This is a genomic window from Myxococcus guangdongensis (assembly GCF_024198255.1).
Lineage (GTDB): Bacteria > Myxococcota > Myxococcia > Myxococcales > Myxococcaceae > Myxococcus > Myxococcus guangdongensis.
In genome coordinates this window covers 1-53,464 of record NZ_JAJVKW010000023.1, presented here as the reverse complement: position 1 = coordinate 53,464, position 53,464 = coordinate 1, and the positions used below count along the sequence as shown (strand labels likewise).

The following is a 53,464-nucleotide window of genomic DNA, read 5'->3' as shown; positions in this document are numbered from 1 at the left end:
GCTCTTGAGGTTGTTGAACCGGACGAAGTACGCGGCGCGCTTCGCCTGGAGACAGGAGGCGTAGAGGTACGCGCGGCTCTCGTCGAGTCGTCCCTGCTTGTCCCAGGGCGTGTAGCCCCAGTCCAGGCAGGTGGCGATGGCGCCCTTGTCACAGGCGAGGGTGACGGACCTCGGCTGGTGGCTGACGCCCGCGGTGACGCTGTCGACGGCGAAGTCAGGCAGCACGGCCATCGAGGCATCGGGCCGCGCCGGCACATCCGTTACGCCCGAGCAGGGATTGACCCAGGACATGCTCGGCCTCCATTCGCCCTCCTGGTACTCCATCACGTACTTGGGCACCGCGCCGCGCGGCATCGAGGCGCTGGCCAGGGGACGGAACCGCACCTGGTAGCGGCGAGGCTCCTCGTTCGGGTCCTTCACGCTCAACGCGAGGATGAGCCTGGGTAGCTCGCCGCCCTCGATGGCGAAGGACTCCGTGGAACGGCCCACGTGGACGCCCTTGAAGCGGAGCTGTCCCTTCCCACCCTGAATCTCGAGCACCCTCACCGGCTCGGAGGCGCTCATCGACTCGTCGAGCAGTCGGGCGTCGACGACGTCGGCCATGATGACCTGCGCGCCCACGTTCGCGTCGCGCAGCCGCAGCGCGATGCCATCCGCGGTGTTCAGGAACGTCTCCGGGCAGTACCGGTCCTTGGTGGAGATGGCCAGACAGTGGCTGTGGCCCTCGAGGTTGTAGATGCCCAGGCCGTTGGGGCTCTCCGGGTCGCACTGGCCAGAGGGGCAGTCATCGGAGATGAGCCGTCCCTCGTACGGAGGCGTCTCGCAGTTCTCCCGCGCGCAGTCCTTGTGGGGCAGGGTGTCGTCCTTGCTCGGGCCCTTCGATGGGCACGAGAGCCCGAAGTACTTGCAGCAGCCACTGGCGCCGCTCGCCAGCAGGAGCAGGAGCGCGCAGCGGAGCCCCACGGCCCACAGGGGCCGCTTCGGTGACACGCCAGGACGGACTCGCACGAATGCCTTCACGGATGACTTCCCCCTCATGGATGGTGGCGAGGACAGCGCCAGGTGGGCCGTCCTCGGTGACTTCATAGCCAGCTTCGTGCCAGGGATGCTCGTGGCCGGTAGCACGGTGCCATCAGCAGCGCTGACACACTTGCGCTAGCCTCCCTGGCACGAAGGGCTGTGCCAACGAGGTGCGCCCTGGAAGAGGAATGAAGGCATGGCGCGGGACGTGTCGACGCTCGGACCGAGCGAGGGTTCCCTGGAGGAAGGGGACTCCGCGCGCGTGCGGACGCCGGGGCTGGTGGGGGTGTACGGCGCGGGAGTCGCCATGGCGGTGGCGTTACCGCTGCGAGGCGAGAGCCTGGAGGTCGGACGGGGCACGCCCCCGTTGGGCGAGGCCGAGGACCCGAGGATGTCCCGCAGGCACGCGCGCATCCGCTTCGATGGTCAGCGCTTCTGGGTGACCGACCTGGGCAGTCAGAACGGAACGTTCGTGGACGGAGAGCGGCTCCCCGTCGGCGCGCCCCGAGAGGCGCGGCGGGTCATCCGCATGGGCACCTCGCTGCTCGTCCCCAGCGCGGACGTCGGTCCCCTCGAGCGGCTCGGCGTCGAGCGCCTCGACGGCTTCCTGCGCGGCCCTTCCTTCCGCGCGGTGTTGGACGAGGTGGCGCGAGCCGCGCGGCTCGGCACTTCACTGCACATCCATGGTGAGAGCGGCACGGGCAAGGAGGGCGTCGCGCGGGCCTTCCACGCGCAGGGCCCCAGGAGCACGGGCCCTTTCATCGCGGTCAACTGCGCGGCCATTCCCCAGGCGCTCGCCGAGCGACTCTTGTTCGGCGCAAGGCGCGGCGCGTACTCGGGCGCGGAGGCGGATGCGCAGGGCTATCTGCAGAGCGCGGACGGGGGCACCTTGTTCCTCGACGAGGTGGTGGAGTTGGACCTCTCGGTCCAGGCGAAGCTGCTGCGCGTGCTCGAGACAGGAGAGGTGCTCGCGCTCGGCGCCGCGAAGCCCGCCAAGGTCGACGTGCGGGTCTGCTCCGCGAGCCATCAGTCGCTGCGCGCGCTCGTCGCGAAAGGCCGCCTGCGCGAGGACCTGTACTTCCGCATCGGCAGACCGGAAGTGGTGCTCCCTCCGTTGCGCGAGCGCCCCGAGGAGCTCGCGTTGCTCCTCCAGGAACAGGTCGACCGTGTCGAGCCTGGTATGGGAACCCACGTCTCGTTGCTGGAGGCGTGTCTGCTCAGGCCCTGGCCGGGCAACGTGCGTGAGCTGCTCGTCGAAGTCCGCGTCGCCGTCCAGAAGGCGTTGGCGGAGGGCTCGCGACGTGTCTCCTCTTCGCACCTGGGCACGGGCGCGGGGACGGCCTTCGGTGACGCGGGAGGCGAGGCGAGCCCCGCTGGGCGCGAACTCTCGGCGAAGGCGAGGACCCTGGAGGGAGAGGAGCGCGCCCGGGTCGAGGACGCGCTGCGAAAGCACTCCGGCAACGTGAGCGCGGCGGCGCGGGAGCTCGGGATGCACCGCACGACGTTGCGGAGGCTGCTGGAGCGCTGGGACCTTCCGACGTCCGAGCGCGAAGAGGAAGGGGAGCCCGGCGAGAAGTGACGCGCCGTCCCGAGCCTCAGCTCACCACTGCGCCTGCGCGAAGGGCACGGGCGGACGGGACAGGGCCACCGCCGCGGCGAGGCGCGCCTGGTCCAGCGCATCGAACCCGCGCTCCATCGTCGTGGGCGTCACGGGCGGCAGGTTGGACACGACGACGTAGACGGGGATGCCGCGCCCCTCCAGCACGGTGAGCTGGAGTCGGAAGTGGTCCCTCCGCAGCGCCGCCGAGCCCGCCGCCAGTCCCTGCGCGTACGCCATGGGGCCGCCCACCACCTTGCGCGTCTTGCTCGGCAGGAAGTGCACGAGGATGGCGTCCAAATCCTTCCCAGCGGCGCTGTCATGCAGGGACAGCGCGGGCGCCTTGTCCACCAGGCCTCCGTCCCAGTACAGGTTCCCATCCAGCGGCACCGCGCGGAACAGGCCGGGATATGCACAGGTGGCGTGGACGCGCGGCGCCAGCTCCCCCGTGGTGAAGACGTCGTGCGTGCCCAGCGTGAGGTTCGCGCCCACCAGCAACAGCGGGTGCGGCAGGTCCTCGAACGTCGGCGCGCCCAGCGTGTCCTCCAACAGGCGCCGGAAGCGCTCGCCCTTGAGCAGGCCCGTGAGCCCATGGCCCGCGGCGTCCGCGTTCAGCACGGCGCCAATCGGGTCCGGATCCCAGAAGTTCGCGCGCGTCTGGCGCAGCACCAGCTCCTCAATCGCGTGCACCGGCATCCCCGCCGCCGCGTACGCCGCCACCATGCCGCCCGCGGACGTGCCCGCGTAGGCCGAGGGCTTGAGCCCCGTGCTCGCCAGCCCCTTGAGGAAGCCAGCGTGCCCGTAGAAGCCGAAGTAGCCCGCCGAGAGGACCAGGCCGAACCGCTTGCCCTCGAGCAACTGCTGCAGGTTGGGAGATGCCATGTCCCACATCTACCACTGTCCGCCGGGAAGCACGCGGTGCGTCGAAAGTCCGCTGGTCTCCAGCCCGGCATCGACGTATGTTGATGCGGCGATATGGAAGCTCTGTCCCAATCCTTCCGGGCGCTCGGCGACCCGACGCGGCTGCGCATCCTCCGACTGGTGTCGGAGGCGCCGCTGAACGTGACGGAGCTCGTGTCGCTCGTCGGGGTGGCGCAGTCCTCGGTGTCCCATCACCTGGGCAAGCTCAAGGGGCTGGGGCTCATCCGCGAGGAGCGGCAGGCGGGCTTCAGCTACTACTCGCTGGCGCTGGGCGGGGAGGACTCCCGCTGGCCGCTCATCCGGCTGGCGCGCGAGGCGGAGGACGCGGCGGGGGACTCGGCGCGGCTCAAGGACCTCTTGCGTGCCCGCGAGGACCGTCAGGCCCTCAACGAGCGGCTCCTGGAGCCGGGGCAGTCGTGGTTCCTGTGGGCGGGCGCGCTGGCGTCGCTGCTGCCGCCGCTGGACGTCGCGGACTTCGGTTGTGGGACGGGCGTGTTGAGCGTGGCGCTGGGCCGGTGGGCGCGGCACGTGTGGGCCATTGACCAGAACGCCGTCGCGCTGGAGCAGGCGCGGGAGCGCGCGGCCGGCGGGGGCCTCACCAACGTGAGCTTCCTCTGCGAAGACCTGCACCGGCTGTCGTTGGAATCGGGCCAGCTGGACCTGGTGGTGATTTCACAGAGCCTGCACCACGTGGAGGAGCCGGCGGCGGTGCTGGCCGAGGCCGCGCGCCTGCTCAAGCCGGGCGGCCGGCTGGTGGTGCTGGAGTTGATGCCGCATGACGAGCGCTGGGTGGTGGACCGGCTGGGCCACCGCCACCTGGGCTTCGAGCCCTCACAGCTCGAGGCCCGCTTGCGAGAGCACGGGTTCGCGCAGCTGTCCCGCGAGTCGCACGCCCGCGACGGCGCCAGCCCCTTTCGAGTCTTTCTGCTGACAGGAGTGAAGCCATCATGACGAGCCCGACGCCCACCGCCCTTCCTCCCCCTCCTGGAGAGCATGGCCGCCGCGTGGAGGCCCTGCGCTCCGCCATGCGTGAGCGCGTGCTGGTGCTGGATGGCGCCATGGGGACGCTGTTGCAACAGCATGACCTCAAGGCCGCGGACTTCGGCGGCGCCGAGTTCGAGGGCTGCAACGAGAACCTGGTCCTCACCCGGCCGGAGCTCATCCGGGACATCCACGCGCGCTACTTCGCCGCGGGCGCGGACGTGACGGAGACGGACAGCTTCGGCGGCACGCCGCTGGTGCTCAACGAGTTCGGCCTGGGGCACAAGGCGCTCGAAATCAACCAGGCCTCCGCAAGGCTCGCCCGCGAGGCCGCCGAGGCCGCCGAGGCGAAGGACGGCCGCATCCGCTGGGTGGCGGGCTCGGTGGGCCCCACCACCAAGGCCATCAGCGTCACGGGCGGCATCACCTTCGAGGAGCTGGTGGACAACTTCGCCGTGCAGGCGGAGGGGCTCGCGCTGGGCGGCTCCGACTACCTGCTGGTGGAGACGTGCCAGGACACGCGCAACATCAAGGCGGCGCTCCTGGGCATCGACCGCGCGTTCCAGAAGCTGGGCTACGCGTTGCCGGTGGCGGTGTCGGGCACGATTGAGCCCATGGGCACCATGCTCGCGGGGCAGAGCGTGGAGAGCCTGGCGGCGTCGCTGGAGCACTGGGAGCTGCTCTACCTGGGCCTCAACTGCGCCACGGGTCCGGACTTCATGACGGACCACCTGCGCTCCTTGTCGGAGCTGAGCCCGTTCCCGGTGTCGTGCGTGCCCAACGCGGGCCTTCCGGACGAGAACGGCCACTACCTGGAGACGCCGGACATGATTGCGCGCTCGCTCACACGCTTCTGTGAGCAGGGCTGGCTCAACGTGGTGGGCGGCTGTTGCGGCACCACGGAGGCGCACATCCGCGCGGTGTCCCAGGCGGTGAAGGGGCTCAAGCCCCGCACGAACGTGCCCAAGCCCCGCTCGACGCTGTCGGGCGTGGACTACCTGGATGTGACGGACGACGTGCGCCCGGTCATCGTCGGCGAGCGCACCAACGTCATTGGCAGCAAGAAGTTCAAGGAGCTCATCGTCGCGGGGCAGTTGGAGGACGCGTCGGAGATTGCTCGCGCGCAGGTGAAGCGGGGCGCGCAGGTCATCGACATCTGCCTGGCCAACCCGGACCGCGACGAGCTGGAGGACATGCGCCAGTTCCTGGAGGTGGTCGTCAAGAAGGTGCGCGTGCCCTTGATGATCGACTCCACGGACGAGCGCGTCCTGGAGATGGCGCTGACGTACAGCCAGGGCAAGGCCATCATCAACTCCGTCAACCTGGAGGACGGCGAGGAGCGCTTCGAGAAGGTGGTGCCCCTGGCCCGGCGCTTCGGCGCGGCGCTGGTGGTGGGCTGCATCGACGAGGTGGGCATGGCCGTGACGCGTGAGCGCAAGCTCGCCGTGGCGGAGCGCTCGTTCGAGCTGCTCACGAAGAAGTACGGCATGCGCGCCGAGGACCTCTACTTCGACCCGCTCGTCTTCCCGTGCGCCTCCGGCGACGCGCAGTACACGGGCAGCGGCGTGGAGACGGTGGAGGGCGTGCGCCTCATCAAGCAGCGCTTCCCGCAGTGCCGCACGGTGCTGGGCATCTCCAACGTGTCCTTCGGCCTGCCCACCGCGGGCCGCGAGGTGCTCAACTCCGTCTTCCTGTACCACTGCGTCCAGGCGGGCCTGGACATGGCGCTGGTCAACTCGGAGAAGCTGGAGCGCTACGCGTCCCTGCCCGAGGAGGAGCGCACGCTGGCGGAGGACCTGCTCTACAACCGGGGCGCGGATCCGGTGACGCCCTTCGCCGCGCACTTCCGTGAGCGCAAGGCCGTCAAGGTGGCGGTGAGCACGCTGCCCCTGGAGGAGCGGCTGCAGCGCTACATCATCGAGGGCTCGCGCGACGGCCTCTTCGCGGACCTGGAGGAGGCGCTCACGAAGTACGCGCCGCTGGACATCATCAACGGCCCCCTGATGAAGGGCATGGACGAGGTGGGCCGGCTCTTCGGCGCCAACGAGCTGATTGTCGCCGAGGTGCTCCAGAGCGCCGAGTCGATGAAGGCCGCGGTGGGCTTCCTGGAGCCGCACATGAGCTCCTCCAAGGCGGCCATGCGCGGGAAGATCGTCCTGGCCACGGTGAAGGGGGACGTCCACGACATCGGGAAGAACCTGGTGGAGATCATCCTCGCCAACAACGGCTTCCACGTCGTCAATCTGGGCATCAAGGTGCCGCCCGAGCAACTGGTGCAGGCGGTGCGCGAGCACCAGCCGGACATCCTCGGCCTGTCGGGGCTGCTGGTGAAGAGCGCGCACCAGATGGTGGCCACGGCGGAGGACCTCAAGCGCGCGGGCGTGGAGGTGCCCATCCTGGTGGGCGGCGCCGCGCTCAGCCGCAACTTCGTGGACCGCAACATCGCGCCGGCGTACGGCGGCGGCACGGTGGCCTACGCGCAGGACGCGATGAACGGCCTGGACCTGGCCAAGCAGATCGTCGACCCGTCGTCACACGCGAAGCTGCGCGGTGAGCTGGCCGAGCGCCGCGTGAAGCTGGCCCAGGAGGTCAAGGAGCGTCCGCGCGTGGAGGCGGTGGTGGCGCGGGGGCGCAGCGCGGAGATTCGCGTGCTGGACACGGTGCCATCCGCGCCGGACTTCGAGCGGCACGTGCTGACGAACACGCCGCTGGACCACATCTGGAAGTTCATCAACCCGGTGATGCTGTACGGGCGCCACCTGGGCCTGCGCACGTCGTCGCGCGCGCTGGGGACGCCGGCCGAGGCGGAGCTGGCGAAGACGGAGGAGGGGCGCAAGGCGCTGGCCCTGAAGGAGGCGGTGGAGGAGCTCAAGGGCATGCTGCGCGGCGGGCTCATGCAGGCGCGCGCGGTGTTCCAGTTCTACAAGGCGGGCAGCGACGGCAACCGCGTGGTGCTGTTCGACGGGAAGACGGGCCGCGAGGCGGCGAGCTTCGACTTCCCCCGGCAGGACCGCGATGGGGGCCTGTGCCTGGCCGACTACCTGCGGCCGCTGGAGCGCGGCGTGCCCACCGACAACGTGGCCATGTTCGTGGTGACGGCGGGCTCGGGCATCCGCGAGCTGGCCGAGGGCCTCAAGGCCAAGGGCGAGTTCCTGAAGATGCACGCGGTGCAGGCGCTCGCGCTGGAGACGGCGGAGGGCTACGCGGAGCTCTTGCACACGCAGCTGCGCAGCATGTGGGGCACGCCGGACAAGCCGGACATGACGATGCTGGAGCGCTTCCGGGCGGAGTACGCGGGCAAGCGCTACTCGTTCGGCTACCCCGCGTGCCCCCGGCTGGAGGACCAGTCGAAGCTCTTCGAGGCGCTGCGTCCGGAGGAGATTGGGGTGCAGCTCACCGACGGCTGCATGATGGAGCCCGAGGCCTCGGTCTCCGCCATCGTCTTCCACCACCCCCAGGCCTCGTACTTCTCGGTGTCCTGATTCGGACGCGGGGGCCCCTGGGGTAGGGGGCCCTCGGGACCCGCCCGGGGCCATCGAGGCGCGCCGTGGCGAAGGGGAGCGGTTAGACTCCCGCGCCTATGAGCGCGCCGAACATCCGTCGAGCCGTCCAGTTGCTGCCCGCCTGTGCGACCACGGGCATCGGGAGCCTGCCCCACACGCAGGTGGAGCTGGGGCTCCAGGTCGCCTTGTCGATGGACATCCCCTTCCTGCCGCAGCTGCCGGTGGGAAAGCCCTCCGAGCTGATGATTCCCGCGGCGCTGGAGGGGTTGCCCGGGCTGCGGTTCGACGACGAGGGCCTGTGCACGGTGGACCTCCAGGCCTGGGAGGCGGGGCGCGCGGAGTTCGAGGCGAAGCTGGAGTCCGCGCTCGCCGCCGGGGCGCTGGAGGCGTACGAGCCTTCGCCCGAGGCGTGCCGCGCGTGGCGGCCGTTCCTGTGGGAGGTGGAGCACCGCAAGCTGGCCTTCGCGAAGGCGCAGCTCGCCGGCCCCTTCACGGTGCGCTCGGTGGCGAGGACGGACTCGGGCCTGTCCGCGCTGGAGGTGCCGGGGCTGGACCAGGCCATCTATCGACTGGTGCTGGCGCGCTCCCTGGCCATGGTGAAGGCGCTGCGGCGCGCGGGCACCACGCCGCTGTTCTTCCTCGACGAGCCGGGCCTGTATGCGTTCCAGCGCGTCAATCCGCGGCACCTGTTGGCGGTGCAGGAGCTGCGGCTCCTGATTGTCGCGCTCCAGCGGGAGGGCGCGCTGGTGGGCCTGCACTGCTGTGGCAACACGGACTGGAGCGCGCTGCTGGATGCTCAGGCGGACCTGTTGTCGCTGGACGTGCGGCTGTCGCTCGACGCGATGCTGGAGGAGAAGGACGCGCTGGAGCGCTACCTGCACTCTGGCGCGACGCTGAGCCTGGGCATCATCCCCACGGACCTCGCGTCGACGTACGAGGTGACGGAGCTGGCGGATTCGGTGGAGGCCTCGTTGAAGGCCGCGCTGCCGAGGGGCTTCTCGTTCCCCCGGGCCGTGTCCACGGTGCTGCTGACGCCGGCGTGCGGCTTGGCGATGCGCTCGGTGCAGGACGCGGAGCGCATCCTCTCGGAGCTGAAGGTGGCGCAGCGCAGGTTGCGAGGCGCGCTCGAGGCCGAACGCCCCGTGCTGCACTCGCCGCCGCCCCACTGATTCGCTGCGCGCATGGGCCCGGGGTGGACACGGGCCCATGCGGCGGGCAGCTAATGACGGCCGAGCTTCAGCTCGCGCTCGGCTTGTTGCCAGTCCTGCTCGTGGTTGCCGGGCCTGCCTCCGCGGCCCATGTAGATTTCGTAGGCGCGCCGGGCAATCTGCTCGTGAGAGATGTCGGAGCGCGCGTGAGGGCCCTGCGGCTCATGCATGTGTTCCGCGTGCTGGGATTTCGTGTGCGGGGTCGACTTGGGTGCGTTGTTTCGAGCCATCGGGCCGCCTCCGGTGAAAGGGCGCGCGAAGCTTGAGTCGCGTGCGAGACGCGCGAAAGCGACCCGACCTGGCGGGGGTTGTCGAAGCAACACGACGTCCCGGGGCGTGTCGACGGGCGGACAGCTGGGGCGAGCGGCGCGGCGACCCGAGGAGGTGGCGGCCCTACGCTTGCGTGCCCACCACGGCGTCCAGGGCGCGCTGCATCGCCGTGCTCATGCCGAGCGCCGCGGCCTCCGCGGGCGTGCACCAGCGCAGCTCCTGGAAGGCGGCGGAGTGGGTGGGGCGCTTGGGGCCGGACACACGGTACAGGCGCAGCGTGAGGTCGCGGTGGGTGAGCTGCCGCTTCACGGTGCCGATGAGGGACTCCAGCCTCACGCCGGTGCCGAGCGCGGCGGTGAGGCGCAGCGTGGTCTCCTCGCCGGTGGCGTCCTCGTCCACCTCGGCGGCGGGGAGCTCCCACAGCCCACCGAAGAGGCCCGAGTCCGCGCGGCGGGCGAACAGCAGCGTGTCCGCATGGGCCCACACGGCCAGGGCCAGCGTCAGCTTCTTCGGCGTGGCGCGCACCTTGGCGGGAGGCAGCTCGGCGACGCGGCCCTTCTTGAAGGCGACGCAGCCCGCGAGCACGGGGCACAGCAGGCAGAGTGGGTTCTCCGGGCGGCACGTGGTGGCGCCGTGCTCCATGAGGGACTGGTTGAAGTCGCCGGGGCGCTCGCCCTTCACGAGCAGGCCCGCGAGCTCCCACAGCGTGGCCTCGCGCTCGCGGTCTCCGGGCAGGCCCTCGACCTCGAAGAGTCGGGAGAGCACGCGGGCGACGTTGCCGTCGACGAGCGGGGCTGCTTCACCGAAGGCGATGGAGGCCACGGCGCCCGCGGTGTAGCGGCCGAAGCCGGGCAGTGAGAGCAGCTGCTCCGCGGTGGAGGGCAGGGCGCCGCCGAAGCGCGAGACGATGTCCTGTGCGGCGCGGTGCAGGTTGCGAGCGCGCGTGTAGTAGCCCAGGCCCTTCCATCCAGCGAGCACGTCATCGAGTGGCGCCGAGGCGAGCGCGAGCGCGGTGGGGAAGCGCTTCAGGAACCGCTCCCAGTAGGGGATGACGGTGGAGACCTGTGTCTGCTGGAGCATGACCTCGCTCAGCCAGATGGCGTACGGGTCCTTCGTTCGGCGCCACGGCAGGTCGCGCTTGTTGCGGTCGTACCAGGCGAGCAGCGGCGCGCGAATGCTGGCCAGGTGCGCGGCGCTGGGTGCCACCGCGGGGACGCGGGTCGAAGTGGCCGCAGTGCGGGGCGGGCGTCCTCGACGCGCCTTCGGTGGTGTCGAGCGGGAGCCTTCCACATCACCGGGGACTCCCTCGCGCGGCGCGGCGCTCGGTGTCGCCGTGAGGGCTCGGGTCGATGTCGCCTCGGTGCGCGGAGGCCGTCCGCGTCGTGCCTTCGACGGTGTCGAGGGCGTGCTTGCCGCATCCTCGGCAACTCCCTCGCGCGGCGTGGCGCTCTGCGTGCCCCTTCCCACTTCTCCTCGTGACGAGGAGGACTCGAACAGCGAGCCAGTGGACGCCTTCTGTGCTTTCGCAGCCGCGAGCGTCGGCTCATCGCGCGAGGGCAGGGGCCCGGCCTTGCCTCCGCGTGGTGGGCGTCCACGGCGAGGTCGGGTCACGTCGCCAGTCTCCGATTTCTCTCCTGAAGCTGCCTCGGCGTCCTGTTCGCGGAAGACAGGCGGCGTGTCCGACGAGACAGCGGGCTTCGCGGGGCGACTGCGGGGGCTCATGCGTCCTTCTTCACCGGGTTGGCCATGCGGTGGGCGACCCGGTCGAACAACCCGGGCGCGAGCCGGTTGGCCAGTACCATGACGCGGCCGGGGAGGGTGAGGATGGTGTCGCGTCGTCCGCGCACGCTCGCCTTCACCATGGCCCGCGCCACTTCCTCTGACGACATGGCCTTCAGCGGAATCGCGTCCTGCGCCCAGCCCTGGGCACTCAGCCGGTGCTCCCGGAACTCGCTCTCGGTGAGGCCCGGCGACACCAGCCGCACGCCGATTCCCTCGACGGCGAGCTCCGTGCGCAAGGACTCCGTCATCGCGTTCACCGCCGCCTTCGACGCGCAGTACCCGCCCAGCAGCGGCAGCCCTCGATGCCCCAGCACCGAGCTGACGTTCACCACGTGCGCTCCGCGCCGCCCGCGTAGCAGCGGCAGCGCCGCCCGCGTCACCCGCCACAGCGCGAACACGTTCAGCTCGAACACCTGCCGCAGCTGGTCCTCGCTGATGGCCTCCAGTGGCCCATACAGTCCCTGGCCCGCGTTGTTCACCAACACGTCCAGCCCACCGAACTCCGCGCGGACTTGGGCCATGAGTCGCTCCACGTCCTCGCCGCGGGTCACGTCGCACCGCACCGCCAGTGCCCGGACCCCCAGTGACTCCACTTCACGGGCCGCGTCCTCCAGCCGCTCCAGCCGTCGGGCGGCGAGCACCACATGGGCTCCTGCCTCCGCGTAGGTCCGGGCCGCCGCGCGGCCGATGCCGCTGGAAGCGCCTGTGATCAGGACGACTCGCTCCGTCAGGGGTCGGCTCTTCATGGTGGCGCGGACCATACTCCCAGGGTTCCTCACCCGGACTGTCATTCAACCCACCCCCCGGGCTCGTTTCCCTGCCTGTTCCCCTTCTGGCGGAGCGAGCGAACGCCTAGGATGCGCCGCCTCGATGCGGCGCCCACCCCTCCACAACGACTTCTCCTGGTCCAAGAGCCGTCACGAGAAGTTCTCCGAGTGCCTGCGCTCCTACTACTTCTACTACTACCGCTCCTGGGGCGGTTGGGAGTCGGACGCGCCGAAGGACGTGCGGGAGCTGTACGTGCTCAAGAAGCTGGCCAACCGCTTCAGTTGGGCGGGCAGCGTCGTGCACGAGAGCATCAAGGACGTGCTGCTGGACTGGCGCGCGGGCCGCGTGGTGGACCCCGCCGTGGTGGAGGCTCGCGCGCGCAAGCTGATGCAGGACGACTACCGCCACTCGCGCGGCAAGGCGTACTGGACGCAGAAGTACCGCAAGCAGTTCACCGGCCTCGTGGAGCACGAGTACGCCGAGGTCCTCCCCGACGAAGCCTGGAAGCAGAACTGGGAGACGGTGCGCGTGGCGCTCGCGTGGTTCTTCAACTCGCGCTGGCCGCTGCTCGCCAAGAGCCTCAAGCCCGAGCAGTGGCTGGAGGTGGACGCGGGCTTCGACTTCGCCCACTTCACGCTCGGCGGCCTCAAGGTCTTCGCCATCCCCGACTTCGCCTTCGTCGACCAGGACGGCGCGCCCGTCGTGGTGGACTGGAAGACGGGCAAGTCGCGCGACGGCTATGACGAGCAGGTGCTCGGCTACGCGCTGTACGTGTCGCAGCGCTACCGCTTCCCGGTGGAGAAGGTGCGCGCGTCGCTCGTGTACCTCAACGAGGGCAAGGAGCAGGACGTCCAGGTGGACCTGGGCGCCATGGACTCCTTCCACCGGCACTTCGAGACGAGCGTGGCGAAGATGCGCGCGCTCCTGAAGGACCCGGTCATGAACACGCCGCTGGACGCGGACGCGTTCCCCCGCTCGGAGACGCTGACCCCCTGCATGCGCTGCGTGTTCCGCAGGCCCTGCGGGCGTGAGGCCGAGGCGCTCGCCGAGCAGCAGGCGAGAGCGTTGCAGCCTCAGCAGGTGGCCTGAGCCCTCAGCGCGTGGAGGCGAGCCTTCGCACCACGACGCCGGCGGCGTTCATCCCGAAGCACGAGGTGACGAAGGACACGCTGCCGTCGATTTGCGTGCGGTGGTCACACGTGTGGAACTCGTTGTCCTGCGGGCAGACACACAGGAACCCGTCCGTCGCGTCGTCGTAGTTGAGGGCCACCGGCATGCGGCGCGCCTCGATGGAGTAGACGGCGGTGATTCCGGTGTGCCGCTCGGTCTCCACGCCGTACTTGCGCTTGAGCAGCTTGCGGATGTCCTTGGCGAACGGGTCCATGTGCGTCTCGGACAGGTCCTCCACGCGGATGGCCGTCGGGTCCAGTCGCGCGGCGGCGCCCATGGAGCTGACCACGGGGATGCCCAGCGACACGCACCGGTGCAGCAGGTGCAGCTTCGCCTTCACGTTGTCGATGGCGTCCACCACGAAGTCGTACGTGCCGGCGGGCAGCATCTGCTCGGCGACCTCTTCGCGGTAGAACTCGCGCACCGCCTCCACCCGGGCCTCCGGGTTGATTTCGCGGCAGCGCTGCGCCATCAGCTCCGCCTTCGACTTGCCCACGCCCTTCACCGTCGCGTGGAGCTGGCGGTTGGTGTTGGTGACGCAGACGTCGTCGTGGTCCACCAGCGTCAGGTGGCCGATGCCGCTGCGCACAAGGCCCTCGGCCGCGTAGCTGCCCACGCCGCCCAGGCCGAACACCACCACGCGCGCGTTGGCGAGCCGCTCCATGGCGTTGTCCCCCAACAGGCGTCCGGTGCGGTCGAAGCGGCGCGACAGCTTGAACGGCCGGGCGAGCGAGCCTGTGGCCGCGTTCGGCGTGGCCGTCGTGGCGGGCGGGGTCTCTGGCTGGGGAGGGGTGGGCGGTGGGGGCTGCGGGTTCATGGGGGTCCTCTATAACGCGACCGCTCGCCTACCGCGAAGCGGGGGGAAAACCTTCCCGGAACAGGTGCCGGGCATTCTCGGTCGTCCGCTGGGCGACCTCGTCGAGGGGCTCTCCCCGCACGCGGGCCATCCCCTCCAGGATGTGGGGCAGGTAGGCCGGCTCGGAGCGTCCGCCCCGGTGAGGGGTGGGCGCCTGGTCCGGCGCGTCCGTCTCCGCCATCAGCCGGTCCAGGGGGATGGCGCGCAGCGCGTCCAGGGGCTTGCGCGCCTCGGCCCACGTCACCGGGCCCGCGAAGGAGAAGTGGCAGCCCTTCTGGAGATAGAAGCGCGCCAGCTCCACGCCGCCGCTGTAGCTGTGCATGAGCACGCCCGCCTCGGGCAGTGGCTCTTGCTTGAAGAGCTCGATGAGGGCCGGGTGGAGCCGGTGACAGTGCATCAACACCGGCAGCTGGTACTTGCGCGCGAGCGCCAGGTGCCGCCGCAGCACGGACAGCTGTCGCTCGAGCGGCGCGCCGGGCAGGGACGGACCGTCGAGTCCGCACTCGCCCACCGCGATGGCGCCACCCTTGGACAGGAGCGCGTCGAGCAGCTCCAGCGCCGCGTCGTCCTCCTCGGGCGTCATGTCCGGCAGCAGCTGGGGATGGATGCCCAGGCCCACCTGGAGGCGCGGCTCCGCGCGTGACATCTGCAGCAGGGGCTCCCAGTCGTGGGTGCCGACGCCGGGGACGAGGATGCCTTGCAGCCCCGCGGCCCAGGCGCGCTCCAGAACGAGCGTCCTGTCCTCATCGAATCGCGTCGCATCGAGATGGCAATGGGTGTCGATCATTCATCACGCTGGAGTGAATCGCCGTTCATTCAGGAACATGCTCACTGCAACCCGCCCTCGCGAACCATTCCGTCCCTCGGACGCGAGGCTATACGCCCTTCACTCGATTGGAGGGGATGAATGGACAAGCGAATCGTCGGCGCGCTGTGCTGCGCGCTGTGGGTTCTGTCGACGGGGTGTGCTGACGAATGTGTGGACCAGTTCGACTGTCGCAGTGACAAGGGACAGCCCGCCGAGGGACAGGAGTGGGTCTGCACCGGCGACAACAAGTGCGAGCAGCGCCCCATCCAGACGCCGACCCCCGAGCCGGACGCGGGCGGCGGAGACGAGGACGCGGGTGTTCCCGACGCGGGCGTGCCGGACGGGGGGGACATCGACGCGGGCACGGGTGACGACGCGGGCACGCCCGATGGGGGCGGTCAGGGCACCGGCGCGAAGGGGGATGCCTGCACGGCGTCCGCGGACTGCGGTCCGGGGCTTCGCTGCGAGGGCGCGCCGCTCACGTGCCAGGCGATGCACGTCGCGGTGACGGGCCGGGACGATGCCGGCGTCTCCGCGGCGCTGGTGATGCGCTACGACACGCCGGGCGTGACGTCGCTGAGCGCGGCGGGCACGGACAGCCGCTATCCGCGCTGGGGTCCGGGCGGTACGCACCTCTCGTTCGCGCAGGGCGCGGTGGACACCTCGACGGAGAAGCGCGCTGGAGACCTCACCGTGCGCGAGGTTCCGCTCGTGGAGGGACAGGCCGTGGTCGTCGCCGACGGCGGCACGGGCAACACGGAGGCCTTCCGCTCCATGGAGTGGGAGCCGGGCACGGCCATCGCGTGGGTGCGGCAGAACGGCAGCCAGCGCTCCGGCATCTCGGTGGTGACGCCGGGGGGCGCCGGGGGCGTGACGCAGGCGACGACGACGGGCGCGTTCCCGGACTGGTCGCGTGACGGGACGACGTTCGTCTACAACGTGAACGGCGAGGGCCTGTTCACCTCCAGTGGCGCGGGCACCGCGCCGACGCCGCTGGCCAACGCCGGGACGACGGCGGAGCAGGCGCACTACAACCGCGTGAATGACCAGCTCCTGTTCCTGGCCAACCCGAACAACGAGCTGGTGACCTTCGATGGCGACACCACGCCCACGCCGCTGGTCCGGCTCTACAACATCAACGTGACGGGCGGCGGCGCGCCCCAGCTCGTCGCGGACGTGTCCACCGAGGCGTCCACCGACGGCACCGTGGACTCGTTCATCGCGAGCCCCATCTGGTCGCCGGATGGCACCTGGGCCGCGTATGTGCGTGCGTACTACTTCCGGCCCACGACGGGCGGAGCGGTGCTGTGCGGCGGCGCGGTGTCCCCGTGCCAGAACCGCTCGGGCAACGTCATCTTCCTGCGCGCCATCAACCCGCAGGACGGCTCCGCCACGGGCACCGAGGTGCGGCTGGTGGATGACGGCACGCTGCCGTCGTTCTCGCCGGATGGCCGCTTCATCGCGTTCATCAAGGCGGGGGAGCTGCACGTGCAGCGCATCGACCCGGCCACGGGCGCGCAGGAGGGCGCCGCCATCATCCACCCGAGGGCGGGCTTCACGCTGCAGACGGGCGACAGCGACGACCACCGTCCTCGCTGGCAGCCTCGCTGAACCTCCGCGAGTCGTGACGCCCCGGCGAGGAGTGGCCGACCCCTCCTCGCTGGCAGCCTCGCTGAACCTCCGCGAGTCGTGACGCCCCGGCGGGGAGTGGCCGAACCCTCCTCGCTGGCGGCCTCGCTGGACCTCGGCGAGTCGTGACGCCCCGGCGGGGAGTGGCTTGAACCCTCCTCGTCTGGGTGACCGCGACCACCGACGTGTCCGCTCGAGCGTTCCGTGGACAGGTCCACGGTCCGGGCCTGTCGTCCTCCGCGTGCGACGCAGCGGGCCTTGCCTGTCCGGGGGCCACGGGAATAGAGGGGCCCGGCTGACGGGCCTGGTGGCCTCTGTCCCGGAGGACGCGGATGAAGCTGCTTCTCGTGACGTTGGGAGTGTGGTTGTTCGCCGGCTGCGCCACGCTCCCGGCCTCGCCGGTGGACGCGGGCGGCGGTGGCAACGTGTCCGCGGACCCGCACCCGGACATGGCGCCTGTGCGCCTCCAGACGCGCGCGGGCACCTTCCTGGTGCACCCCAACAAGGCCGAGGACTTCGCTCGCGCGCTGGCGGGTGAGCCCACCCGACAGCACTACACCACCGGCGTGCTCATGGCCGGGGAGTGAAGCTGGGAACCCTGGTGCCGAGGCTCACGAGCCACGGTGCGGGCGACCGGTAGTTCCTACGCTGAAAAAAGCGGAGGGTTTCAGCCCACCACGACGATGCGGCGCCCCAGGGCCCGCGTCATCTGCGGTGACGTCATCACCGCCAGCGCCTCACCGAGCTCACCGCCCGCCGTGTCGAAGGCAGCGGCGATGACTTCCCCCACGGTGAGGTGGGCCTTCTCGGCGGCCACCCGGGCCCGCTGAGCCGTCCGCCGCAGTGCTGGCATCACCCGCCGCCCTTGTCGGCGCACCGTGACGCTCTTGCGTGTCGTCGTCTTGGCCATGTGCTCCTCCCACCACGCGTTGCTGCGCGGGTGAGTACACCTGGGGTCTGACATATGCAGACGAGGTGCCAGCCGGACGCTCACCTGACGGGTAACGCGTACTAAGGGTTTTCCCTGTCACGGAGCGGGGTTCCTGGTTCGGCACCCGACGCAGAGCACCGCAACCCCGGAGGGGTTCCTCGTTCTGTCGAGTTAATTCGTTCATCCAACCCCGCAATCTCGACGTTTCGTTCAAGAATCGAGAGTTCACTACAAGCTGCGAACACGGCGAGTGCGCTCAGTCTTGAATGACCCAGGTGTCGCCAGCGCCCCCCTGATTTGGTCAAAAAATTGGCAGTTGGGGGTGTGGGCTGACATGGGCGTCGCGCCCTCGTGGGCGGAGTGTTCGGTGCGGTATACGCGCACCATGCCTCAGACCCTCTGCCCCAGCTGTGGTCACAGCCCCATTCCCCGGGGCGCCGCGGCCTGTCCCGCATGTGGCGAGCCCTTCGACCATCTCCAGTCCTACAAGAAGGTCGGCCGCACGCGGCTGGACCGGCTGGCGGACCCGGTGGACGACGAGGCGACCGTCTTTGGCGGCGACCTGGTGACGAGCGCCGTCTCCGCGCATCCGGGCCCGGTGGCGGCGGTGCTGGGGGCGGGCGCGGCCGCGTGGTTCCTGCGCGCCGGTGGGGTGTTGGGCTCGCTGCAGGACCCGTCGTGGACGTACGGGCTGGTGGCGTTGGACCTGGTGCTCGCGTTGGTGCTGGTGCTCAACCGGGGGCCGGTGAAGGGCATCGCTCAGATGGGCCTGGCGGTGCAGCTCCTCGCCACGGCGTGGCTCGCGCGTGGAGCGCCGACGGCCCCCGTGCACGTGGCCTACTTCGCGCTGGGGCTGGTGGCCTTGTTCCTGGTGGTGGGTGAGCCCGGCCCTTCGCGGCGCTATGCGGGCCTGGGGTTGGGGCTGGCCACGGCGCTGACCTCGGCCGTGTTGCTGGCGCTGCCGGGCACGGGGGCTTCGTTGGGCGGCGGGGGCGTGCGGCAGCTCCTGGTGGGCAGCGAGCTGGGGTATCGGCTGGAGCTGCCGGTGGGCTGGGAGCGGCTGACGCGGGAGCAGCTCGCCACGCACCTGGCGCTGCCCGCGGCGACGTTGCATGGCAGTGGCGTGGGCTTCGGTGACCTGGCGCGCGGGCGCTACGGTTTCCTCTGGGTGGAGCGCTCCACGGGCGTGAAGCTGGAGGCGGGCTGCCAGGGGCTGCTGAGCGCGGTGGGCACGGGCGAGGAGGCGCGCACGACGTCGCCCGCGGCGTTGGGGGCGCGCTCGAAGCTGTACACGCTGAGCACGTCCGCGGGCGCGCGGGGCACGCTGGGCTGCGGGCTGTTGCCGGATGGTCGACTGGTGGGGCTCGCGGTGGTGGCCGCCGGGTCAGGTGACGCACGGCCAGGCGACACGGGAGGGCAGGAGTCCTTCACCGCGGTGGGCGAGGGGCTCGCGTTGCAGTAAACGGGCGCCCGCCATGAACGTCCAGGTCCTGTTCCACGACAACTGCTTCGACGGCGCCGCGAGCGCCGCGGTGTTCACCCGCTTCTATCGGGAGCGTGTCCGCGCGGACGCGGCCTTCCGCTATCAGGGGCTGAACCACAAGCCGGGCGCGGAGGGCATCGACCCGGCGGTCTTCACGGGCGAGGAGAACGTCATCGTCGACTTCCGCTACAGCCAGGACGCGCGGCTGACGTGGTGGTTCGACCACCATGCCTCCGCGTTCCAGCAGCCGGGGGACGAGGCGCACTTCCGCGCGGACTCGAGCGGGCGCAAATTCCACGACGCGCACCGCAAGAGTTGCACGAAGTACCTGGCGGACGTGGCGCGCGAGCGGTTCGGATGGGACGCGTCCGCGCTCTCGGACCTCATCCATTGGGCGGAGCTCATCGACGGCGCCCAGTTCCCTTCGCCCCAGATGGCGGTGGCGCTGGAGGAGCCCGCGCTGCGCATCATGACGGTGTTGGAGGCGAACAAGGACCCGGCGCTCATCCCCGAGGTCATCCGCCGCATGCAGTCGGAGTCGCTCGCGGACATCGCCGCCGCGCCCCTCATCGCGGGGCCGCTGGCGCCGCTGCTCGCGCGACACCAGGCGAACATCGAGCTGGTGCGCTCGCGGGCCCGCTACGAGCGCGGCGTCGTCTTCTTCGACCTCGTGGACGAGGGCGTGGACAGCCTCAACAAGTTCATCGCGTATGCGCTCTATCCGGACGCGCGCTACACGCTGTGGGTGGGGCGGGGGACGTCGCGCGCGAAGGTGTCGCTTGGCTCCAACCCGTGGAAGCCGGAGCTGCGCCAGCATGACCTGTCCGCCATCGCGGGGCGGTACGGTGGCGGCGGGCATCCGGTGGTGGCGGCGGCCAGCTTCAAGGCGGACCAGGCCGACAAGGCTCGCGCCGCGTACCAGGAGATTCTCGCGGAGCTGTCCACCGTCGGGTGACGTCAGCGCTGGTGGTGCTCGAAGAAGGTGAAGCCCGCCTGTCGGAGCAGCCGCACCACCGTCACCATGGGCAGGCCCTGTACGTTGGAGCGGTCGCCGTCGAGCCGCGCCAGCAGCGCCTGTCCCGCCCCCTCCACGCGGTAGCTGCCGCAGCATCCCTCCCACTCGTTCAGGTCCAGGTAGCGCTCCAACTCATCGGTCGTGACGTCGTGGAACGTGAGGCGCGCGGTCTCCACGGCTTCGTCGATGGACCCGCCTGGGCCCACCAGGCACACGCCGGTGTGGATGTCGTGGGTGTGGCCCAGGAGCTTCTGGAGCTGGCCTCTCGCCGCGTCGCGGTCGATGGGCTTGGTGAGTGTCAGGCCGTCCACCTCGACCAACTGGTCAGCGCCGAGCACCCAGGCGTCGGGATGTCGTGCGTGGACGGCGCGCGCCTTGCGAGCCGCCAGCTCCCGGACGGCCTCGCGGGCGGAGAGAGGTGCCGCCACCGTCTCGTCGACGCCCGGGCTCACGGCGCGATAGGGCAGGGCGAGACCATCCATCAGCGAGCGGCGGGCACTGGAAGTGGAGGCCAGAATCAAGGGTCTCATGGGGCGCCACCCTAGTGCACCCGAGGCGTGCCGCGCCGCCGCCCCCCGAGCGAGCTTGCACGTCCCTGCTTCCCGGCCCCTGGGGTGATGCCGTAGCGTGACGGCCCATGTCGCGGCGCGGTCTGCTCGCCCTCTGTCTCCTCCTCACCGCCTGCAAGCGGAACGCCTCGGCCCCGGAGACGGGAGACGCCGGACCGCCCGAGGTGTCGGCGGCGAAGGCCTCGTCGGCCAGTGTCGCACCCTCGGACGAGCCCGGTGAAGCCGCGCGGCCGGTGCAGCCGCTCGCGGTGTGTCAGGCCCGTGGCGGCTCTCCGCTCGACGCGGCGCGCGGCTACTACGACGCGGGGCGCTTCGAGGAGGCCTTGTCCTGCGCGGCGCAGGCGGCGGCCCTGGAGCCGGACCTGGCCTCCGCCCACGCCGAACGCGGTGTCGCGCTGGCCGCCCTGGGGCGCGAGTCGGACGCGCAGCTCGCCTTCGCCCGGGCGCTCGCCATCGACCCGGGAGACGCGGACGCGTTGCTCGGCGCGGCCCACCTGTACGCGGTGCAGATGACCTCCACGCGCGAGCGCGACGAACTGGGCACGCTCTACGCCGAGCGCGGCCTGTCCCAGCCCGGCACGCCCCCAGAGCTCATTCCGCACCTGGCGCTGGTGTCGGCCATGGCCTTCAACGACCTGGGCCAGGCGGAGGAGGCCCTCGCCCGAGCCGCCATCGTCCTCGCCCGAGAGCCCGGCAGCCGTGAGGCGCTCTACGAGCGGGCCCTGGCCCTCTTCGAGCTGTGCCGCTTCTCCGAGGCGAAGCGCGCCTTCCAGGGGCTCGTCGACGACGCGGAGCGCGCAGCGCACGCGCACCAGCACCTGGGCCTGTTGCTGGAGCGGGAAGGGAAGTGGAAGCAGGCGCAGGTGCACTTCGACAAGGCGCGCGCCCTCTCGCCCGAGGACTTCCCCTCGCCGCCCTTGCCCTCCGAGGACACCTTCCGCGTGGACGTGGCCCGCGCCGTCTCCGCGCTTCCCTCGGACATGCGCAATGACCTGGAGGGCATCCCCGTCACCGCGGAGGAGCTGCCCGCCGAGGTGGACCTCCTGGCCAACCAGCCGCCCCTGTCCCCCACGATTCTGGGCCTGTTCCGGGGTCCGCCCCTGGGCGCGCCGTGTGATGGGTTGGAGTCGCCGTGCCGCTCGGTGGTGCTGTACCGGCGCAACCTGGCCCGGGCCGTGCGCACGCCGGCGGAGCTCCGCGAACAGATTCGCGTGACATTGCTCCACGAAATCGGGCATCTGCGCGGCGAGGACGATGAAGAACTGGCCGCGCGCGGCCTGGAGTGACGCGAATGGCCATCCCCGTAACGCTTCCCGTTGCACGCACGAGCCCCAAGGGCGCGAAGTCCCTGCGCGCGGGCAACCCCTGGCTGTACCGCACCGAGCTGGCCGCCCCGCCCGACGTGACGGGCCCCGGCGCGGTGGTGCTCGTGGTCGACTCCCAGGGCAACCCCATCGGCCAGGCCCTCTACGCCCGGCGCTCCCCGCTGGCGCTGCGCCTCCTGACGCGCACGCCCCCGCGCGAGCTGCAGGTGAACGACGCCTTCTTCCGCAAGCGCCTGGAGGCCGCGATTGCCCGCAGGTCCTCGCTGGCCAGGCGTGATGGCCTGCGGCTGGTGCACGGCGAGGCGGACCTGCTGCCCGGCCTCTTCGTGGACCGCTACGGCAAGGGCCTCACCCTCCAGACGCTCTCCGAGGGCATGGACGCGCGCAAGGAGTCCTTGGCGAAGATGCTGGTGGAGCTCACCGGCGCCACCCACGTGGTGTGCCGCGACGACGCTTCCGGCCGCGACTTCGAGGGCCTGCCGCGCGAGACGCGCTTCCTGCACGGCCAGGGCGAGTCGCGCTTCACGTACCACGAGGGCGACAACCGCTTCGACGTGGACCTGCTGGGCGACATGAAGACGGGCGCGTTCCTGGACCAGGTGGACAACCACCTGCGCGCTGGCGAGCTGGCGCGTGGCGAGGCGCTGGACCTCTTCAGCTACCACGGCGGCTTCGCGCTCTCGCTGGCCCGCAACTGCACGTCCGTCATCGCGGTGGAGCAGGACGAGAAGGCCGCGGCGCGCATCGGCGACAACGCCCGCGCCAACGGCCGGACGAACGTCACCGTGGAGCACGCGAACGCCTTCGACGTGCTCAAGCGCTTCGACTCGCAGAGCCGCCGCTTCGACTTCATCGTGTTGGACCCGCCGGGCCTCGCCAAGCGCCGCGAGGGGCTGGAGACCGCCCTGCGCGCGTACCACGAGCTGAACCTGCGCGCGCTGCGCTGCCTGAAGCCGGACGGCGTGCTCGTCACCTGCTCGTGCTCGGGCAAGCTGGACCGCGCGGGCTTCGAGGAGATGCTGCTGGGCGCCGCCGCGGACGCGAAGCGCCCGGTGCAGATTCTGGAGCGCCGGGGCGCGGGCCTGGACCACCCCGTGCTCGCGGGCCTGCCGGAGACGGAGTACCTCAAGGCGCTCTACGTCCGGGCGCTCTGACGCGGGCCGGGCCGGACCCGCGCGAGGGGCACTACGACAGCCCCAGCTCCTTGCGCAGCTTGCCCACGACCTTGAAGTACTCGGTCCGGGGGAAGGGGACGTTGAGGATGTGGAAGTCCTTCTTCGCCAGGCCCACGCAGCCGAAGCAGTAGTTGCAGTCCTGCAGGTTGCGGCACATCACCAGGTAGGCGCTGGTGGTGCAGTTCTCGCTCTGCAGGCAGTAGGCGCACGCATGGCAGCTCTTGCACTCCACGCAGTGCGAGCAGTTGTTGCACAGCTCGCACCGGGTGCAGTGCGTGCATTGGAAGCAGCTGTCGCAGTCCTTGCAGAACATGCAGTTGGCGCAGCGCTGACAGCCCTCGCACGCGTAGGAGCCGGGGTTGCCCGGGTCCGACGCGTAGCTCTTGGTGAGCTTCTGGAGCTGGTCCAAAAACTCCCTCTTGCCGAGCGAGGCCACGACCTCCCGCGCCGCCTTCTCCTCGGCGAGCAGCTCTCCTGCGTCGGTCCGCGTACCTTTCGCCTTCACCACCCGGGACACTCCTTGCCCATTGTCGGACTTCACTGAAGCCGGGCCAGCCCGGCCAGGTCGATTCCTCGCGCCACCCGCCGCACCTCCACCGTGCCCGGAAAGCCCCGGCTGGTGACGGCCACCACGAAGCGATCTCCCACCAACAGGTTCGCCTCCGCCAGCGCCTCCTCCGCGTCGTACCTCACGAAGCCCACCGCGTCCTTCCAGTGGATGGGCGCCGCGGGGTCGCTCGCGGGTCGGTCCTTGGCCCGCTCGGCCGCGTCCCGGATGGCCTGACCAATCTTCTGCCCCATCGTGGTGTCCACGATGCGCACCTTCACCTCTCGGCCCTCACCTCGCGTGAACAGCCGCTCCGCCTCCGACACGGACACCTCACCGTACTTGCCGGTGGAGCCCTGGGTGCGCGCGACGGTGAAGCCCTCCAGCTCCTCCGGCAGGAACGGTGCCAGCGTCTTGAAGTACACGCAGGGCGCACTGGCGGCGGGGATGGTGGCCGTCACGTCCTCGGAGGTGCCCTCCGCTTTGGTACACCCGACACCCGGGGCGAGCGCGAGCAGGAGGAGGGCGAGGCTTGGGAGAAAGTTGTCGCGCACGGCCGAATCAAAAGGTATCCCCGCCCCGCGCGCAATGGACCTCTCGAAGCTCAATCCTCCTCAGCGCGAGGCCGTGGTCACCCTCCAGGGTCCCTTGCTGGTCCTCGCGGGTGCTGGGAGCGGGAAGACCCGCGTCATCACCCACCGCATCGTCCACCTGCTCAACGAGCGGCCAGACCACATCCTGGCTCGCAACATCCTGGCCGTCACCTTCACCAACAAGGCGGCCTCGGAGATGAAGGAGCGCCTGGTCCACATGGCCGGGCCCCGCGCCCAGGGCGTGCTCGTGTGCACCTTCCACGCCTTTGGCGCGGAGATGCTCCGCGAGGACATCCACCGGCTGGGTTGGCCCAAGAAGTTCGCCATCGCGGACATGGGCGACCAGCTGGCCATCATCCGCCGCGCCATGAGGGATCACCGCATCGACGACCGCGCCTTCGACGCGCGCAAGGTGCTGGGGCTCATCTCCAAGGCGAAGAACTCCGGCCAGGCGCCCGAGACCAAGCCCGAGGGCAGCGGCGACGACTACGACCTCATCACCCACATGGTCTACCCGGACTACCAGCTCGCGCTGAAGGCGCAGGGCTCGGTGGACTTCGACGACCTGCTCATCCTCCCCACGCGGCTGCTCCGTGAGCACTCGGACCTGTACCTCAAGTACACGCACCGCTTCCGCTACCTGCTGGTGGACGAGTTCCAGGACACGAACCTCGCACAGCTGGAGCTGCTCAAGCTGATGGCGGGGCAGTCCAAGAACGTCTGCGCGGTGGGGGACGACGACCAGTGCATCTACTCGTGGCGCGGCGCGGAGGTGCGCAACATCCTCCACTTCGACCACTTCTTCCCAGGAGGGAAGGAGGTGCGCCTGGAGCAGAACTACCGCTCCGTTCAGATGGTGCTGGACGCGGCCAACGCCGTCATCGCGAAGAACCCCGAGCGCAAGGCCAAGCAGATGTGGACCGACCGCAAGGGAGGCCCCCGGGTGAAGGTGGTGGCGTGCCCCAATGACGAGGAGGAGGCCCGCTTCGTCGCGCACGAAATCCAGAAGCACATCTCCCTGGGCGTCCCCGCGGACGACATCGCGGTGCTCTACCGGACCAACGGCCAGTCGCACCCCATCGAGGAGATGCTGCGCGAGAAGAACATCGCCTACGAGGTGGTGGGCGGCAGCGAGTTCTTCGACCGGCGCGAGGTGAAGGACGTCATCGCGTACTTCAAGGTCATCGTGAACCGGCTGGACGAAATCTCGCTCATGCGCATCATCAACGTCCCGTCGCGCGGCATCGGCGACGTGACGGTGGAGCGGCTGCACGCGCACTCGCGCGCGGAGGGCGTCACGCTGTGGACGGTGATGCGCAAGGCGTCCGAGTACGACGACCTGCCCCCGGGCGCGGGCGCCAAGGTGCACGAGTTCGTGGACCTCATCGAGCGCTACCGCGCGGCTTACGAGGCGGGGCAGCTGGCCGTGGCCACGCGCAAGCTCTTGGAGGAGATTGGCTTCCGGGACGCCACGCGCGCGCACGCCACCAGCGCCACCAGCGCGGACAAGAAGCTCAAGGGCGTGGACGGTGTCATCGACTCCTTGGAGCGCTTCGAGAAGCGCGAGGGCCCCAAGGCCAGTCTGCTCACCTACCTGAACCGGCTGAGCCTGGACAACAAGCAGGAGGACGACGAGGACGTCCCGGGCAGCAATCGCCGCGTCACCCTGATGACCATCCACTCCTCCAAGGGCCTGGAGTACCGGCTCGTCTTCTTCATCGGGATGGAGGAGGACCTGATGCCCCACGGCGGCATGCAGGGCGAGGCGCAGAACCTCGAGGAGGAGCGCCGGCTCTGCTACGTGGGCATCACCCGCGCCAAGGAGCTGCTCTACCTCACCCGCGCCGTCACCCGCGTGAAGCGTGGCAAGGAGGTCCCCCGGACGCCGTCCCGCTTCCTGGAGGACCTGCCCGAGGACGTCATCGAGCTGGTGACGCCTGATGCGCCGCGTCAGGGGCCGCCGACGACGGAGGAGAAGAACTTCTTCGCCAACCTCAAGGAGCGCTTCAAGAAGCCCCCGCCGGGCGCCGTGGGAGGTGGAGGCGCGCCGCCTGGAGGTAGGGTGGGGTAGGTAAAGGGCCTTCCGTGGCTCCGAGGGCTCCGCCAACCTTGACTTGATCCTCCATGACCGCTAGGAGGTTCGGCCTTTCCGGGCCTCTTCGGATGTTTCGTGGAGGACCTGTGGTTGGTTCCGCACGAGATGCGGTCCCCGGCATGCACCTGGCGACCGCGAGAAGTTTGGAGTGCACGAAATGTCGCAGAAGACCTACAGCGCGAAGGCTGGGGACATCAAGCGCCAGTGGCACGTCATCGACGTGTCCGACAAGGTGCTGGGCCGCGCGGCGAGCCAGATTGCCACCTTGCTCAAGGGCAAGCACAAGGCCATCTACACGCCGTCCATCGACACGGGCGACCACGTCATCGTCATCAACGCCGACAAGGTGAAGGTGACGGGGACGAAGGAGAAGGACAAGATGTACTACCGGCACCCGCGCGCGGGTTTCCCCGGTGCCCTGAAGATCACCAACCTGGAGAAGCTCCGCCAGCGCCACCCCGAGGACATCGTCATCAACGCGGTTCGCCGCATGCTGCCCCGCAACGCGCTGGGTCGGCAGATGATGACGAAGCTGAAGGTCTACGCGGGTGATACCCACCCCCACGCCGCCCAGAAGCCGGCTGCGTACTCGGTTGAGGCGTAAGGGAGACAACGTCCATGCCCATCCACCAAGAGCTCGGTTTCTACGCCACCGGCCGCCGCAAGGAGGCCACCGCTCGCGTCTGGCTGCGTCCCGGCACGGGTCAGGTCACCATCAACGGTCGTGAGATCAACGACTACTTCGGTCGCGAGACCTCGAAGATGGTGCTCAATCAGCCCCTCGAGATCCTCGAGCAGAAGGGGAAGCTCGACGTCACCGTGAACGTTCGCGGCGGCGGTCTCTCCGGCCAGGCCGGCGCCATCCGTCACGGCATCGCCCGCGCCCTGTGCGCCTTCAACCCGGAGTTCCGTCCGGCGCTGAAGAAGGCCGGCTTCCTCACGCGTGATGCTCGCGCGGTCGAGCGCAAGAAGTACGGTCAGCCGGGCGCGCGTCGCCGGTTCCAGTTCTCCAAGCGCTAACCTCACCGGTTGGTTGCTCGCTGTCTCCGCGGCGGAGGCTCTCTCACGAGGGTCTCCGCCGTGGTGTTTTCGGGGACTCACTCCATGGTGTGTCGCGCGGGCGCGGGAGCGTCTGCTACCATTCGCGACGCCCATGGAACTCAATGAGATCCTCCAGATCGCCCTGCGCGGCGGTGCCTCCGACATTCATCTCAAGGCCGGTCTGCCGCCCATGTTCCGGGTGGATGGCTCATTGGTGCCGTTGAAGGACGGCCGTCGCCTTCCGCCCGAGGAAGTGGCGCGGATGGCGTTCGGCATCATGAACGAGTTCCAGAAGGAGAAGTTCAAGTCGAGCAACGAGGTGGACCTGGCCTACGGAGTCCCGGGCCTGGGCCGCTTCCGAGTGAACGTCTTCCAGCAGCGCGGCACCGTGGGCGCGGTGCTGCGAGTCATCCCGTTCAAGGTGATGACGATGCAGGACCTGCTGTTGCCGCAGGTGCTGGCGAAGATTTGTGGCGAGGAGCGCGGTCTCATCCTGGTGACGGGCACGACGGGCTCCGGCAAGTCGACCACGTTGGCGGCGATGATCGACCACATCAACTCCAACGAGACCAGCCACATCATGACGATTGAGGACCCCATCGAGTTCCTCATTCGCGACAAGCGCTCCATCGTGAACCAGCGCGAGGTGGGCGTGGACACGATGAGCTTCGCGCAGGCGCTCAAGAGCGCGCTGCGGCAGGACCCCGACGTCATCCTCGTGGGCGAGATGCGAGACCACGAGACCATCGAGACGGCGCTGCACGCGGCGGAGACGGGCCACCTGGTCATGTCCACGCTGCACACGCTGGACGCGACGGAGACGGTGAACCGCATCGTCTCCGCCTTCCCTCCGCACCAGCAGAAGCAGGTGCGCATCCAGCTGGCCTCGGTGCTCAAGGGCGTGGTCAGCCAGCGACTGGTGCCGCGCGCGGACGGCAAGGGCCGCGTGGCCGCGGTGGAGGTGCTGCGCGTCACCGCGCGCGTGCGCGAGCTCATCGAGGACAAGGACCGCACGAAGGAGATCCACGACGCGATTGCGCAGGGTACGGACTCGTACGGGATGCAGACCTTCGACCAGTCGCTGATGAGCCTGGTGCGCCAGGGACTTGTCACCTACGACGAGGCCCACCGTCAGGCGTCCAACCCGGACGACTTCGCGCTGCGCTTCTCTGGCATCAGCGGCACGTCCGACTCCAAGTGGGACAGCTTCGACGCGAAGCCGGGTGAGGCCCGTCCGATTCCGGGCTCGGCCGCCTTCGCGCAGAAGGGCGCGCCCGTGGGTGCGGCGCCGCCTCCCGCCGCGCCGCCCACGCCGGCTCCGGTCCAGGTCGCGCGTCCCGCGACGCCCCCGGCGCCGAACGTCGCGCGTCCGCCCGCGCCCGCTCAGGCCATGCGCCCCGCCGCGCCTCCACCTGCGGCCCGTCCTCCCGCCCCAGCCCCCGCGCCTGCTCCGGCGGCGGGGGGGGATGACGACTTCCAGATCGAACGCTTCTGAGTTGCTGGGGCACCGTGAGTCGAGGCCGCTGTTTGCGGCCCGACCTCGGTGCTCCGCTTGAGGTCGCTGAGTCGCCGCGAGGCCGCGAATGCTCCGGCCTCGGTGCTCTCCCCGAAGTGATGCTGCGCCGTGAGGGCAGGGCGCCTCGAACGCCCCTGCCTCGGAACTCTGCCTCCCGTGTCGACAGGTCCCCGTGAGGCGAAACAGCTCCGCGGTCGTCCACCTGCGAGACGAGACCTGTGAGAGGTGGCGCGTTCGCTCAGCGGGCCTCGTCCACCGCTCGGGTTCGTGGCAGGGAAGGGGAGTCGTCCTCCCTTCAATCCGGTCCGCGCGACCCGCCGTCGTCATCCACTCCGAGCGGCGGGCTTCGACTCCCGCCGCCGTGTCACACGGTGGCTACGCGTCTTCCTCGCCCAGCATGGCCCGCAGGCGCGACAGGCGCAGCGGGCCCATGAGGCCCTCCTTCGCAAGAGCCTGGAGCAGATGGGCAGTGGCGTGCACCTTCTCCTCCTGCTCCTCCTCGGGCTTGTCGGCCACCTGCGCGTCCAGCAGCGCCTCGATGTGCTCGGGGTTGATGGGCGCCGGCCCCTCCGCCCAGGCGATGTCGAACAGCGCCCTCGCCATGACCTCGCGCACCTTGCGCTCGGCGTCGTCCTTCGAGGCCTTCACGAACCCGACGAACAGCGCGTCCACCGCCTCCTTCGTCAGCGCCGCCAGCGCGGGCACCTCGCCCAGCGACTCCTTCACGTATTCGCGGTCGAAGCTGTCCACGTCCTGCTCGTAGCCGAACGCCTCCTCCAGGAGGATGGAGGCGATGAACGCGTCCGTCTCCTCCTCGCTCGCGCCCTCCTCGGTCAGCGCCTCACGCGCCTTCCGGGCGGCCTCGGTCAGCTCCGAGTCCTCCTGAATCGCCCGCGCCGACGCGTGCGCCGCCAGCAGCACCAGCGCCGCCTGGGCGTCCGAGGACAGGACGCGGCCACCCACGTCCATCAGGATGGCGGCCTGGCGCGGGTGCGCCTTGGCGGCCTCGGCGAAGAACTGTTCCTCCGGGTCGAGGGCGCCACCCGCCTGCTGCTTGCGGAGCGTCTCCTTCGCGACATCAGCGGTGAGGTAGCGGGCGAGGACTGGGTGCATGCCGCGCCTGTTACCACATGCTACGTATCCCGCCATGCTCCCGGAGGAAGAAGGCCCCGAGGCCGTCCAGCGCGCCACGGATGTGGGGCTCAAGCTCCTGGGCATCCGCGCCCGCACGCGCCAGGAACTGCTCCAGGCCCTGGAGAAGAGGGGCTTCGCCCCCTCTGTCCGCGAGGCCGCGCTCGCCCGCCTCGAGGGCTGGGGCTACCTGGACGACACCCGCTTCGCCCAGGAGCGCGCCGCCTCCCTCCTGCGCTCGGGCAAGGGCCCCGCCTCCGTCCTCCAGAAGCTGCAGACCCACGGCCTGTCCGAGGACGCGGCCCAGGGCGCGCTGGAGTCCGCCACGGGCGCGGTGGACTTCGACGCCACGGCCGCCGCGCGCGCCGTCCTGGAGAAGCGGGGGCTGATGGCCCGGCCGCTCGACGAGAAGACGTGGGCCCGCGCCGCGCGGCTGTTGTCCGGGCGGGGATTCTCCGAGGACGTCATCCAGCAACTGCTCGGCGAACCTTCACTGGACCCCTCGGGGCCGGACGAATAGCGTGCCGCCGATGCGTTCCGTCGTCGCCTTCCTGACCGTCGTCCTCTTGTTCGCCTCGGGTTGCTCCACCCTCTCCGGCTCCCAGGGTGGAGACCCCGACTACGCCGCCGACGCGGAGGAGAACCTCCGGCTCGGCAGCGAGGCGCTGGAGAACAAGGACTTCTTCAAGGCCCAGAAGTACTTCGAGTACGTCCGGGTGAAGTACCCGTACCAGGAAGCCGCCCGCGAGGCGGAGCTGCGCCTGGCGGACCTGGACTTCGCCCGCGAGGCCTTCGCCGAGGCCCGGGACCAGTACCAGGCCTTCATCAAGCTCCACCCCACGCACGCCAAGGTGGACTACGCCGCCTACCGCTCGGCGCTCACCCACGTGGAGGACTTCCCGTCCGACTTCTTCGCGCTGCCTCCTTCGAAGGAGAAGGACCAGGGCGAGATTCGCGCCGCGCTCTCCACCATGGAGGAGTTCCTCCGCCAGTACCCGGATTCGCAGTACGTCCCCGAGGCCAAGCGGCACGCGGACGACGCGCGCAAGCGCCTGGCCGAGCACGAGCTGTACGTGGCCCGCTTCTACACGAAGCGCGAGCGCTGGAAGGCCGTGGCCCAGCGCCTGGAGTCGCTGCTCACGAAGTACCCCGGCACGCAGTACGAGGAGGAGGCCCTCTTCGACCTGCACGAGGCCTACGTGAAGCTCAACGACCCCAAGCGCGCCGAAGAGACGCTGCGCCAGGTGCTGCGCCGCCTGCCGGGGACGCCCGCCGCCCAGAAGGCCCAGCGCATGCTGGGCACGTGAGGTCCCCGGAGGTCACGTGAGGTCCACCGAGGAGTGGAGCCGGCTGGGTGGACTGGTCATCGCCGGACTGGCGGTGCTCGCCGCCTGCGCGGTGCTCGTGCCCCGGCTCCTGGGCTTCGCCGCGGGCCCCGAGGCGGAGATCATCACCGCCCTGAAGCACACCGAGGCCTATGGGTTTTCCCTGCCCATCCCCCTCGCGGACGCGCCCCTGGTCTCTCAGGAGCTCCACTTCGCCCGCATCACCGTGACGCTGGAGCCCGGCGGTCAGCGCGCCGAGGCCCACGCCACGCTCGACTTCAACGGCACCCTGGGCCCCACCCGCGTGGGCACCGCGGGCGTGGAGAGGGTGCCCTTCGTGCGACGTCAGGGCGATTGGGTGCCCGAGAAGAACACCTCCCCCCGACTGGTGGCCGTGGTCTCCGCGCTGGAGGCCCGGCGCCGCGCGCTGGAGGCCGCGGACGCGGAAGCCCTGGCTCGGCTTTCTGTTCCGGGGAATCCCGGAGTGGGGGGCGCGGAGTGGGATGAACTGAAGATGTTGCGAGAGCGCTTGTATCGGGCGGAGGCGTGGTACATCCGGTTGGAGCGGGAGCAAGCAGTCGTGACGGAGCACTGGCGGTTGCAGGGCTCCCTCCCGTCGAGGCCGGTGGACACCCGGGGCCAACGGTCGCTGTCGCTCACGCTTCACGGTGATGAATTCTTGTTTTCGCCCGGGCTCATGTAGGCTAGCCGCGTCGGAGGCAGGGCCCGAGGACGGGCCGGAGTCATGGAAGAGCCCCTCAAGCAGCTACTGACCCTCGGGCGCGGCTACTTCGAGAAGAAGCAGTACGCCCAGGCCGAGCAGTACCTCGCGAAGATCGTCGAGCAGAATCCGACGTTCGCGGACGTGTTCAACATGCTCGGCATCATCTACCACGACCAGGGCCAGTTCGCCCGGGCCCAGCGGGCGTTCGAGTCCGCGCTGAACCTGAATCCGGCGTACACCGAAGCGGCGCTCAATCTCGCGGTCATCTACAACGACATGGGCAAGTACGCCGAGGCGAAGGAGGTCTACCAGGCCGCCTTGTCCCGGCAGAAGACGGGCCCCGGGGAGCTGGACCCCTACGTCGAGAAGAAGATCGCCAACATGTACGGCGAGATTGGCGACGTGTTCGCCTCGAGCGGCGCATGGCAGCGCGCCATCGAGGAGTACCGCCGCGCGCTGGGCCTGTGTCCGCAGTTCGTGGACATCCGCCTCAAGCTGGGCAATGCCCTGCGCGACGCGGGTGACAACGCGGCGGCCATCGCCGAGTACGAACAGGTCATCGCGCAGAACCCGTCCTACATCCCCGGCCGTATTCAGTACGGGGTGGCGCTGTACTCCGCGGGACGCAGGGCGGAGGCGGTGCAGGTGTGGGAGGACGTGCTGGCGCGCAGCCCTGACAACAAGAGCGCGCAGATGTACCTCAACCTGGTGAAGGACCCCGGCAAGGTGGAGCAGGCGGGTTGATGACCATGGATATCTCGAAGACCTATGCCCTGAAGTTCATCTCCGGGAAGTACCAGGGCGGAGAGTTCCCCCTGAAGGCGGAGAAGCAGATCGTCATCGGCCGCTCCAGCGAGCTGGACATGGTGCTCGTGGAGGACATGGTCTCGCGCAAGCACGCGAAGATCAGCTTCTCCAATGGGAAGATCACCATCGAGGACCTGGGCTCCACCAACGGCACCTTCGTCAACGGCGAGAAGGTGAAGCAGTCGGGGCTCAAGGAGGGGGACCGCATCCTCATCGGTACCTCCATCCTCAAGCTCGTGCACCAGGGCGCCGACGGCGCCAACGTGGACGAGAGCACGGCCAAGCTGAAGCTGGAGGAGGCCGCCGCCGCCCAGGCCGCGCGGACCACCACCAAGGGCAGCTCCATGACGGGGAAGATTGAGGAAATCCCCCTGCCGGACCTGCTCCAGCTCTTCCACACCTCCAAGAAGAACGGCGTGCTGGTGGTCAACAGCACCCAAGAGGGGAAGATCTACCTGCGCCAGGGCCGCGTGTACTACGCGGTCATCAACGAGAACCACAACCTGGGGCCGCAGAAGAGCTTCAACCGCATCATCACCTGGGAGTCGGGTGACTTCGAGCTGCGGCCGGCGGACAGCCAGGAGTTCATGGTGGAGCTGGACTCGTCCACCGAGGCGCTGCTGATGGACGCGCTCCGTCAGCTCGACGAGCTCAAGCGGCTGCAGCCGAGCCTGCCGCCTCCGGAGGCCATGCTCCAGCTGTCGGTGCCGCTGGTGCCGCCGCTCAAGGAGCTGACGCCGGAGCTATTGGACGTGCTCCAGCTCGTGCTCAACCAGGGCACGCTGGCCGGGGTGCTGGACCGGGCGGACGCGGATGACGTCGTCACCGCCGAGGGCCTGGTGCACCTGCTCAAGCGCGAGTACGTCCGCATCATCTAGGTCGCACACGAAGCCCGCTCTCCTCCTGGGAGGGCGGGCTCCATCGGAAGGGATGTCGCCGTGGCGGACGCGAAGTCGGTGAAGCGCCTGCGCCTCACCGAGCTGAGTCACTGCGCGGGTTGCGCGGCGAAGCTGCGAGCCGGGGACCTGGCCCAACTGCTGGGAGGGCTCAAGTCCTCCCGGCCCCCGCAGGCGCTGGTGGGCTTCAACACGAATGACGACGCGGCCGTCTACCGCCTCGCGCCCGGCCTCGCCGTGGTGGAGACGGTGGACTTCTTCCCGCCCGTGGTGGACGACCCGTTCCAGTTCGGCGCCATCGCCGCGGCGAACGCGATGTCGGACATCTGGGCCATGGGGGCGAAGCCGCTGTTCGCGCTCAACCTCGTGGGCTTCCCGGACAGCCTTCCCAAGTCCGTGCTGGCGCGCATCCTCGAGGGCGGGCAGTCCAAGGTGGAGGAGGCGGGCATCCCCATCCTCGGCGGCCACAGCATCCGAGACCCCGAGCCGAAGTACGGCCTGGCCGTCACCGGCGTGGTGCACCCCAAGAAGGTGCTCACCAACGCGGGCTCGAAGCCGGGGGACGTGCTGCTGCTCACCAAGCCGCTGGGCACGGGCATCGCCACCACCGCCATCAAGCGGGGCGTGGCCTCCAAGCAGCTGCAGAAGAACGTCATCGGCGTGATGACCACGCTCAACCGCGCCGCGGGCGAGGTCTTCGCCTCCGGGAAGTTCAAGGTGAACGCCCTGACGGACGTGACGGGCTACGGCCTGTTGGGCCACCTGTTGGAGATGATGACGGCCGCGAAGACGCGCGCGGCGGTGGACCTGGAGCGCGTGCCGCTCATCGCCGAGGTGCCCTCGCTGGCCGAGGAGGGTGTGGTGCCGGGCGGGACGAAGTCGAACCTGGAGCACGTGCGGAAGAAGGTCCGCTTCCCCAAGGGGCTCCCCGAGGCCATCCAGTGGGTGCTCGCGGACGCGCAGACCAACGGCGGCCTGTTGGCCAGCGTGCCCGCGAAGGACGCGGTCAAGGCGCTCAAGGCCCTGGACAAGGCCGGGGTGGACGCGGCGCTCCTGGGCGAGGTCCGGGCGGGCCGTCCGGGCATCGACGTCATCGGCTGAACCGGGCACGGGGCGGGGATTTCGCGCCCGGGGTGGGGCTCCGCTAGCATCCCGCTCCGGCATGACGTCGTCCTCCCGCTCCCTGCTGTTCCTCCTCGCGTGCCTCTGCTGGGTTCCCGTCACGGCGGGAGCCGGCGAGCGCCCCGCGCGCATCGTCATCGACCCGGGCCATGGCGGCCTGAAGGAAGGCGCCAAGGGCCCCGGCGCGCTGCGCGAGAAGGAGGTGGCGCTGCAGATTGCCCACCGCCTGCGCTCGAAGCTGGAGGCCGCTGGCGGCGAGGTGTACCTGACGCGCGAGCGCGACGCGCTGGTGAGCCTCACCGAGCGCGTGGAGATGACGAACGACCACGGCGCGGACCTCTTCATCTCCATCCACGCCAACTCCATGCCCACGCCCCGCATGCGGGCTCGCACCGAGGGGGTGGAGACATACTTCCTGTCGGCCAGCGCGTCGGGTGAGGCGGCGCTCGCGGTGGCGGACCGGGAGAACTCGGAGGCGCCCATGTCGAGGGCGGCGCGCGGCGACTCGACGCTGGCGCTCATCCTCGATGACCTGGTGCGCACGGAGGCGCACTCGGACTCGTCCCGGCTGGCCTACGCCATCCATCCCCGGCTGGTGTCGCGCACGCGGGCGACGGACCGGGGCGTGCAGCAGGCGCCCTTCTTCGTGCTCTCCGGCGTGGAGTGTCCGGCGGTGCTCGTGGAGGTGGGCTACATCTCCCATCCGGAGGAGGGCCTGAAGCTGGGGCGGGGGGACTACCAGGAGAAGCTGGCCGAGGCCATCAGCGAGGGCGTGCTCGCCTTCCTGAAGGACACGCGCCGCAGGGACGCCGCCCGGCCGGCCCAGGTGGCGGGCTCGCAGACGCCCTGAGTGGACAAGGCGCCGACTCGGACGACACGCAAGCGGCGCGGCTCTGGTAGAGAAGGGGCGCGCTCATTCCCTACCCAGGAGCTCGCCGTGCGTTCCTTCCAACGTGGTGCACTGGACCTTCGCCCCGTCATCCTCACGCCTGGAGTGTCCCGCTACGCGGAGGGCTCCGTGCAGGTGGAGTTCGGCAACACCAAGGTGCTCATCACCTGCTCCACCGAGGAGCGCGTGCCCCCGCACCTGATGGGGAAGGGGACCGGCTGGGTGACGGCCGAGTACGGCATGCTCCCGCGCGCCACGCACACGCGAAACCACCGCGAGGCGGCCAAGGGCAAGCAGACCGGCCGCACCATGGAGATCCAGCGCCTCATCGGCCGCTCCCTGCGCGCGGCGGTGGACCTGTCCACGCTGGGGCCGCGCACCCTGACGCTGGACTGTGACGTGCTCCAGGCGGACGGCGGCACGCGCACGGCGTCGATTACCGGCGCCTATGTGGCGGTGGTGCTCGCGCTGCGCTCGCTGCAGAAGCAGGGCACGCTCACCAAGCAGCCCAAGCTCACCCCCATGGCCGCGGTGTCCGTGGGCGTGGTGAACGGGGAGGTGCGCGTGGACCTGGACTACGAGGAGGACTCCAAGGCGGACGTGGACCTCAACATCGTCGCCACGGGAGATGGACGCATGGTGGAGGTGCAGGGCACCGCCGAACACCAGCTCTTCGACCGCAAGACGATGGACGCGATGCTCGACGGGGGGCTCGCCGCCATCCATCAGCTCGTCGCCGCGCAGGCCAAGGCGCTCGAATGAGCGCGGCGCTCCCGAAGCTGCTCTTCGCCACCACCAACAAGGGGAAGCTGCGCGAGCTGCGCCAGCTGGTGGGGGACTCGGTGGAGGTGGTGTCGCTCGCGGACCTGCCGCCGGTGCCGGAGCCCGAGGAGGACGGCGACACCTTCGAGGCCAACGCGGTGAAGAAGGCGGTGGCGTACGCGCGGGCCACGGGCCTGCCGGCGCTCGCGGACGACTCGGGGCTGTGCGTGGACGCGCTCGACGGCCAGCCCGGGGTGCTGTCCGCCCGCTACGCGCCCGGCGACGACAAGGACCGCTACGAGAAGCTGCTCTCGGAGCTGCGCGGAGTGCCCGACGAGAAGCGCACCGCTTCGTTCCGCTGCGCGCTGGCGCTGGCGTGGCCGGATGGGCGCACGCACGTGGAGGAGGGGCGGTGCGAGGGGCGCATCGGCCACGCGCCGCGCGGTGAGCACGGCTTCGGGTACGACCCCGTCTTCATGCTTCTGGACAGTGGCCGGTCGCTCGCGGAGCTCACCGCCGAGGAGAAGTCCGCCATCTCCCACCGGGGCGCGGCCTTCCGGAAGATGAAGCCGAAGCTGCTCTCGCTCGCCTCGCGTCCGTGAATCGCGAGGTCAGGCACGTGGGCCTTGCGCGTCCGTCCGCGATGGTTCAACAATGCCGGACTCTACTTTTCGGGGCGTAGCGCAGCCTGGTAGCGCACCTGCCTTGGGCGCAGGGGGTCGGAGGTTCGAATCCTCTCGCCCCGATTTTTGAGTAGCGAAGGAAGCAGTCCTCCGGCCAGCGAGCTCCAGTAGCTCAGCTGGATAGAGCACCGACCTTCTAAGTCGGGGGTCCCAGGTTCGAGTCCTGGTTGGGGCGTTGCTCCAACAGCTGAAAACTGTTGGAGGAATGGGCCCCGCCCGCAAGGGCGGGGCCTGCTGGCCGAGAGTCCTTTCCGAGCTAATTCCGGTTGCCCTAGAGCTGGGCTTCCTGCTCGGTTTTCGCTTCAGTTTGAAGAGACGCCTGACGGTTGGGCCGTTGAGGTCTCGCCTGGCACGTCGGTCGCCGGCCAGACGCCGCTCGAAGCCACTGCTGCAGCGCTTGAGGTGCTTGCCGTTGCGCGGCCGAAGGGCGGTGCGCAATGAGCGCCGTCAGGTCGAGTCTCGCCAGACCCGGTGCTGAACCGCAACTGAGTGACCTGCTCGCTCGCGTCAGGTGGCTTGAGGATCACCTCGCCGCCATCGCGTTGATGGCTGGCGCGCAGGTTGACTCTGCGTCCTACCTGCGATCCGTCCCGCCTGCGGTGCTTCAGGGCTTTGCCCAGCAGGTGGAGGCGCTGGCGAACGCGGCTGTCACCCAACCGTCCAGTCCTGCGGACCCCGAGTCCAAGAACGGCGGTGCGGAATGAGCGCCGCCGTCGACCTGAAGCGGGGCGTGCGCGCGCCTCGCGCCACGAAGCCCCCGCGCCGCATCGTGGCTGCCCCTCCGGCTGGCGCGTTCGGCGCGGTGGCATGGACCCACCTGACGCTGCGCCAGCGGGACGTCTTCGCGCGCTCGCGGACGCTGATGGTGCTGGTGGAGCTGGTGCGTGAGCGCCCCCGGAATGGGTGTGTCGTGTGCTGGCGGGACATGAGCAACGTCCTGGCCGGGGCGGACGAGTTGGCCTGCGCGCGGAAGGACAACCCCGACGCCAGCACCTCCTACTGCGCGGCCTTCGTCGGGGCCTGCCGGAACGAGGGGCAGCGGCGCATCGAGGACGCCCAGGCGCGCGGCGTGGCCGACATGGAGGCCAGCCATGGCTGAGCGCCTCTCTTTCGGTGCGGCCGGATGCACGGAGCGCGGGCTGCGCACCAGCCAGGAAGACGCCCTGGGGCACGAGGTGGGCCCGGTGGTGTCCGTCTTCGCGGTAGCGGATGGCCTGGGCGGGCACCCCAACGGGGACGTGGCCAGCCAGGCCGCCGTGGACTCAGTGGTGGGGCTCGCCCAACTGCCGACGGCCGAGGCGGCGCCCTCGCTGGACGCCCTCGCGCGCAACGCGGTGTCGGCCGCCCACCGTGTGGTGCTGGGCACCGGAGGCTGCACGACGCTGGCCCTGCTGCTGCTGTCAGGCACGCAGGCCGTGGTGGCCCACGTGGGTGACTCCCGGGTTTACCGGCTGCGTGGTTGCTCCTTGGAGCAACTCACCGAGGACCACCGGGAAGAGCGGCACGTCCTCAACCGCTGCCTGGGCGCGACGTCCCCTGACTGCTCAGCGGAGCCCGACGTCCAGGTGTTGGAGTCCATGCCCGGAGACGTGTGGCTCCTCGTCACGGACGGGGTGGCCGACACGCTCGAGCACGAGTCCCTCCGCGAGGTGCTGGCCGAGCTCCCCACTCTCGCCGCGCGCTGGGCGGCCGAGGAGCTGGTGCGCCGCGCACTGGACGCCGGCAGCCGCGACAACTGCACAGCCCTGGTTGTGTCGGTGGGAGGTGCGCGATGAGCTGCTCCGCCCACTTCGCCAGCATCTCCGCGCGCGGCCCCCTGGGCCACGTCGTCACCCTACGCGCCACCAGTGCCGAGGTGGAGGCGCACGCGGCCACCCGCGGGGAGGCCATGGACGACGCCAGGGCCGCCCTGGTGGACGAGCTGCGCCGCGCGCGGACGCCCCGCAGCTTCAGCCTGGGCAGGCGCCCGTTGAGGAGGCTCCCGTGAGCGCGCCTCTGCGAATCGGACTGGTGGGCTGCGGCAAGGCGAAGCTGGCCCACGCCGCGCCCGCGTGCCAGCTCTACACGGGCTCCCTCTTCAGGGGGGCTCTCCAGGTTGCCTCCGCTCGCTGTGGCGTGAACGTCATGGTGCTGAGTGCCAAGCACGGACTCGTCCCGCTCGACGTGTGCATGGAGCCCTATGAGCTGTCGTTGCTGCGACTCACCCGCTGCCAGCGGGAGGCGTGGGGCGAGTTGGTGATGAACGAGCTGGAGTGGCGCTTCGAGGTGCCGGAGGCCGAGTTGCTGGTCTTCGCGGGCGCGCCGTACGTCGACGCCCTGCGCTCCCGGCTGCCCGTCGGGTGGACGTTGGTGGAGCCCCTGGCGGGACTGCAAATCGGCGAGCGCCTGGCGTGGCTGGCTCGGGAGCGCGCCGCTCTCTGTGCTGGGGCTCGCGTGGAGGAGGTGGCCCGTGGGTGAGCCTGTCACGAAGTACACCCAGCGCCCGCTCACCAAGGCGGAGCAGAAGCTGGTGCTGACGGCCGAGAAGGTCGTCTGGTGGTGCGTCCACTCCTACGTCCGTCGCCACGAGGCCGCGCGCGGCTTCGAGGATGACCTCTCCACCTACGCGTGGATGGGGGCGATGGCTGCGGCCCAGCGCTGGCACCCGGAGGGTGGTGCCAGCTACCGCACCTTCGCGAAGCGGTACATCCGCCGGGACGTGGCGCGAGGCTGGCTGTCCCTCATCGGCGCCGTCCGTGACGAGGACGGCAAGCCCGTGGCTGGGAAGTACGTGCCGCTCGACGACGTGCTCGACGTTGCCGTTGCGCCGTCGCAGGAGCGACTGGCCGAAGCTCACCGCCTGGGCGCCACCCTCGGCGAGCGGATGTGTCCGCACTTCCGGCCCGGGCTGCGCGAGCCAACGCGCGTCAAGGCGCTGCGGGCGTACCTGCTGCGCCTGAAGGGGGACACGCTCGAAGAAATCGGCGCGGAGCTGGGGGCGTCGAGGCAGAGCGCACACCAACTCCTCAACATCGCGGAGAAGGCCTCCGTCCGTTGGGCCGCGTCCATGACGCCCGCGTGGGAACGGAGGGTGGCATGACGGCGTGCAACCTTCGTCCGCCACCTGAGCACGGCTCCGCGCGTGGCCAGCCGACGAGCCTCCAGCTCGCCGTCCTTGTCTACACCTGCGCCTTCATCGCCGCGCGCGGCGAGCCGCCCAGCGTCCACGAGCTGAGCGAGCGCTTCGGGTGGAAGTCCCCCAACGGCGCGGCGGATGTCCTGCGGCGCCTGGCCGCGCGGGGACTCGTCGCGTTGAGGAAGCGTCGACACCGGAGCCTCCGGGTGACGGAGGACGGCTGTGCCGCACGGGCCCGGTGCCTGCGAGAGCAGACGGCGCTCTTCGGCGAGTACAACCACGTCAGCGAGGGCGCGCCATGAAGCCCGTCCTCGTCGTCTCCCTCTGCGTTGCGCTCGCGGCGTCCGCCGGTGTCCTGGTGTGGCTGGGCGCGAGCCTCCAGCAGTACCACCCGCGCGAGGCCGGCGCCTGCTGGCTCCTCGCCGCGGTCGACTTCCTGGCGCTCGCCGGCATCGGACTGGTGAGCGCCGCCCCCGCCGAAGCGCTGTCCCTCCCTCCAGTGCGCCGCGCCAGCAGCCGCGCGCGCGCCGGCACTACCCCGAGGTCACCGTGAACGAGAACACGAAGTCGTTGGTCAAGCAGGTGGGCAAGTACATCCAGAAGCAGCGCACCGAGCGCAAGTTGACGCAGGAGGAGCTCGCGGAGCGGGCCGACATCAGCGTCTCGTACCTGTCCATGCTGGAGCGCGGCGAGCGTGCGCCGCACCTCCAGACGCTGTTGGCCCTGTCCGCGGCGCTGGACGTGTCGGTGGCGACGCTGGTGTCGCTGGGCGACGCGCCGCAGGAGGGGGACGTGAGCGCTGGGCTGCGCTCCTTCATCACGTACCGCGGGCTCTCCGCCTCGCAGGTGGGCCAGCTCGAGTCCGTGGCCCGGGTGCTGTTCCCGGCTGGAGGTGACTCGTGAGTACCGGGCTCAAGTTCGAGTCGGGACTCGCTCCCGTCATCATCACGATGCCTGAAGGCACGGTGACACGGCCCTGCGTGTTTCGCCGGGCTGGCTTGGCCATCGCCTGCGAGGAGGGCCACTACTCCATCACCCATGAGGCGTCCGGGTGTTGGCTGGCCCCGGTGCTCACTGACGGCACCCACGCACTCGTCCTGGTCGCGGCGCTCCTGTCGTTGCCGCTCGATTGGACCAAGGGCATCGACGATTTGCGCGCGCCGATGTCCGCTCTGAGCAACAGGGACATGGCCACCCTGCACTGCATCCACGCCGGCCGCACCCAGTTCGTCGACATGGGGAAGGCGGGGGCGTCATGAGTGCGCCCAGCATCTGGCAGTACCGGCTGCGCACCGAGAAGGGTGCGTGGCTCGCGGACGTCATCCTCCGCTCGGACGGCTTCTTCGCCACCGTGAGCGACTGGGGCAACTACGCCTGCCGGTGGAGCAGCCCGGGATGCCCCTTCCGGGAGTTCGTCGCCCGGCTGGCGTTGTCCCCTGACTACGTGAGCGGGAAGCTTGAGAGCCGCGACTGGTACGACGGCGAGGGGACGCTGAAGCGCATCCGCGAGTACCTCCTCACCAGCCGGCGTGAACGCTCGTTGTCCAAGGAGGATGCCGCCAAGGAGTGGCGGGTGCTCGCCGAGTCCCTCGACTGTTTCACCGGGGGCGTGCCTCGCGATGCCTTGGACATCGACCTTGAGCAGTTCGGCCGGTGGTACCACGCGACGAGCATCGCCGATGCCGCTGGCTTCGCTCGCTACGACTACCCGCCCGACGTGCAGAGCTTCGCGCGCGAGGTGATGCCGGCCCTGGCCGTCGCCATCCGCGCTGAGCTGGCCGCCGAGCAGCAGGCCCACCCCGGAGGCGCCCAGCCATGAGCGTGCGCAAGCCCTCTGTCCATGGCTTCCCCGCCGCGCCCGTGGGCCCCGTCGCCCAGTGCCGAGGGTGCGGCAACGCCGCCATGGTGCCGGTGTCCTTGGGGGCGCTCGAGGAGGCGCTCCAGCAGGGCCAGGCTGGAATCCCCGAGTGCGCCATGGAGTGCGCGTACTGCGGCGTCAAGGCCACGGTGCGCGGCGCCCGCTTCGTAGAGCACTCCGTCATCCACGGTGATGCCGTCCGCACCGCATGGGCTGAGCGGCTCCGCGAAGAGCGCGAGAAGGTGGCGCGCCTCAAGGAGGGCCGGTGGTGAGCCGCCGTCTCGTCCTCGCCATTCTTGCCGCGGCCCTGTGTGGCGTTGCCGCTGCTCATGCCCACGCCGAGTGGCGCGCCTGCGCGTACGTCGAGGCTGGAGGGTGGGGGCTGGTGGCCCTCGTCCTCTTTCTCGGCGGCGCCTACCTGGTGGTCGCCGCGTTCCGCCGGAGCTCTCCATGATGGACCAGGGGCTCATCATCGACCTGTTCGCCGGTGGCGGTGGCGCGGGCACCGGCATCGCCGCTGCCGTCGGACGGGAGCCGGACATCGCCCTCAACCACGACCCGGTGGCGATGGCCGTCTACAAGGCCAACCACACCACCACCATCTGCAGGCCCGAGAACGTGTGGAAGACGCCGCCACGGCAGGTGGTCGCGCTCGCGCAGCGCCGCGGGAAGCGGGTGTGGATTCTGTGGGCCTCCCCGGACTGCACCCACTTCTCTAAGGCGAAGGGCGCCAAGCCCAGACGCAAGGACATCCGCTCGCTGGCCTTCGTCGTGACGCACTACGCGCGCGACGTGTCGCCGCAGTTCATCTTCCTGGAGAACGTCGAGGAGTTCGTCGATTGGGGCCCGTTGTACACGGTGGGCCACGTCATGCCCGACGGGCGGGTCCTCGAGGAAGGGGACCAGCTCATCGACATGCCCATCCCCGAGCGCGCGGGCGAGGACTTCCAGCGGTTCGTCGGTGAGTTGCGGCTGCTCGGGTACAGCGTCGACTGGCGACTCATCACGGCGAGTGAGCACGGGGCGCCGACGAAGCGAAAGCGGCTCTTCCTCGTGGCGCGCCGGGACGGGCTCCCCGTCTCCTGGCCTGCGCCGACCCACGGGCCTGGACTTCTGCCGGTTCGGACTGCGGCGGAGTGCATCGACTGGAGCATCCCCGTCCAGAGCATCTTCGGACGCCGGAAGCCGCTCGTGCCGAACACGCTCCGACGCGTCGCGCAGGGCATCCGCAAGTACGTGTTCGAGAACCCCGCGCCGTTCGTCCTCACCATCGATCAACAGAGCACGCGGGACACCGCGCGCCCTGTGGACGAGCCGCTCTCCACCATCGTGACGAAGGCCCGCCATGCACTGGTTGCACACACGCTCATCCAGGTCGGCTACGGAGAGCGGAAGGGGCAGGCCGCGCGGACGCTGGACCTGCACGCGCCGCTGGGCACCATCATGGCCCAGGGGCGCAAGCACGCCCTGGTGAGCGCCTTCCTTCGTGAGCACCGCCTCGCGGCTTCCTTCATCGCGAAGGGCTACGGCGGACACGCGTCGCCGGGCATCCGCGCCGACGGGCCCCTGGACACCATCACCACCCAGGACCACCACCACCTCGCGGCTGTCGCGTTCGAGCGTCCCGAGTCCGCTGCGTCGAACCACGTGAACGAGGTCCGCGCCTTCCTCTCCGCGTACTACGGGGAGGGCAGCGAAGGGCAGCGCCTGACGGAGCCCCTCCGGACCATCACCACCAAGGCCCGCCTCGGACTGGTGACGGTCGCCTCCGTCGACTATCAGTTCGTCGACATCGGCCTCCGGATGCTGGAGCCGAGCGAACTCCTCCGTGCCCAGTTCGGGGACCACGCCAAGGGCTACGACTTGAGCGCGGCCACGTCGAAGGCAGACAAGGTCCGCCTCATCGGCAACAGCGTGTGCCCGGACGCGGCGGCGGCTGTTGTCCGGGCGAATGTCGGCGGCGCCGTTGTGCGCAGGAGGGCGGCATGAGCACGCCCCTTCTCGAAGAGCTGGGCCAGCTGCGCTCGCTCGTCCTGGCCCACCGCTACCGCTGCACCGGAGAGGCTCAGCTGCAGTCCGCGCTGGCGCAGGTCCTCGCCGGCGCTGGAGTGTCGTTCCACCGCGAAGTGATGCTGGGCGAGGCAGGCCGCATCGACTTCCTGCTGGGCCACCTGGGGCTCGAGGTGAAGGTGGAGGGAAGCATCTCCGCCGTCACCCGGCAGCTCCTGGACTACGCGGAGCGGGAGGAAGTCCACGGCCTCCTGCTCGTCACCACCCGTTCTCACCATGACGGCCTGCCGGCGCACCTGCGCGGCAAGCCCGTCCGTGTCGCTGTGCTGCGAGGAGGTCTCCTGTGAAGTGCTTCGGAACGCTGCGTCTGGAGAGTCGGAAGCTGGGCGCGCGTGGCGGTGAGAGGCCCGCCTGGGTCGTCCAGTGCGAGCCGCACGTGTCACTGCGGCTGAAGCGCGTCTTCGACAGGGCCAACAAGGGCGACGTGGGCGAGGTGCTGCTCGCGGCGACGGAGGAGACGGCGCGGGAGCTGGAGTGGTTCATCCAGCGCTACCCGCTGGAGGTGGTGGGCAAGGACGCGCAGGCCCTCCTCAAGCACGGGGCGCGGGAGCATGCGCGGCGTGAGGCTGCCGTCGCCGAGCTGCTCTCCGCGAAGTACCAGGTTCCGGACTTCCAGATGAACGTCCCTCCGCGCGAGTACCAGCGGCGCGCGGCGGACATGTTCCTGCGCATGCAGCACCTGCTGTTGGCGGACGACGTGGGTCTGGGAAAGACAGCAAGCGCGCTGACGGCCTTCACGGACACGCGCACCTTGCCCGCGGTGGTGGTGACGCTGACGCACCTGCCACGCCAGTGGCAACGGGAGCTGGCGCGCTTCCTGCCCCGGCTGCGCGTCCACGTCGCGAAGAAGGCGACGCCTGAGGAAGTCACGCAGGGGCGGGGAGGGCGGAAGCTGCCGTGGCCAGACGTCCTCGTCCTCAACTACCACAAGCTGTCCGGCTGGGCGGAGACGCTGGTCAGCGCGGGCGTGCGCACCATCGTCTTTGACGAGTGCCAGGAGTTGCGCCGAGGGCCCGACTCGGAGAAGTACCGCGCCGCGCACTACCTCGCTGAGCGCGCGAGCTTCGTCATCGGCCTGTCAGCCACCCCCATCTACAACTACGGCGGGGAGATGTTTCACGTCCTCGACGCGCTCAAGCCCGGTGTGCTGGGCACGCGCGAGGAGTTCAGCCGCGAGTGGTGCACGGGCGTGGAGGACAAGCTGTCCTTCAAGGACCCGCGGGCCTTCGGCACGTACCTCCGGGACACGGGACTCATGTTGCGCCGGACGCGCGCGGACGTGGGCCGGGAGTTGCCCGCCCTCACGCGTGTCCTCCACACCGTGGACTCGGACACCAAGGTGCTGGACGCCGTCGAGGACAAGGCGGCGGAGCTGGCGCGCATCATCCTCGCGCAGGGTGGGGTGAAGCCCGAGGACAGGCTGCATGCCTCCGGAGAGCTCTCCTGGCGCCTTCGGCAGGCCACGGGCATCGCGAAGGCCCCCTTCGTCGCGGACTTCGTCCGGATGCTGGTGGAGAACGGAGAGCGCGTGCTGCTCTACGGCTGGCACCACGAGGTGTACCGGCTGTGGCAGGAGCGACTCCGCGAATTCTCCCCGGCCATTTTCACGGGCCAGGAGTCCCCGGCCCAGAAGGAGGCGGAGGCCCAGCGCTTCAAGTCCGGGCAGACGCCCATCCTCATCATGTCCCTGCGCGCGGGCGCGGGCCTGGACGGGCTGCAGCAGTCCTGCCGGACGGTGGTGTTCGGCGAGCTGGACTGGAGTCCGGGCGTCCACGAGCAGGCGTGTGGGCGCGTCCACCGCGACGGGCAGGTGGACCCCGTCATGGCCTACTTCCTCGTCTCCGACAGCGGCTCGGACCCTGTGGTGGCCGACGTGCTGGGCATCAAGCGGGACCAGATGGAGGGCATCCGCGACCCGCAGGCCAGCCTCATGGAGAAGCTGGAGACGGACGCGCACCGTGTGCGGCGTCTGGCCGAGTCCTTCCTCAAGAATCGGAGGGCGGCATGACTCCGTGCCCTCCACTTCGAGCTCCCTTTCCGTGGACGGGCGACGCGATGGCGTATGCGCTCGCTCACGTTCACGGAGGAGTGCTCCGCATCGACGCTGACGGGCAGGTGTGGCGTTGCGCCATTCGCACCCGGTCCGGGTGGAAGGACGTTGCCCCGCGCCGCGCGGAGAACAAGAGCGGCAACGGCTACTTGCGCGTGACGCTCCATGTTCCCGGACAGGGGCTCGTGCAGGTGATGGCCCACAGGCTTGTCTATGCGTCTCTCGTCGGGCCTGTGCCGGCGGACATGCAAATCAACCACCGGGACCTCGACAAGAGGAACAACCGCCCGTCGAACCTCGAGGTCGTCACCGGGGCCGGGAACATCCAGCACTCCTACGCGAACGGTCGCGTGCGTCCGTGGAGCAAGAAGGCTCGCGCGGGTGAGTGGCGGGTGGGGCGAGCGCTGCTCACCGAGGAGCAGGTCCTCGCGGTGAGAGCGCGGCGTGCCGCGGGCGCGCGACTCAAGGACATCTCCACCGAGTTCGGCATTTCAACATCACACGCGCATCGACTGTGCGCACAGAGGGCGCCATGAGCGGCGGGATTGGAGGTGTGACTGGGGGAAGGGTGCTGCGTGCGCCTTTCCCCTGGGGGGTTGGTTCGGCGGGAAGTCGCGCGCGGCCCACCTGGTGTGGAGCGCCTTCGGCGACGTGGCCAACTACGTGGAGCCGTTCGCCGGCAGCCTCGCGGTGCTGCTCGCGCGTCCCACGCCGCCCGGCGTGGAGACGGTGAACGACCTGGACACGTACCTGGCCAACTTCTGGCGGGCGCTCCGCGCCGCGCCGGATGAGGTGGCGCGGCACGCGGACTGGCCCGTCAACGAGGCGGACCTGCACGCCCGGCACCGGTGGTTGGTGGCCCAGGGGGACTTCCGCCAGCGGATGCGCCAGGACCCGGACTTCTTCGACGCGAAGGTGGCCGGCTGGTGGGTGTGGGGCATCTGCCAGTGGATTGGCAGCGGCTGGTGCTCGCAGCCCGCATGGGAGGAGCAGGCCTCGTCCGGCGCCGAGAAGACGTGCGGCATCGCGACGTCCGAGTACTCGAAGCGGCCGATGCTCGACAAGCCGGGACGGGGCATCCACCAACTCTCCGTGCGCGGGACGTCGACGTCCGAGCATGCCCAGCGCCCGAGCCTCAACAGCAGCAGCGTCCACGCGCGCCGGGTGCAGAGCCTCTCCGAGTCGGCCACGTGGGCGAAGCGGCCGAGCCTCGCTCGCGGCGGGAAGGGTGTGCACGGCCTGTCCCAGCAGATTCCCATGTTGAAGGGAGACAGCGGCGCCACCGGGCGCGGCGTCCTCGCGAGCGGGAAGCGCGGGGGCGTCTTGGCGTGGATGCAGGCCCTGGCCGAGCGCCTGCGCCACGTGCGCGTCTGCTGTGGCGATTGGAGCCGAGTCCTCTCACCCAACGTCACCGAGCGGATTGGCGTGACGGGCGTGCTGCTGGACCCGCCGTACTCGGACGCGGCCGACCGGGACCCGAGCATCTACGCGGAGGAAGACCTGCAGGTGGCCCACCGGGTGCGTGAGTGGGCCCTGGCCAACGGGGACAACCCCCGGCTGCGCATCGCCCTGTGCGGCTACGAGGGTGAGCACGGGATGCCCGCGAGCTGGCGCTGCGTCGCATGGAAGGCGCCGGGTGGGTACGCGGCCGCGCGCGGCAACCACGAGAACGCGCTGCGCGAGCGCATCTGGCTCAGCCCTCACTGCCTTGCGCCCGCGGATGAGCCGCTCCGTGGACTCCCCCTGGCTGTCCTTCTTGGAGGTGCCGCATGAGCCGGTGCCTCCTCCGCGCCTCCCTCTGCACGGTGTGCGGCGCGCCCCGACTCGGCGAGGACGTCACCGAGCTCGGCGCCTTGGCGCCGCATGCGCCCACGGCCCCCACCGAGCGCGTCCGCGCTGCCCACCCGGGCGAGTGGCCCACGTGCCTGCACGGCGCCCTGTACCGCGCCGGGTGCCGCAACCAGCCCGTCCTCCCCGCGTGCTGCTGCGCGCCGTCGCCCCTTCTTCCTTCTGTGCCCGTTCACCTTGAGGTGCCGTAGTCATGCCCGCCTGCAACCCCCTCACGCCGCCGGAGTCCGAGGTGCCGCCGGGCATGGTGCGCCTGTTGAGCGGCCAGCTCGTCTCCGAGGCGCAGGCCCAGCAGGTGATTCCCCCTCCGGGGAGTGGCGCCCGCGCGTGCGGCGAGGACCCGGGCTTGCCGCCTGACTTCTTCGCCGAGGCATGCCCCTGCGCCCAGCAGCAGGTGGCGGAGCTGCGCGCGCAGCTGCTGGTGGAGCGCGAGTCCCGGCTGCGCGCGGAGAGCTACGCGGCCGGCGTCGACCACGGCTGGCGCCAGGCCATCGCACTGCTGGCCCCGTGGGCTGGCGCGCGCCCTGCACAGCCCCTGGCTGCCGCGCCTCTCGCCACGCCCGCCGTCTCGCTTGTCACGCAGCGCTCCAACCCCGTCACGCTGGCGCAGCGTGACAGTCAGCGTGACACCCCCTCCAGCAGCGTGACAGTCAGCGTGACGCAGCAGAAGGAGGGGGGAGGGGGGGAGGGGAAAGCCGAAGAATTTCCGAAGCCTGCGACGCTTAGGAAGCGGCTCCAACGGCAGCGTGACGCCCAGCGTGACAGCGTGACAGCCGACAATTCACGGCCTCCTCCCCCTCCCTCTGCCGGGAAGAGGAGGGGCGCGCGGCGCGGTGTCACGCAGGCGCAGCGTGACATGGGGCTGGAGCTGCGCGAGCACCGCAAGCCGGAGAGCCTCCCGCCAGACGTCCGGGCGCTGCGCGAGGCATGGAACACGCTGGTGGCGCCGCACGGCTTCTACGGCTGGGGCGAGCGCACCTCCGTGCAGATGCTGGAGGACGCGCTGTCTGCCCTCGCGCGCCACCCCCTCTCGGCGTGGCAAGACGTGTTCGCCCGCGTCCCGCGCTCCCCGGTGTGCCGAGGCGAGCTGGACAGCCGCATGCGCGCCACCGTCGTCTGGGTGCTGGGGCGGACGCGCGCTGGCGCGGAGGTGGCCGAGCAGCTCCTCAGCGGCGCATGGAGTCTGGACCCGCTGCCGACGGTGCCCGCGCCCGAGGAGGAGCCCGGCGTCTCCGTGTGCCTCGAGGACGTGCCCGAGGGCACCGAGGCGGTGCGTGCGTGGGGCCGCGTCCTGGCCGTGCTGAAGGCCCGGAGGATGGTGGAGGCGCTGAAGCAGCTCCAGTCCGCGCGCCCGGTGACGGTGGAGGACGGGCACCTCGTCGTCGAGGTGAGGGACAGGTTCGCCCGCGGGTGGGCAGAGGAGCACTACCGCGTCGTGCTGCAAGAGCTCCTGGCCGCCCAGGGCCTGGCCGGGCTGCGCTTCGTGGTCCCGGAGGGAGAGGACGAGGAGGAAGTGCCGTCCGCGCCCCCGGCTTTGGTGTCCGAGCCGGGAGACACCCTCCCATTCGAGTTGCCGCCCCAGCAGGAGCCGCCCGCTGAGTCCCTGCCGGACGGGGTGGAGCGCGTCTTTCGCGAAGTGAAGGGCTACAGCTACCGCTGGCGAGGCCGCGCGGACGACGACGCGTCCCGGGCGCTGCTCTCCCTCGCTGGCGCCGGGGGCGTCCCGGAGATTCTCCGCCGGCTGAGCAACGGGCTGCGCGCGCGCTTCAAGCAGCGCTGCGACCACCTCGGCGACTTGGCGCGGAAGTGGAATGACAACGCCGCACCTGAGGAGCGGGCCGTGCCCGCGCGCGCGCCGGGCAGGCCCCTCAACAACAACGACTACGAGGAAGGGCGGGTGGAGAGTCTATGAGCCGAGACAACGAGATGCCCGCGGTGCAGCGCCAGGGCCCCCAGCGACTGGCGGACCTGCTGCGCCGGGGCATGGCGCAGGCCCGGCAGCACTCCGTCCCCGGGCTGGGCCAGCTCGAGGCGGGCTGGAAGCAACGGGAGCTGGAGCTCCAGCATTTCGAGGCGGCGGAGAGGGCACGGCACCAGGCCGCCCAGGTGGAGGCGTGGCCCCTGCACCTGAAGCTGTGCGGCGCGCCGGCTGAAGCTGTGGCGGCCCTCGCTGGGGGCAAGGTGCTGGAGACGCCCGCCGTCCGCGCCGCGCGCCAGCTGCTCCGGGAGGGGCTGCGCACCCTGCTGCTGTCCGGGGGCACTGGCGTGGGGAAGACGACGGGTGCGTGTCACCTCTTCCACGCGGCTGTCCGCGCCGAGACGCGCACGGGCCAGCGACTGCACGAGTGGGATGCGTCCGCGGGGCTCTTCCTCCGCTGGGCGCAGCTCAAGCGCGTCAGCGACTACGAGACGGAGGACAGGCTCCTCCTCCAGCGTGCCCACCGTGCGCGCGTGCTGGTGCTGGATGACTTGGGCGGGCTGCCGGGGGATGTGGTGGGGCCGCGCCACCGAGAGCTGCTGGAAGAGCTCGTGGACCGGCGGGACAGGCCGGGGCTGGTGACGGCCTACACCACCAACCTCTCCGTCCGGCGCGACGCCGAGCGCGGCGGCAGCGACTTCTCCGAGCACGTGGGGGCCCGCGTCGTCTCGCGCATGTGCCGCCAGGGCACCTATCTGCTGCACGACTGCGGCACGCGTGACTTGCGCCGCGGGGGGACGCCGTGAGCATCGAGCACGTCCGCACGCCGTGGCGCGTCCGCTACCTGGTCTCCCGCGTCTCCGGCCCAGTCGCGCTCGAATGCCTGGTGCCTGAGTACATGCTCCCTGATGCGCTCGGTGAGGGGGCGTCTGGTCAGAATGGCCACCTCGCCGCGCTCCTGGAGCCACGTGGCGCGAGGGCGCTGGCGGCCCAGCTTCACGACGACATCCAGGTGCCGTGGCAGGTGCGGTACCGCCGCTGGTGGTGGCTGCGCGAGTCCGTGCTGGAGCGGTTGGGCGGCAGGCGGGACAGCGCCGAGCGGAGCCGCGGCTACGCGATGGACGCGGTGCCGTGGTGGCGGCGGACGGGCCAGCTCCCGCCGGTGCTGTGCAGCGAAGGGGCGGCGCTCAAGCGGATGCGGACGCCGCCGGGACTCGCCGCACGCCTCATGTACCCCAGCACGCTGCTTCCAAGCTCGTGTGCGGCAGGGGGCCGGGCATGACGTGCCGCCGCGCACTCCTCGCCTGTGGCGCCTCGGGCCTGACGCTGGCGCACCTGCCGGCGCTGCGCGGCTACGTCCGCCGCTTCGCCCGCTCGCCGGACGTGCAGCTCGTGCACGGGGCCGGGGAGCCACGCCGCGACGACGCCCCCGACGCGTTTGGGGCGGACTGGCTGTGGGAAGTGGCGGCGTCCGTCGAGTGGCCCCGCTTCCACCGCGAGGCCGTGGACCGCTTTCGCGCGGACTGGAAGGGCATGGAGAAGCGCGCCGGACGCGCGAGGAACGAGCTGATGCGGGAGGCCTTGCGCGGGTACGCGCGGCGCGGTTTCACCGTGGGTTGGGTGGCCGCGCACACGGACCCGGGACTCGGAAGGGGTACGCGGCACATGGTTAGCCTCTGTCGTGCGGAGGGCTGGCAGGGGCGCGTGCTGCTCCTCTCGCCCGATGGAAGGCTGCTCTCCGAGGAGTGCTTCCCATGACGACTGAAGCGCATGCCCGGGGCGCGGCCCGCTGCGCGAAGCGGCACGCCTCCATCCGCTTCCGGGTGGCCCTCACCTCGCGGGCCCTGGCCCGGCTGGTGGATGACATCGAGGGTGGGCGCGCGCGGCGCCTGTGGGGCCAGTCCGAGTCCAGGAGCTGGCACCTCGTCCGCCTGGGCTCCCAGGACGCCGTGGCCGTCTACGACGTCACCACCCGGGCCATCCACACCTTTCTCCGGCTGGAGGACGCGCTCGTGAAGCTGCGCGCGGAGGGCATCCCCGCCGCCGAGTTGCTCTACCAGGAGGCGCCTCATGACGCCGTGCCGTGAGCTGTACGCACCACCGGACCTCCTTGAGGCCAACGGTGCGTGGAAGGCCAACTGCGGGCCGTCCGCCCTCGCCGCGGTGCTGGGCGTGCCCCTGCGCCTGGTGCGCGGCAGCTTCCCCGGCTTCCCCGCGAAGCCCTGGACGACGCCCACCAGCATGGCGGCCGCACTCGCCGCCCAGGGGCTGCACCACCGCGTCCAGCAGGGCATGCCGCGCGGAGACGTCCACGGGGTAGCCTTCCTCCAGCTCCGGGGCTCGTGGGACAGCGCGCCGGAGCGCGCCCAGTACCGGCACACGCACTGGGTGGGCCTGCACCGGGACGGCGGGGCGCTGTCCATCTACGACTGCAACACCGGGAGCGCGGGCGGGTGGTTGCCCTCGGAGGAGTGGAAGGTCCAGGTGCTGGCGGAGCTGCTGGAGCGGCACCGTGGGGCGTCCGGGAAGTGGGCTGTGCGCGTCGTGCTGGAGGTCCTCTCGTCATGAACCGGTGCCGTCGTACCAGGAAGCCGTCCCACCAACCGTGCGTCGCCGCCGGGCCGTACAACGCGGGCAACGGCGCCGTCGTCGCCCACGTGGCCCGCGCCTACGTCACCGAGCAGCAGCGCCTGGGAAATCCCAACGCGCAGGCCATGTCGAAGGCCGTGGCCGGGCTCGAGGCGTCGTCCGGCGTCCTTCCGGAGGGCACCGTCATCGCCCAGGCCGTGTGGGACGACGTCTACGCGCGCGTGGGCGAGACGTTCGCCGCGGTGGAGCGCCAGTGGGCGCCGAAGGGTGGGGACGCGTGAGTTGTTCGCGTATCGTCTTCACGCTGCCGGTGGGCACGAAGAACCCCACCAACACCCGGGAGCACCACATGGCCCGCGCGCGGCGGGCGAAGGGGCAGCGCCAGGCGCTCGAGCTGCTGTGGCCCGGGTGGACAGGGCCCGTGCTGCTGGTGGTGCGCCTCACGCGTGTTGCGTCGCAGCTCCTGGACGGGGGAGACAACCTCCCCGCCGCGCTGAAGAGCGTGCGCGACGAGGTGGCCCGGCAGCTCCGGCTGGACGATGCCTCACCCCTGGTGCGGTGGTTGTACGCACAAGCGCTGGGAGAGCCGTCCGTGCTGGTGGAGCTGTCCTGGGGCGAGGACGAGCTCATCACCGCCGTCCGCGCACAGGAGGCTGTGGCGCCCCCGCCACCTCCTGTGGCACTGGCGCCTCGGACGCGCCCCGCGCGCGCACCCAGGAAGGAGAGGGCGTCCACCGTGAAGACGACGAAGGCAGAGGGGAAGGCCCGCTCCTGGGCGGACCTCGTGACGCCCGCGTACCGGAGGGGAGGCGCGCCGTGACGCCGTGTGCGGAGGTGCCGCGCCCGCGAGTCTGCGCTGACGAGCGCTGTGCCA

Annotated in this window: 61 protein-coding genes and 2 tRNA genes (1 of these 63 cut by a window edge); 51 read left to right on the top strand and 12 right to left on the bottom strand. The window is 70.4% G+C overall.

Annotated elements, in window-relative coordinates; genetic code table 11:
- Nucleotides 1-1,008, bottom strand: the 5' portion of a protein-coding gene (locus LXT21_RS45590) for an ADYC domain-containing protein (protein WP_254043866.1). 246 nt of this gene lie to the left of the window's left edge; the window shows 1,008 of its 1,254 coding nt (coding positions 1-1,008); its start codon is at nt 1,006-1,008; the stop codon falls past the left edge of the window.
- 208 nt (nt 1,009-1,216) lie between these two features.
- Here LXT21_RS45590 and LXT21_RS41920 point away from each other — a divergent pair, with 208 nt between their 5' ends.
- Complete coding sequence (locus LXT21_RS41920) at nt 1,217-2,599, top strand: sigma 54-interacting transcriptional regulator (RefSeq protein ID WP_254043865.1); 1,383 nt, start codon at nt 1,217-1,219, stop codon at nt 2,597-2,599.
- Nucleotides 2,600-2,620: 21 nt separating this feature from the next.
- Here LXT21_RS41920 and LXT21_RS41915 read toward each other — a convergent pair whose 3' ends face one another.
- The gene (locus LXT21_RS41915; RefSeq protein ID WP_254043864.1) at nt 2,621-3,499 is read right to left on the bottom strand and encodes a patatin-like phospholipase family protein; all 879 of its coding nucleotides are present in this window, start codon (nt 3,497-3,499) and stop codon (nt 2,621-2,623) included.
- 93 nt (nt 3,500-3,592) lie between these two features.
- Between LXT21_RS41915 and LXT21_RS41910 the strand changes: the two genes are divergently transcribed.
- The 3 genes from LXT21_RS41910 (at nt 3,593) to LXT21_RS41900 (ending at nt 9,191) form a co-directional block, all read left to right on the top strand.
- Complete coding sequence (locus LXT21_RS41910) at nt 3,593-4,489, top strand: ArsR/SmtB family transcription factor (RefSeq protein WP_254043863.1); 897 nt, start codon at nt 3,593-3,595, stop codon at nt 4,487-4,489.
- Nucleotides 4,486-8,001, top strand: coding sequence for a methionine synthase (gene metH / locus LXT21_RS41905; protein ID WP_254043862.1), 3,516 nt, complete (start codon nt 4,486-4,488; stop codon nt 7,999-8,001). The genes LXT21_RS41910 and metH overlap by 4 nt, the downstream gene beginning before the upstream one ends.
- A gap of 98 nt (nt 8,002-8,099) precedes the next feature.
- Nucleotides 8,100-9,191, top strand: coding sequence for a uroporphyrinogen decarboxylase/cobalamine-independent methonine synthase family protein (locus LXT21_RS41900; RefSeq protein ID WP_254043861.1), 1,092 nt, complete (start codon nt 8,100-8,102; stop codon nt 9,189-9,191).
- Nucleotides 9,192-9,241: 50 nt separating this feature from the next.
- Here LXT21_RS41900 and LXT21_RS41895 read toward each other — a convergent pair whose 3' ends face one another.
- The 3 genes from LXT21_RS41895 to LXT21_RS41885 form a co-directional block, all read right to left on the bottom strand.
- Nucleotides 9,242-9,400 (bottom strand): DUF2934 domain-containing protein, encoded by a 159-nt coding sequence (locus tag LXT21_RS41895; protein ID WP_254043860.1) that lies wholly within the window; start codon nt 9,398-9,400, stop codon nt 9,242-9,244.
- Between the two features lie 223 nt (nt 9,401-9,623).
- Nucleotides 9,624-10,706 carry an A/G-specific adenine glycosylase gene (gene mutY / locus LXT21_RS41890; RefSeq protein ID WP_254043859.1) on the bottom strand — a complete coding sequence of 361 codons (1,083 nt, stop codon included), beginning with the start codon at nt 10,704-10,706 and terminating at the stop codon, nt 9,624-9,626.
- 512 nt (nt 10,707-11,218) lie between these two features.
- On the bottom strand, nt 11,219-12,028 hold the full coding sequence (locus LXT21_RS41885; RefSeq protein ID WP_254043858.1) for an SDR family oxidoreductase: 810 nt from the start codon (nt 12,026-12,028) through the stop codon (nt 11,219-11,221).
- A gap of 124 nt (nt 12,029-12,152) precedes the next feature.
- Here LXT21_RS41885 and LXT21_RS41880 point away from each other — a divergent pair, with 124 nt between their 5' ends.
- Nucleotides 12,153-13,139 carry a PD-(D/E)XK nuclease family protein gene (locus tag LXT21_RS41880; RefSeq protein WP_254043857.1) on the top strand — a complete coding sequence of 329 codons (987 nt, stop codon included), beginning with the start codon at nt 12,153-12,155 and terminating at the stop codon, nt 13,137-13,139.
- Nucleotides 13,140-13,143: 4 nt separating this feature from the next.
- On the opposite strand, the gene LXT21_RS41875 is transcribed toward LXT21_RS41880, so the two are convergent.
- Together LXT21_RS41875 and LXT21_RS41870 are read right to left on the bottom strand one after the other, a co-directional pair.
- Nucleotides 13,144-14,037 (bottom strand): tRNA threonylcarbamoyladenosine dehydratase, encoded by an 894-nt coding sequence (locus tag LXT21_RS41875; protein WP_254043856.1) that lies wholly within the window; start codon nt 14,035-14,037, stop codon nt 13,144-13,146.
- 28 nt (nt 14,038-14,065) lie between these two features.
- Complete coding sequence (locus LXT21_RS41870; RefSeq protein WP_254043855.1) at nt 14,066-14,863, bottom strand: TatD family hydrolase; 798 nt, start codon at nt 14,861-14,863, stop codon at nt 14,066-14,068.
- A gap of 120 nt (nt 14,864-14,983) precedes the next feature.
- Here LXT21_RS41870 and LXT21_RS41865 point away from each other — a divergent pair, with 120 nt between their 5' ends.
- Both LXT21_RS41865 and LXT21_RS41860 read left to right on the top strand, forming a co-directional pair.
- Complete coding sequence (locus LXT21_RS41865) at nt 14,984-16,495, top strand: TolB family protein (RefSeq protein WP_254043940.1); 1,512 nt, start codon at nt 14,984-14,986, stop codon at nt 16,493-16,495.
- Nucleotides 16,496-16,845: 350 nt separating this feature from the next.
- Nucleotides 16,846-17,100, top strand: coding sequence for a hypothetical protein (locus LXT21_RS41860; protein WP_254043854.1), 255 nt, complete (start codon nt 16,846-16,848; stop codon nt 17,098-17,100).
- A gap of 80 nt (nt 17,101-17,180) precedes the next feature.
- Here LXT21_RS41860 and LXT21_RS41855 read toward each other — a convergent pair whose 3' ends face one another.
- Entirely contained in the window at nt 17,181-17,423 is a 243-nt protein-coding gene (locus LXT21_RS41855) for a hypothetical protein (RefSeq protein WP_141333144.1), read from the bottom strand.
- A 406-nt stretch (nt 17,424-17,829) separates the two neighbouring features.
- Here LXT21_RS41855 and LXT21_RS41850 point away from each other — a divergent pair, with 406 nt between their 5' ends.
- Nucleotides 17,830-18,906, top strand: coding sequence for a zinc ribbon domain-containing protein (locus tag LXT21_RS41850; RefSeq protein ID WP_254043853.1), 1,077 nt, complete (start codon nt 17,830-17,832; stop codon nt 18,904-18,906).
- A gap of 13 nt (nt 18,907-18,919) precedes the next feature.
- Nucleotides 18,920-19,882, top strand: a complete 963-nt coding sequence (locus LXT21_RS41845) for a hypothetical protein (protein ID WP_254043852.1) — start codon at nt 18,920-18,922, stop codon at nt 19,880-19,882.
- Nucleotides 19,883-19,884: 2 nt separating this feature from the next.
- Here LXT21_RS41845 and LXT21_RS41840 read toward each other — a convergent pair whose 3' ends face one another.
- Nucleotides 19,885-20,472 (bottom strand): Maf family protein, encoded by a 588-nt coding sequence (locus LXT21_RS41840; protein ID WP_254043851.1) that lies wholly within the window; start codon nt 20,470-20,472, stop codon nt 19,885-19,887.
- Between the two features lie 107 nt (nt 20,473-20,579).
- Between LXT21_RS41840 and LXT21_RS41835 the strand changes: the two genes are divergently transcribed.
- On the top strand, nt 20,580-21,797 hold the full coding sequence (locus LXT21_RS41835) for a metallopeptidase family protein (RefSeq protein ID WP_254043850.1): 1,218 nt from the start codon (nt 20,580-20,582) through the stop codon (nt 21,795-21,797).
- Nucleotides 21,798-21,802: 5 nt separating this feature from the next.
- Nucleotides 21,803-22,990 carry a class I SAM-dependent rRNA methyltransferase gene (locus LXT21_RS41830; RefSeq protein WP_254043849.1) on the top strand — a complete coding sequence of 396 codons (1,188 nt, stop codon included), beginning with the start codon at nt 21,803-21,805 and terminating at the stop codon, nt 22,988-22,990.
- 31 nt (nt 22,991-23,021) lie between these two features.
- On the opposite strand, the gene LXT21_RS41825 is transcribed toward LXT21_RS41830, so the two are convergent.
- Both LXT21_RS41825 and LXT21_RS41820 read right to left on the bottom strand, forming a co-directional pair.
- Nucleotides 23,022-23,519 (bottom strand): caib/baif family protein, encoded by a 498-nt coding sequence (locus tag LXT21_RS41825; RefSeq protein ID WP_254043848.1) that lies wholly within the window; start codon nt 23,517-23,519, stop codon nt 23,022-23,024.
- A gap of 29 nt (nt 23,520-23,548) precedes the next feature.
- The gene (locus LXT21_RS41820) at nt 23,549-24,112 is read right to left on the bottom strand and encodes a hypothetical protein (protein ID WP_407667100.1); all 564 of its coding nucleotides are present in this window, start codon (nt 24,110-24,112) and stop codon (nt 23,549-23,551) included.
- Between the two features lie 34 nt (nt 24,113-24,146).
- On the opposite strand from LXT21_RS41820, the gene LXT21_RS41815 reads away from it, so the two are divergent.
- The 4 genes from LXT21_RS41815 (at nt 24,147) to LXT21_RS41800 (ending at nt 28,782) form a co-directional block, all read left to right on the top strand.
- On the top strand, nt 24,147-26,222 hold the full coding sequence (locus LXT21_RS41815) for an ATP-dependent helicase (RefSeq protein ID WP_254043847.1): 2,076 nt from the start codon (nt 24,147-24,149) through the stop codon (nt 26,220-26,222).
- A 181-nt stretch (nt 26,223-26,403) separates the two neighbouring features.
- Entirely contained in the window at nt 26,404-26,850 is a 447-nt protein-coding gene (gene rplM, locus LXT21_RS41810; protein ID WP_046712180.1) for a 50S ribosomal protein L13, read from the top strand.
- 14 nt (nt 26,851-26,864) lie between these two features.
- Entirely contained in the window at nt 26,865-27,266 is a 402-nt protein-coding gene (gene rpsI / locus LXT21_RS41805; protein ID WP_046712181.1) for a 30S ribosomal protein S9, read from the top strand.
- Between the two features lie 133 nt (nt 27,267-27,399).
- On the top strand, nt 27,400-28,782 hold the full coding sequence (locus LXT21_RS41800) for a type IV pilus twitching motility protein PilT (RefSeq protein ID WP_254043846.1): 1,383 nt from the start codon (nt 27,400-27,402) through the stop codon (nt 28,780-28,782).
- Between the two features lie 396 nt (nt 28,783-29,178).
- Here the strand turns inward: LXT21_RS41800 and LXT21_RS41795 are convergent, their stop codons facing one another.
- Entirely contained in the window at nt 29,179-29,916 is a 738-nt protein-coding gene (locus tag LXT21_RS41795) for a hypothetical protein (protein WP_254043845.1), read from the bottom strand.
- Between the two features lie 34 nt (nt 29,917-29,950).
- On the opposite strand from LXT21_RS41795, the gene LXT21_RS41790 reads away from it, so the two are divergent.
- The 36 genes from LXT21_RS41790 (at nt 29,951) to LXT21_RS41615 (ending at nt 53,410) form a co-directional block, all read left to right on the top strand.
- Entirely contained in the window at nt 29,951-30,454 is a 504-nt protein-coding gene (locus tag LXT21_RS41790) for a regulatory protein RecX (protein WP_254043844.1), read from the top strand.
- Nucleotides 30,455-30,464: 10 nt separating this feature from the next.
- Nucleotides 30,465-31,241, top strand: coding sequence for an outer membrane protein assembly factor BamD (locus tag LXT21_RS41785; RefSeq protein ID WP_254043843.1), 777 nt, complete (start codon nt 30,465-30,467; stop codon nt 31,239-31,241).
- Between the two features lie 16 nt (nt 31,242-31,257).
- A complete protein-coding gene (locus LXT21_RS41780) occupies nt 31,258-31,962 on the top strand; it encodes a hypothetical protein (protein ID WP_254043842.1) in 705 nt (234 codons plus the stop codon).
- Between the two features lie 42 nt (nt 31,963-32,004).
- Nucleotides 32,005-32,727 carry a tetratricopeptide repeat protein gene (locus LXT21_RS41775; protein WP_046712186.1) on the top strand — a complete coding sequence of 241 codons (723 nt, stop codon included), beginning with the start codon at nt 32,005-32,007 and terminating at the stop codon, nt 32,725-32,727.
- 5 nt (nt 32,728-32,732) lie between these two features.
- Nucleotides 32,733-33,668 (top strand): DUF4388 domain-containing protein, encoded by a 936-nt coding sequence (locus LXT21_RS41770; protein WP_254043841.1) that lies wholly within the window; start codon nt 32,733-32,735, stop codon nt 33,666-33,668.
- 78 nt (nt 33,669-33,746) lie between these two features.
- Nucleotides 33,747-34,787, top strand: coding sequence for a selenide, water dikinase SelD (gene selD / locus LXT21_RS41765; RefSeq protein WP_254043931.1), 1,041 nt, complete (start codon nt 33,747-33,749; stop codon nt 34,785-34,787).
- Nucleotides 34,788-34,848: 61 nt separating this feature from the next.
- On the top strand, nt 34,849-35,658 hold the full coding sequence (locus tag LXT21_RS41760; RefSeq protein WP_254043840.1) for an N-acetylmuramoyl-L-alanine amidase family protein: 810 nt from the start codon (nt 34,849-34,851) through the stop codon (nt 35,656-35,658).
- Between the two features lie 87 nt (nt 35,659-35,745).
- Nucleotides 35,746-36,459 carry a ribonuclease PH gene (gene rph, locus LXT21_RS41755; protein WP_254043839.1) on the top strand — a complete coding sequence of 238 codons (714 nt, stop codon included), beginning with the start codon at nt 35,746-35,748 and terminating at the stop codon, nt 36,457-36,459.
- Entirely contained in the window at nt 36,456-37,061 is a 606-nt protein-coding gene (locus tag LXT21_RS41750; protein ID WP_254043838.1) for an XTP/dITP diphosphatase, read from the top strand. Before rph ends, LXT21_RS41750 begins: the two co-directional genes overlap by 4 nt.
- Before the next feature lie 70 nt (nt 37,062-37,131).
- Nucleotides 37,132-37,205 (top strand) — tRNA-Pro (locus tag LXT21_RS41745).
- Between the two features lie 38 nt (nt 37,206-37,243).
- Nucleotides 37,244-37,317: transfer RNA gene (locus LXT21_RS41740), tRNA-Arg, on the top strand.
- Nucleotides 37,318-37,842: 525 nt separating this feature from the next.
- Complete coding sequence (locus LXT21_RS41735; RefSeq protein ID WP_254043837.1) at nt 37,843-38,241, top strand: hypothetical protein; 399 nt, start codon at nt 37,843-37,845, stop codon at nt 38,239-38,241.
- Nucleotides 38,234-38,917, top strand: coding sequence for a PP2C family protein-serine/threonine phosphatase (locus LXT21_RS41730; RefSeq protein ID WP_254043836.1), 684 nt, complete (start codon nt 38,234-38,236; stop codon nt 38,915-38,917). Before LXT21_RS41735 ends, LXT21_RS41730 begins: the two co-directional genes overlap by 8 nt.
- Nucleotides 38,914-39,129: a hypothetical protein gene (locus LXT21_RS41725; RefSeq protein WP_254043835.1), complete on the top strand. Its 216-nt coding sequence runs from the start codon at nt 38,914-38,916 to the stop codon at nt 39,127-39,129. Before LXT21_RS41730 ends, LXT21_RS41725 begins: the two co-directional genes overlap by 4 nt.
- Nucleotides 39,126-39,599, top strand: coding sequence for a DUF6884 domain-containing protein (locus LXT21_RS41720; RefSeq protein ID WP_254043834.1), 474 nt, complete (start codon nt 39,126-39,128; stop codon nt 39,597-39,599). The genes LXT21_RS41725 and LXT21_RS41720 overlap by 4 nt, the downstream gene beginning before the upstream one ends.
- Nucleotides 39,592-40,221, top strand: a complete 630-nt coding sequence (locus LXT21_RS41715) for a hypothetical protein (RefSeq protein WP_254043833.1) — start codon at nt 39,592-39,594, stop codon at nt 40,219-40,221. Before LXT21_RS41720 ends, LXT21_RS41715 begins: the two co-directional genes overlap by 8 nt.
- Nucleotides 40,218-40,559: a LexA family protein gene (locus LXT21_RS41710; protein WP_254043832.1), complete on the top strand. Its 342-nt coding sequence runs from the start codon at nt 40,218-40,220 to the stop codon at nt 40,557-40,559. Before LXT21_RS41715 ends, LXT21_RS41710 begins: the two co-directional genes overlap by 4 nt.
- A complete protein-coding gene (locus tag LXT21_RS41705) occupies nt 40,556-40,810 on the top strand; it encodes a hypothetical protein (protein ID WP_254043831.1) in 255 nt (84 codons plus the stop codon). The genes LXT21_RS41710 and LXT21_RS41705 overlap by 4 nt, the downstream gene beginning before the upstream one ends.
- Nucleotides 40,807-41,160, top strand: a complete 354-nt coding sequence (locus LXT21_RS41700; protein WP_254043830.1) for a helix-turn-helix domain-containing protein — start codon at nt 40,807-40,809, stop codon at nt 41,158-41,160. Before LXT21_RS41705 ends, LXT21_RS41700 begins: the two co-directional genes overlap by 4 nt.
- A complete protein-coding gene (locus tag LXT21_RS41695) occupies nt 41,157-41,516 on the top strand; it encodes a hypothetical protein (protein ID WP_254043829.1) in 360 nt (119 codons plus the stop codon). Before LXT21_RS41700 ends, LXT21_RS41695 begins: the two co-directional genes overlap by 4 nt.
- Nucleotides 41,513-42,076 carry a hypothetical protein gene (locus LXT21_RS41690; RefSeq protein WP_254043828.1) on the top strand — a complete coding sequence of 188 codons (564 nt, stop codon included), beginning with the start codon at nt 41,513-41,515 and terminating at the stop codon, nt 42,074-42,076. Before LXT21_RS41695 ends, LXT21_RS41690 begins: the two co-directional genes overlap by 4 nt.
- Nucleotides 42,073-42,387, top strand: a complete 315-nt coding sequence (locus LXT21_RS41685) for a hypothetical protein (RefSeq protein WP_254043827.1) — start codon at nt 42,073-42,075, stop codon at nt 42,385-42,387. Before LXT21_RS41690 ends, LXT21_RS41685 begins: the two co-directional genes overlap by 4 nt.
- 178 nt (nt 42,388-42,565) lie before the next feature.
- On the top strand, nt 42,566-44,104 hold the full coding sequence (locus LXT21_RS41680; protein ID WP_254043826.1) for a DNA cytosine methyltransferase: 1,539 nt from the start codon (nt 42,566-42,568) through the stop codon (nt 44,102-44,104).
- Nucleotides 44,101-44,472 carry a hypothetical protein gene (locus LXT21_RS41675; protein WP_254043825.1) on the top strand — a complete coding sequence of 124 codons (372 nt, stop codon included), beginning with the start codon at nt 44,101-44,103 and terminating at the stop codon, nt 44,470-44,472. Before LXT21_RS41680 ends, LXT21_RS41675 begins: the two co-directional genes overlap by 4 nt.
- Nucleotides 44,469-46,193 carry a DEAD/DEAH box helicase gene (locus tag LXT21_RS41670; RefSeq protein WP_254043824.1) on the top strand — a complete coding sequence of 575 codons (1,725 nt, stop codon included), beginning with the start codon at nt 44,469-44,471 and terminating at the stop codon, nt 46,191-46,193. Before LXT21_RS41675 ends, LXT21_RS41670 begins: the two co-directional genes overlap by 4 nt.
- Before the next feature lie 80 nt (nt 46,194-46,273).
- Nucleotides 46,274-46,771, top strand: a complete 498-nt coding sequence (locus LXT21_RS41665; RefSeq protein WP_254043823.1) for an HNH endonuclease signature motif containing protein — start codon at nt 46,274-46,276, stop codon at nt 46,769-46,771.
- A complete protein-coding gene (locus LXT21_RS41660; protein ID WP_323395697.1) occupies nt 46,680-48,008 on the top strand; it encodes a DNA adenine methylase in 1,329 nt (442 codons plus the stop codon). Before LXT21_RS41665 ends, LXT21_RS41660 begins: the two co-directional genes overlap by 92 nt.
- The gene (locus tag LXT21_RS41655; RefSeq protein ID WP_254043821.1) at nt 48,005-48,274 is read left to right on the top strand and encodes a hypothetical protein; all 270 of its coding nucleotides are present in this window, start codon (nt 48,005-48,007) and stop codon (nt 48,272-48,274) included. The genes LXT21_RS41660 and LXT21_RS41655 overlap by 4 nt, the downstream gene beginning before the upstream one ends.
- Nucleotides 48,275-48,276: 2 nt before the next feature.
- Nucleotides 48,277-49,995, top strand: coding sequence for a chromosomal replication initiator protein DnaA (locus LXT21_RS41650; RefSeq protein WP_254043820.1), 1,719 nt, complete (start codon nt 48,277-48,279; stop codon nt 49,993-49,995).
- The gene (locus LXT21_RS41645; RefSeq protein WP_254043819.1) at nt 49,992-50,807 is read left to right on the top strand and encodes a hypothetical protein; all 816 of its coding nucleotides are present in this window, start codon (nt 49,992-49,994) and stop codon (nt 50,805-50,807) included. The genes LXT21_RS41650 and LXT21_RS41645 overlap by 4 nt, the downstream gene beginning before the upstream one ends.
- Complete coding sequence (locus tag LXT21_RS41640; protein ID WP_254043818.1) at nt 50,804-51,283, top strand: hypothetical protein; 480 nt, start codon at nt 50,804-50,806, stop codon at nt 51,281-51,283. Before LXT21_RS41645 ends, LXT21_RS41640 begins: the two co-directional genes overlap by 4 nt.
- Nucleotides 51,280-51,759 (top strand): hypothetical protein, encoded by a 480-nt coding sequence (locus LXT21_RS41635; protein ID WP_254043817.1) that lies wholly within the window; start codon nt 51,280-51,282, stop codon nt 51,757-51,759. The genes LXT21_RS41640 and LXT21_RS41635 overlap by 4 nt, the downstream gene beginning before the upstream one ends.
- Nucleotides 51,756-52,088 (top strand): hypothetical protein, encoded by a 333-nt coding sequence (locus tag LXT21_RS41630; RefSeq protein ID WP_254043816.1) that lies wholly within the window; start codon nt 51,756-51,758, stop codon nt 52,086-52,088. Before LXT21_RS41635 ends, LXT21_RS41630 begins: the two co-directional genes overlap by 4 nt.
- The gene (locus LXT21_RS41625; protein ID WP_254043815.1) at nt 52,072-52,569 is read left to right on the top strand and encodes a hypothetical protein; all 498 of its coding nucleotides are present in this window, start codon (nt 52,072-52,074) and stop codon (nt 52,567-52,569) included. The genes LXT21_RS41630 and LXT21_RS41625 overlap by 17 nt, the downstream gene beginning before the upstream one ends.
- A complete protein-coding gene (locus LXT21_RS41620) occupies nt 52,566-52,871 on the top strand; it encodes a hypothetical protein (protein WP_254043814.1) in 306 nt (101 codons plus the stop codon). The genes LXT21_RS41625 and LXT21_RS41620 overlap by 4 nt, the downstream gene beginning before the upstream one ends.
- Nucleotides 52,868-53,410 (top strand): hypothetical protein, encoded by a 543-nt coding sequence (locus tag LXT21_RS41615; RefSeq protein ID WP_254043813.1) that lies wholly within the window; start codon nt 52,868-52,870, stop codon nt 53,408-53,410. The genes LXT21_RS41620 and LXT21_RS41615 overlap by 4 nt, the downstream gene beginning before the upstream one ends.
- Nucleotides 53,411-53,464 lie beyond the last annotated feature (54 nt).

Bases quoted from the DNA above. Each gene is read 5' to 3' on its own strand.
- LXT21_RS41800 (WP_254043846.1), top strand. From the start codon at position 27,400: ATGGAACTCAATGAGATCCTCCAGATCGCCCTGCGCGGCGGTGCCTCC.
- metH (WP_254043862.1), top strand. From the start codon at position 4,486: ATGACGAGCCCGACGCCCACCGCCCTTCCTCCCCCTCCTGGAGAGCAT.
- LXT21_RS41860 (WP_254043854.1), top strand. From the start codon at position 16,846: ATGAAGCTGCTTCTCGTGACGTTGGGAGTGTGGTTGTTCGCCGGCTGC.
- LXT21_RS41675 (WP_254043825.1), top strand. From the start codon at position 44,101: ATGAGCACGCCCCTTCTCGAAGAGCTGGGCCAGCTGCGCTCGCTCGTC.
- LXT21_RS41900 (WP_254043861.1), top strand. From the start codon at position 8,100: ATGAGCGCGCCGAACATCCGTCGAGCCGTCCAGTTGCTGCCCGCCTGT.
- rplM (WP_046712180.1), top strand. From the start codon at position 26,404: ATGTCGCAGAAGACCTACAGCGCGAAGGCTGGGGACATCAAGCGCCAG.
- LXT21_RS41850 (WP_254043853.1), top strand. From the start codon at position 17,830: ATGCCTCAGACCCTCTGCCCCAGCTGTGGTCACAGCCCCATTCCCCGG.
- LXT21_RS41620 (WP_254043814.1), top strand. From the start codon at position 52,566: ATGAACCGGTGCCGTCGTACCAGGAAGCCGTCCCACCAACCGTGCGTC.
- LXT21_RS41885 (WP_254043858.1), bottom strand. From the start codon at position 12,028: ATGAAGAGCCGACCCCTGACGGAGCGAGTCGTCCTGATCACAGGCGCT.
- LXT21_RS41875 (WP_254043856.1), bottom strand. From the start codon at position 14,037: ATGAACCCGCAGCCCCCACCGCCCACCCCTCCCCAGCCAGAGACCCCG.
- LXT21_RS41870 (WP_254043855.1), bottom strand. From the start codon at position 14,863: ATGATCGACACCCATTGCCATCTCGATGCGACGCGATTCGATGAGGAC.
- LXT21_RS41785 (WP_254043843.1), top strand. From the start codon at position 30,465: ATGCGTTCCGTCGTCGCCTTCCTGACCGTCGTCCTCTTGTTCGCCTCG.
- LXT21_RS41770 (WP_254043841.1), top strand. From the start codon at position 32,733: ATGGATATCTCGAAGACCTATGCCCTGAAGTTCATCTCCGGGAAGTAC.
- LXT21_RS41775 (WP_046712186.1), top strand. From the start codon at position 32,005: ATGGAAGAGCCCCTCAAGCAGCTACTGACCCTCGGGCGCGGCTACTTC.
- rpsI (WP_046712181.1), top strand. From the start codon at position 26,865: ATGCCCATCCACCAAGAGCTCGGTTTCTACGCCACCGGCCGCCGCAAG.
- LXT21_RS41750 (WP_254043838.1), top strand. From the start codon at position 36,456: ATGAGCGCGGCGCTCCCGAAGCTGCTCTTCGCCACCACCAACAAGGGG.
- LXT21_RS41690 (WP_254043828.1), top strand. From the start codon at position 41,513: ATGAGTGCGCCCAGCATCTGGCAGTACCGGCTGCGCACCGAGAAGGGT.
- LXT21_RS41630 (WP_254043816.1), top strand. From the start codon at position 51,756: ATGACGACTGAAGCGCATGCCCGGGGCGCGGCCCGCTGCGCGAAGCGG.
- LXT21_RS41915 (WP_254043864.1), bottom strand. From the start codon at position 3,499: ATGGCATCTCCCAACCTGCAGCAGTTGCTCGAGGGCAAGCGGTTCGGC.
- LXT21_RS41855 (WP_141333144.1), bottom strand. From the start codon at position 17,423: ATGGCCAAGACGACGACACGCAAGAGCGTCACGGTGCGCCGACAAGGG.
- LXT21_RS41920 (WP_254043865.1), top strand. From the start codon at position 1,217: ATGGCGCGGGACGTGTCGACGCTCGGACCGAGCGAGGGTTCCCTGGAG.
- LXT21_RS41735 (WP_254043837.1), top strand. From the start codon at position 37,843: ATGAGCGCCGCCGTCGACCTGAAGCGGGGCGTGCGCGCGCCTCGCGCC.
- LXT21_RS41830 (WP_254043849.1), top strand. From the start codon at position 21,803: ATGGCCATCCCCGTAACGCTTCCCGTTGCACGCACGAGCCCCAAGGGC.
- LXT21_RS41680 (WP_254043826.1), top strand. From the start codon at position 42,566: ATGATGGACCAGGGGCTCATCATCGACCTGTTCGCCGGTGGCGGTGGC.
- LXT21_RS41795 (WP_254043845.1), bottom strand. From the start codon at position 29,916: ATGCACCCAGTCCTCGCCCGCTACCTCACCGCTGATGTCGCGAAGGAG.
- LXT21_RS41880 (WP_254043857.1), top strand. From the start codon at position 12,153: ATGCGGCGCCCACCCCTCCACAACGACTTCTCCTGGTCCAAGAGCCGT.
- LXT21_RS41840 (WP_254043851.1), bottom strand. From the start codon at position 20,472: ATGAGACCCTTGATTCTGGCCTCCACTTCCAGTGCCCGCCGCTCGCTG.
- LXT21_RS41865 (WP_254043940.1), top strand. From the start codon at position 14,984: ATGGACAAGCGAATCGTCGGCGCGCTGTGCTGCGCGCTGTGGGTTCTG.
- LXT21_RS41835 (WP_254043850.1), top strand. From the start codon at position 20,580: ATGTCGCGGCGCGGTCTGCTCGCCCTCTGTCTCCTCCTCACCGCCTGC.
- LXT21_RS41645 (WP_254043819.1), top strand. From the start codon at position 49,992: ATGAGCCGAGACAACGAGATGCCCGCGGTGCAGCGCCAGGGCCCCCAG.
- LXT21_RS41790 (WP_254043844.1), top strand. From the start codon at position 29,951: ATGCTCCCGGAGGAAGAAGGCCCCGAGGCCGTCCAGCGCGCCACGGAT.
- LXT21_RS41910 (WP_254043863.1), top strand. From the start codon at position 3,593: ATGGAAGCTCTGTCCCAATCCTTCCGGGCGCTCGGCGACCCGACGCGG.
- LXT21_RS41655 (WP_254043821.1), top strand. From the start codon at position 48,005: ATGAGCCGGTGCCTCCTCCGCGCCTCCCTCTGCACGGTGTGCGGCGCG.
- LXT21_RS41635 (WP_254043817.1), top strand. From the start codon at position 51,280: ATGACGTGCCGCCGCGCACTCCTCGCCTGTGGCGCCTCGGGCCTGACG.
- LXT21_RS41845 (WP_254043852.1), top strand. From the start codon at position 18,920: ATGAACGTCCAGGTCCTGTTCCACGACAACTGCTTCGACGGCGCCGCG.
- LXT21_RS41705 (WP_254043831.1), top strand. From the start codon at position 40,556: ATGAAGCCCGTCCTCGTCGTCTCCCTCTGCGTTGCGCTCGCGGCGTCC.
- LXT21_RS41625 (WP_254043815.1), top strand. From the start codon at position 52,072: ATGACGCCGTGCCGTGAGCTGTACGCACCACCGGACCTCCTTGAGGCC.
- LXT21_RS41760 (WP_254043840.1), top strand. From the start codon at position 34,849: ATGACGTCGTCCTCCCGCTCCCTGCTGTTCCTCCTCGCGTGCCTCTGC.
- LXT21_RS41730 (WP_254043836.1), top strand. From the start codon at position 38,234: ATGGCTGAGCGCCTCTCTTTCGGTGCGGCCGGATGCACGGAGCGCGGG.
- LXT21_RS41650 (WP_254043820.1), top strand. From the start codon at position 48,277: ATGCCCGCCTGCAACCCCCTCACGCCGCCGGAGTCCGAGGTGCCGCCG.
- LXT21_RS41895 (WP_254043860.1), bottom strand. From the start codon at position 9,400: ATGCATGAGCCGCAGGGCCCTCACGCGCGCTCCGACATCTCTCACGAG.
- LXT21_RS41710 (WP_254043832.1), top strand. From the start codon at position 40,218: ATGACGGCGTGCAACCTTCGTCCGCCACCTGAGCACGGCTCCGCGCGT.
- LXT21_RS41685 (WP_254043827.1), top strand. From the start codon at position 42,073: ATGAGCGTGCGCAAGCCCTCTGTCCATGGCTTCCCCGCCGCGCCCGTG.
- LXT21_RS41815 (WP_254043847.1), top strand. From the start codon at position 24,147: ATGGACCTCTCGAAGCTCAATCCTCCTCAGCGCGAGGCCGTGGTCACC.
- LXT21_RS41725 (WP_254043835.1), top strand. From the start codon at position 38,914: ATGAGCTGCTCCGCCCACTTCGCCAGCATCTCCGCGCGCGGCCCCCTG.